Genomic DNA, 57,671 nt, shown 5'->3' with positions numbered 1-57,671 from the left:
ATCACTGCACAATCAATTGGTACGTGCTGGAGGGAGCTTTGAATCAAAATGAAAGAAATGGAACATCAAGAACATAAACTAACCATTCGCGGATTGACCCATCAGGATTATGCACACATCAAGCGCATTATGGACCAGGTTTATCCGGACTTGGGCGGTGCCTGGCTGCCTGATGAATATCATGCCCTGATCGACACGTTTCCGGAAGGACAGATATGTATCGAAGATAAAGGAACGGTAGTGGCCGCTGCTCTCGCAATCCTCGTCAATGCAGTGGACTTCGAAAGTCGACATACCTATGAAGATGTTGTGGGTGGGGGAATGATGACCGCTCATGATTCAAGAGGCGACTCGTTGTATGGTATCGATGTATTTGTTACCCCTGATTATCGTGGATTGAGACTCGGTCGGCGCCTCTACGCCGCACGCAAAGAACTATGTGAAACGATGAATCTGAAAGGCATAATTTTTGGTGGCAGGATTCCTGGATATGGAGAACACGCAGAAAACATGTCGCCGGCTGAATATATCCAAAAAGTTAAGGTTAATGAGATATATGATCCAGTCCTCTCGTTTCAGTTAGCAAATGATTTCCATATCAAGAAAATACTGAAAAACTACATTCCGGAAGACTCTGAGTCCAATGCCTATGGCGTCTTGATGGAATGGAACAATATCTACTATGAAAAGCGTCAGCAATTATTTGGCGGGAGAAAATCATATCCTCGCATTGGTGTGGTTCAATGGCAGATGCGCACCTTTCATACTGTTGATGATTTTCTGCAACAGGCTGAATTCTTTGTTGATGCGGTATCCGGCTATAATTCTGATCTTGTTCTGTTTCCTGAATTTTTCAATGCACCGTTACTGAAAAATTTTGATCAGAACAATCCCGCTGAAGCTATGCGTGCACTCTCTGAATACACTGATGAAATACGATCAGGTTTCATCAATATGGCGATATCATATAATATAAACATCGTAGTTGGCAGTTTGCCGCACCTGAAAGATGACAGTTTATATAATGTCTCTTTTTTATGCCGACGTGATGGCACCTGGGATGCCCAGTACAAGGTGCATATAACTCCCGATGAGGCGAAATATTGGGGATTGAAAGGCGGCAGTGAAATCAAGATATTTGATACCGATATTGGCAAAATAGGTATTCTGATTTGTTACGACGTCGAGTTTCCGGAACTGTCTCGGCACCTGGTTGACAAAGGTATGATGATTCTTTTTGTTCCTTATTGGACCGATACGAAAAATGCCTATCTTCGAGTTCGGCGATGTGCCCAGGCCCGGGCGATTGAAAATGAATGCTATGTGGCAATTTCCGGCAGTGTCGGCAACCTGCCGAAAATTGAAAACATGGATATTCAGTATTCTCAATCGGCTGTTTTTACGCCGTCCGACTTCGCTTTTCCCCATGACGCTATTGCCGCTGAAGCAACCCCAAATACCGAGATGACCTTGATGGTTGATTTAGATCTTGATCTGCTGAAAGAACTGCGACAACAGGGAAGTGTACGTAATTTACAAAGTCGTAGAAAAGAGTTGTATGAGATCGTTTGGAAAGCAACGTAGAGTGAAACTCCCCGGGGCAAGCCCCGGGGCATTCCGCAAAGGGTTTTGACAACGTCAACATTCTGAAGAAACCCAACGCTGGCATTGCCGCCCTGCACATAAGGGAACCCCCTGACACCAGCCTAGCCCTTGGTTTCACAGCCAGTTTCTGCGCTGAAAAAACCTGACCATCACCAGGGCAACCACCACCAGCACCCCCCAGAAGACCAGGTAGCTGTAGCGGTAATGGAGCTCCGGCAGATACTCGAAATTGGTCCCGTAGATGCCGGCGATAAAGGTGAGAGGAATAAAGATCGCCGAAAAGATCGTCAGGACTTTCATGATCTCATTGAGCCGGTTGTTCACCCCGGTATTGTAGATCTCCAGATGATCGGACAGCATGTCCCGGTAGGTGTCAATAATCTCCACCGTCTGGGTGGCAAGATCAAGGAGGTCCTTCAGAAAAGGGATGGTCTGCTCCTGAACAAGGTCTGAGTCAAGCCTGCTCAGTTGGAGAATAAACTCTCTTGCCGGCCTGATCGCCTTGCGCAGGTAGTTTATTTCCCGCTTGTAGGCATTAATTCTGGCAAGAACATCCCGCGTCGGATTTTCCAGGATCTCGTCCTCGATCTCTTCGATCTTTCCCCCCAATCGTTCAACGATAAAGATATAATTGTCCACGATGGTGTCCAGCAACGCATAGGCCAGATAGTCAATGCCGACCTTGCGGATTCTGCCCTTCTGCTTGCGGATCCGCTCGCGCACCGGTTCAAAAACGTCACCCGGCCGCTCCTGGAAGGTCAGCAGATAGGTTTTTCCGAGAATCATGCTCAGCTGTTCGCTGTAGATTTTTCCCTCATCCTCATCATAGCGCATCATTTTGAGGACAAAAAAGAGGTAGTCGTCATACTCCTCCATTTTCGGCCGCTGGCCGGTGTTGACGACATCTTCGAGAACCAGGGCGTGCAGTCCGAAACCATTGCCGATCTCCCTGATCAGTTCCGTATCATGGAGGCCGTTGATGTTGAGCCAGGTAACGGTCGAGGTTTCCTTGTAGGGGATGCCATCACCGATATCCTGCAGATACTGTTCACTCAGGTGTTCTTGATCATAGTCAATAACCCGAATGGTCACCTCCTGCACTTTCTGCTCGCCGATAAAAACCAGTTCACCGGGAACCTGCCCCAGAGAAGCCTCTTTCTTCTTCAAAAACCTTGCCATATCCTCCCTCCGTAAAAAACCACCAATCAACTGAAAATGTGACAAAAAGCGAAAGCATGTCTGTCTTGCATATCTATTCCAAACTGGCAGGTTGACGGGTTCATGAACTCAACTCGTACGCAGACCCTCACCAGCGACAAACTCACAACACCTGCTCCGCATCCCGGGGGCTTTTCACCAGCTGGCAGGCGGAGGTTGAGAAAACATCGCCAGTAACAGTGTCGAGCAGCTGCCAGCCATTGCGCGTCAACCACTCATCAGCAGCCTGGAGCTCCGGAGCAAAAACAAAAAAATACACTTCATCCCCATTCTTGACCCGCAGGGAATCACCGACAGGCCATAACTCACCATTTCTGCGGACCGCGGCGGCAAGCAGGCCATTGCCGGAATAATCCACCAGCAGCGGTTCTCCCGCAGAATTGCCGGGCGACTCCTGGGAAACCTTCCACCGCTGAAGACCAACCTGTTTTGCTGCAAATCGGCGGTCCCAGGCAGGAACATCGATCGGCATGCCAAAGGCCTCTTCAGCGCCGTCCTGATGGAGCATCTCCACAGTCAATGAGGTGCTGTCAGCTTTCAACACGGTATACAGCAGCAGTTCTTTAACCTCCCCCTTCGCTACTTGCATAAAAAGATAGTTCACCCCTTCATTGGCAGTCAGCGCCAAGGCCCCCCGGCGGATATCGATTTCCGCCCGCTGAAGATAGGTAATATCAAGACCGTTGCCGTAAATAACTCGGGTACAATCAAATTCCGCCGCCTGGCAGTGGTCCGCATTGGCGTCGATGCAAACAATTTCCTGGCCATCTTCCATAAATAGCTTTGCCACCCCCCGGGCCAGGGCGTTGGCCCCCAGGATGACCCAACCCAACTGACTTGGCCGCCGCAGCCCAAGGGCGCCGGCCATGGGACCTCCGGTCAGGCCGGAAAAGACCACCGTAACAGCGATAACCAGAAAAACCAGGGCACGCAGCTCGTAGCCCCCGGACAGCCCCTGTTCAGTGAACGCGGCGGCAAAAAAAGAAGCCACCGCCGCGGCTACAATTCCCCGCGGCCCTATCCAGGCGATAAAAAACCGTTCTTTCCAGCCGAGACTGGAACAGCAGGTGCCGGCAAGCACGGCAACCGGCCGCACCAGAAACATGAGTATTGCGACAACACCAAGGGCCGGCCAACCCAGAGAGACAACCTGAACCAGACGAACATCCGCCGCCAGCAGTACAAAGAGCATCCCGATCAGCATGACGGTCAGCTCTTCTTTGAATTCCACCAGTTCCCGCAGGGCATGGCTGCTAACGTTGCCGGTAACTATACCAGCCACGGTCACGGCGGCAATACCGCTTTCCGGCAGGATCAGATTGGCCCCCTGAAAAAGAGCCAACATGACGGACAGAGTAAAAACATTTTCCGTACCCACCGGGATCAGGCGCCGTTTACGGTACAAAACGACCAACAACAGCGCCACCACACCGCCGCTGACCGCGCCAAAGCCAAGGCGTGAAATCACGTCCCAGCACCAGACCAAAGGGCCGCCGTGCTCGGGAGTGAGTGCGGCTTCAAGAGCGACAGTAGCCACCACCGCGCCAATGGCATCGATCAGAACCCCTTCGGCCTCAAGCACGGTGGCTACCGACCGCTTGACTTTCAACCGCTTCAGCAGCGGGTTGATCACCGTAGGGCCGGTCACCATAATCAATGTCCCGAACAGCACGGCGGTTTTCCACGGCCAATGGAGAAGATAATGGGCCGCCGCCGCACCGCCGGCCACCGTCAGCAAACCACCGAAAAGGATGAGTTGGCGAATGGAACGCTGGACACGCTTCAGCTGACCGAATTTGAGCTTCATACCCCCTTCAAAGAGAATGACGGCAACGGCAAACCCGGTAAGAATGGTCAATGAAGAGCCAAGCGTCTCCGGGCGAATAATACCCATACCGTCCGGGCCGAACAACACACCGGCAGCAAGCAGCAACACAATTCCCGGCACGCGCAAGTGATGCGCCAGCGCCTGCGCCATCATTCCCAGAGCGAGGGAAAAAGCGATGGTCAGGCCGGGATTATGGAAAACAGTGGTATCCATCGACATTCTTTGACCAACCTTGTTGGGCAGGATATGAAAAGCAAGGAAATTTCTGCCACAGGAAGAAGATTTTTTTATTGGCAATAACCACTACATTAAAGCTCATGAACAACTGCAAGCAGACGTCTACAGACAAAGCGGCAGGTAGGTTCCCCATCCTGCCGCCTTGCTCCAATTGCCTGCCAGCCGCTTATCAACCAGCCGCCATCACTCTTCGCCCCAGGTTGAACGATTATAACTTCATGTAGCTGCCACGGTCACAAATCTGAACGTTCAAAATAGGCGAACAAGGCAATGACGGCAACCACAATGATGGCGATAATCAGCCAGTGGTGAAGATGAAGAATATCCACCAGAGTTATTTTCCCCAGGTCACCCCAGGTCAAGACCGTTTTTTTGAGCAACGGGTAGGATTCGGCAAACAAGCCGGCGCCAGCCAGCATGCCGGCAATTCCCCAGATGGCATCCCAACGTCCTTCCCCCAGGGCACCTGCCTGGGTTCCCGGACAATAGCCAAGCAAACCCCAGCCAACACCAAACAAAAGACCGCCGATAATATTGCCGCCCAGGACTGTTGCCTTGATCGACAACTTCGCCAGCCCCATATCGTTGAGCAGATAGACGCCAACCATAGCCACCAAAATTGCCGAAAACATAAACTTGACAATAGTCATATCCAGCAGCCGCAATGCCCCCAGCTGCTTATCATAACGAATAACCCTGCCTTTCTGGAGAAGAAAGCCGAAGAACATTCCCGTCACGAGTCCATACATCAGCGTGTTCATGATCTTCCTCCCCCATACAGCAGCTTAGCAACAACGATACCACCAATGAAAAAACAGACCATTGCCACATATCCACTCACCGCCAGCTGCAGCGTCCCGCTCAGCCCGTGGCCGCTTGGTCAGCCACCGGCAAGCCTGGCGCCATACATGGCGATGGCTCCGCCGACAAAAGCCGCAATGCCCCGTTTGCCAACGCTCGGACCAAAACGATCCCTCCACATATCAGGAACTCCCTGCCAGTTAAAAGATCCCGACATAAGTGCGGCAATCAGTGAACCGACAAAAATGCCGACAACAAACATGATCTGCCAATCGACTACCGGAGCCTCTTTGATAAAATAATCCATCGTGGCAACCCGGTCGGGGGCAAACACCTTCTCAATCATCCCGACAACCCGGACAAAGCTGGTTGACGCGCCGAAATATTTGCCGGCCAGGGCCACGGATAACACCAAAACCAATCCCGACAGTCCCCCGGCAAGATAGGGACTCCAACTACCTTTTTCCCGAATGCTCATAGGATCTTCCCCTTTCTCAATGCGACATCAAGACGTGTATGGTCACTCTTCGGCAACTACCTCCACGCCATACGGACTTTAAACTCACTTGTGACAGGTCATGCACATCTTACCCTTGGGCACCTGCATCTCGACATGACATGGCCAACAGAATTTTTTATGAAAATCGTTGGCAGTCCCAGACTTGTTTTCAATGGTCACCACCAGCGGGCCACCGGCATCCGACGGATGGCATTTGGTGCAAGCCAGTTTTGCCTGATGCTGGTGATGAGGGAAAATAACCGCCTTTTTGCTGCCCTCCACCTGAAAACGGGCTTTCAGATCCATCTGTTCCGGTCCCTTGCCATCTGCTTGAACCGCAGCGGCAACCACCAGCCAGAGACAACAGACAACCATCACTATCCATACGTTTTTCATATCAGCCTCCTCGTTTTGGTTACATCAACAATCAACCCATCAATATTGTGATGTTTTATCTTTACTTCTGTAGCTGCCAAAAAGGACCCCAAGAACCAGGCCGGCCAGCATGGTCACCAGCAGCAAAAGGGCCCGGGAAAGGGAAAAATGCCAGAAAAGGAAGCGGATCTCCACCACCCTGGCATTCTGCACCATAAAAAGAAGCGCCAGCAAACCGATAACCAAAGCCACGTAAAATCTTGCCTTCATGGGTTGCGCTGCCCTCCCTCACGATTGAGATGAACATCCTGCTGAGGAAACGGAATCGTCAGACCGGCAGCTTCAATCTCCTCTTTGACCCGTTTTTTGAGATCCCACCAGGTGTCCCAAAAATCATCCACCGTGGTCCAGCACCGCAGACCGAGGTTGACAGAGCTGTCAGCCAATTCCTGAACCATCACCTGTGGCGCCGGATCAGGGAGCATCCGGGGCTCGCTGCGGATAACTCCCCGGAGGGCCTCAAAACCGGCGTCGATGGAATCGTCATAAGCAATACCGACAACCACATCCATTCGCCGGCGGCCGTTGCGGGTAAAATTTTTCACCGGCGTCCCCCACATGGCGCCGTTGGGGGCAAAGACATACAGACCGTCAAACGTTTCGAGGATGGTGGTAAACAGCCCGATCTCCCTGACCGTACCGGCCTGGGAACCGCACTCAATATAATCGCCGATGCGGTAGGGCCGCAGAATCAGCAGCATGATCCCGGCCGCAATATTGCCCAGGGTATCTTTCAGTGCCAGACCAACAGCCAGGCCGGCGGCACCCAGCAGGGCGATGATGCTGGTGGTGTTGACCCCGAAGATATCCAGGATGATAACCAGGCTGATGGCGTAGATCGAGTAGGTTGCGGTGGTGGAAAAAATCGGCACCAGGACATCATCAAATTTTTTGAGGCGCTGAGGCGCCTGGACAATGGCCTGACGGACCAGCCGGGCGGCAGCAAAACCGGCCAGCAGCACCGCCGCCGCCAGCAGGCCCTTATAGCCAAGATCAATGATCAATTCAGCATGCTCACCCCAGAGGTTCACCAGATAGTCGGCCATTAGGCAATCTCCTGGATAATATCAAAGTTCATGGTTACACCCAGCGAATAGGGCGAAAAAACACGATCTGCAAGGCCGCAATCACCAACAGTATAACGCAGACGAAGAAAAACACAAAGGGATTATCCGCCCCTGGGATGCCGCCGACATTGATACCCAAAGGCCCGGTCAACAGCCTGCCTTACCTTTTTAATCCCAAAACAAGGCAACCCCATATGGCAACGCTGGAAAATCTATCGGAACCGGCAATCACGTCTTCTCCCGATTGCTGTCCGGCATTCGGCTTTGGACAACCTCCTGTTCAGGGGATACCAGATCACCAATGAACAGGCTGCCATTATGGATAAAAAAACAGGTCGGCAGTCCCGCGGCCAGCTCCTGCAGCCGCCGGGCTGCGGCCTCTATCTCGTCTTCAGCCGGGACTGCCAGACCAAGGAGTACCACATCGGCGGCCGCACTCTCACGGTGAATCATCTCCTTGATGCTCATCTCCTCTTCACGGACAAAGATGTGGATCTCCGCCTCGATCCGGATTTCCGGCATCAGCTGCTGGAGAAATGCCTGGGTCTGTTGCCTCATCAACTCATTTGAGGCAACACTCAAGACCCGGATGGTGGCAGCATGCCACTGGGGATTGCGGGACAACAGATAGGCAAGCAGCAGCATGAGATCGCCGTTGCGCTGCAGGCCTCCCCACCAGATATCGATGGTCGCCGGAACAGCTGGCAGGGATGCAGCCACCTGACCGATAATCAGGGACCGGTTGATAATCGCCAGCCGCCGGATAATCCGCAGAAAGGAGGCCAGGCGTTCAGGTTCATCGGGCAGCCCCACCAGGATGGTGTTGCTCTCGATGCCGGCCATGCCGTTGGCCTGGGCCACGGCAATGATCCCTCGCTCAATGTCCGGCACCACATTCACCTCGCCGAAGGCAACAATCTGCTCCGCATGGAGAATGGCTTCAATCTGCCGCTGGCGGGGAACGGTATCGATGGCCAGGTCGAGGAGATCGCCAACCTTCAGTTCACAAACGGTGACCACGCCCCGGTCCTCGCTGAACCAGGCACCAAAGCGGACCAGGTTCAAACGCTGCTCAATATTGCTGACAAATACCAGGACGTGGGGCCGCCAGTTGCGGGCTGTCATGGGATGGCGGCCAAGCTGGACAAGCGCCCAGCGGATGACCGCCTCATAGATGTCACGCCGCACATCACCCCATGACTCACGCTGAGCCCTGCGTTTCAACAACAGCCAGATGGCCAGTTCAACAATGATCGCCAGCAGGCTGACCGGCAGATTGATAAGCGCCATGACACCGAAACAACCGAGTGCACCAAGAAGGCTGAAGAACCAGGGCACAACGATGGATGGCCGCCAGGAAGGATTTCCCGACAGCTGTTCAAGGGCAGCCACCAGATTGGTGGTACCGTATACGGTCAGGAAAAACATCGTCACCACCTGGGCAACGGCATTGAGCCCGCCAAGGAAGATCGCCGCAACGGCAATGGCAACGGTCACCGCCATGCCAAACAAAGGCTCGCCGTTTTTCTCATCGACCCTGGTGAAAATACGGGGGACAAGCCGGTCACGAGACAGTGCCTGAAGCGTCCTCGGAGCGCCAAGCAGCGAACCAACAGCGGACGAAAAAATTGCCCCCCAGAGACCAGGCATGATCAGCCACGGCCCCAAAACTGCAATTTTGGTCCAGATGAGTGGTTCGGCCCGCAGGTCAGCGGCAGGTCGGGCATACGACAACAGCAGCGGAATGATCAGATAGATAGCGAATCCGGTCAGGGTTGCCCATAAAGTTCCCTTGGGAATAGCACTTTTGGGAGCTTCCAGGTCGCCTGACAAACTGAGTCCGGCCATAATGCCGGTCACCGCCGGGAAAAATACTGCAAACACCATCCAGAAACTGTGGGTTGGCGGACTGCTGCTTGTCAGGTTCGCCGACGAACCTTGCAGCAGGGAGCCGGATAAAAGGGCCAACAGTGAAACACCAATCATGATCATGATCGGCACTTGGGTTTTCAAAGCGAATCCGGCTCCCCGCAGGGCAAGAACGGAAACCGCAATAATAATCAGAAAGGCGGTGATTGCTACAGGGATTCCCGGCCAGACAAAGGCGAGTGATTCAGCCAGCCCGAAGGCATAGAGGGTGACCGAAAGAGCTTGGGAAAGATAGAGCGGCAGGCCGATCGCACCACCGACCTCCCGGCCAAGGCTGCGGGAGATCATGTAATAGGCCCCGCCGATGCCCACCTTGCTGTTGGTGGCAATGGCCGACAAGGAGAGCGTGGTAATCAGCGTAATGCCGTTGGCAACAACGACAATCAGCAGGGAGTGGCCAAGACCGACCTGACCCACCACCCAGCCGAACCGCAAGTACATGATAACCCCGAGGATGGTCAGGACCGTCGGAGTATAGACCCCGATGAATGCCCCTAGCCTGCCCGGTGCAGATGGCCGACCAACGAAGCCGGTCATGGATAAAAACTTCGGAATTTTCATGGGCTATAACATATAAAATCGGCTGATTATTGCCGGCACACGGAAGCCGACCATCACACAGGAGAGGGGGTTGCTACCGGGCCGGCAGGCACCGCCGGGCGGATTTCAACGCCGATAACCCGACGCTGGTCGGCCTCCCTGACGGCAATTTCATGGCTGCCCAAAGGAATGACCTCACCAGCAACTGGAATTCGGCCGAGCAGTTCGACCACAACACCACCGATGGTATCAGAGGTTATATCATCCGGTATAACAAGCAGGCACGTTTTTGCCACCTCATCTGCCGGGCACAGAGCGTTAACCACAAAGGAATGGGTACCGGTACGGATGATGAACGGCGTTTCGTGATCAAATTCATCCTCAATGGGACCCACCAGTTCTTCCAGAACATTTTCAAGGGTGATCATCCCCGATACCGAGCCGTACTCGTCAACCAACAGAGCCATCAGCACTTTGCGTCTCTGAAATTCCAGCAGCAGAACATCGAGATGGATATTCTCCGGCAGATAAACCGCCTTGCGGGAAAGATTTCGCAGCGTTACCAGCTGCCGATCAGTAGCCAGCAGCTGGAAAATATCCTTCACGTGAACGACACCGACAATGTGATCGATATCGCCATCACACAAAGGAAGCCGTGTATGACCGGAATCGGCCGCCCGACGCAGTTTTTCCTCCAGGGAATCATTGAGGTCCAGGTAAACAATCTGGTTGCGCGGCACCATATAGCGGCGGGCATATTTCTCTTCAAGATCCATGACGTTTTCCATAAGCCGCCGCTCACGCGGCTTGAGCAGCCCGCCAACGGTGGATTCCAGCAGGATATGACGCAGTTCCTCTTCAGTATGGCTGGCACTGTGGACTTCGTCGGCCGACAGGCCGACGAAGCGCAGCAGACGGTTGCTGAAGGCATTGAGGGCCCAGATAAACGGCATGAATATCTGCCGAAAGATCAGCAGCGGCAGGGCAACGAACAGCGCCGTCGGTTGATGCCGCTGGATTGCCAATATTTTGGGCGCCTGTTCACCGACGGTAATATGGAGAAAGGTGATCAGGGAGAAAGCCAGCGGCAGGGCAATATAGTGCACCTTCTCCACCGGCAGCCCAATGAGATGTACAGCCGGCTCCAGCAGGCGGGCAACCAGCGGTTCGCCAACCCAGCCAAGAGCAAGACTGGCCAGGGTTATCCCAAGTTGACAGGCGGAAAGGTAGGCATCTAAATGGCCAACAATTGATTCCACCGCCTTGGCAGTTCGGCTGCCGCCGCGGGCCAGCACCGCAACTTCACTGCTGCTCAACTTGACCAGGGCAAACTCGGCAGCGACAAAGAAGGCGTTAACCAGGATAATGAACAGCACCGTCAGGATTTTAATGATCATTGTTCAACGACTCTTTTTTCACTTGGCTGGACGGTTATGGCACTATGCCGGACACTACAGGCATCAACCGTCGCATCATACAGGTTCCCGCGCTCTTTTGCCAAGTATTTGTTGTTTTCACTACCTCGACCAACGGATAACTCCACCAGGCGAACATCTGGCTCCTGGCTTTGCTATTTGCTGATTGAGCCTTTCAGGCCGCCGCTGATGAGGGTTGTGAGATGCACCAGAACCATGGGCAGGGAGAGCCCCCCCGGGCAAGCCAGATAGCGCGGCTCCCAGACCGGCAAAAACTTGTTTTTATATGCCCGCAGGCCCTCAAAATTATAAAAATGTTCCCCGTGGCGATACATCATGGCCCCAAGCCGATTCCACAGGGGGGCAAAGGGGCGGTTTTCCAGCCCTGCCAGGGGGGCCATCCCCAGCACGAAGCTGCCAAAGCCCTGTTCCCGTCCCCAGAGCATCAGATTGACAAATAAAAAATCCATGATGCCGCGGGCCTCCTGGGGTTCATAGCGCATCAAATCAACGGAAAGCTCCTCTTTGCCAGCAGTTTCCCAGAGATTGGCAAAGGCGACAATCTTTTCGTCACGGCGCACCAGGGCGGCGGAAAACCGTTTGAGATAGGCGGGATCAAAAAACCCCAGGGAGAACCCCTTTTCCCGGGTATGCTTACTCTGTAGCCAGTTGTCTGAAATCCTGCCCAATTCAGGCAGCAAGGCATCTACCTCGCTGGAATCGATGACGGCAAAACTATAACCCTCCTTCTGGAGCCGCCGTTGGATATAACGCAGTTCACTGCGATGTGAGCCTTCCAGGGAAAACTCGGCCAGCGGCACCTTCGCCTCCTCGCCGATTTTGAAGAGCGTCAAACCCAGATCGAGATAGCGATGCAGAGTGCCGCTGCCGACCTCATAAAACACCGGCCAGCCCCCATGACGTTCCGCCAGTTCTCGAAAAGACCAGACAAGCTCGGCCGCCGCCGGTTCCGCCCCCACGGGATCACCCATGGCTATCCAGCTGCGCCCTTTGATGCCATACATGATAAAGCCGGTGCCTGAATGGTCAAACAGCAGCCTCTTATCCCCCAGCAGGGCAAGGTTGGCCTCACTGCAAGGCGATGACCTGACAACCACTGCTGCCGCTGACAGTTCTTCCGTCCCCGGCATATTAATGGACACCTTGCTCCCAGGCGCCAGAAGCCGGGCAATGGCGTAGAGCAAGAGCAGGGTGACCGTACCCACCAGGGCCCTGAGAAAGCGCGGCGCTTCCGCATGGAAAGCGAACTGCCACCAGAGGCTGTCCGAATAAGCAATGTGCTGGTAGGAGAAAAATCCCAGCCAGATTGCCGCAGCCAGAACCATGATGATGGAAACCAGCCAGCCCATGGTCAACGGTTCATTGAAAAGGGAGGAATGCCGGTAGAATTGCCGTCGACAGGTCAGCAGAATGACCAACAGCAGCCCGAGAAGCACCGCCTCCTCATAATCCAGTCCTTTCACCAGGGATACGAAGATACCGACGGCCAGCAGGATGATGGTGGACAGCCAGGCGCCATCCAACCGGCGTTGCAGTCCCCTGGCCAGCAACAGGAATGCGGCCCCGATGATGCTGGCGAGGAAATGAGACAGTTCCAGCAGGCTGAGCGGGATGAAATGGCGAAGCCGCACAAGTCTGACAGGAACGGCAGGGGTTGCGCCGGAAAAGAGGAGTACCGCCCCGGCCATCAGGGTTGCCACCGCCAGCAAAGGAGGTACCAGAGGGGAAATCCAGTTTGCCGCCACCCGGGTAGAGCTGATGAGGCGGGCCCGACCCTGTTCCAACTCCTGGAAACCAAGCAGCAACACCGCCATCATAAAGGGAACCAGGTAATAGATGCCACGATACACCAGCAGAGCACCCATAAGGGCTGCGGGAGACACCGTGGGGGCGGCAAGCAGGACCAGGGATTCAAAAACCCCCAGACCGCCGGGAATGTTGCTCGCCAGAGCAAGGGTCTGCGCAAAAAGGTAGATGCTGAGGAGATACCAGTAGCTCAGCCCGCTGCCTGGCGGCAGGAGGACATACAAAACACTGCCGGCCAGCAGCCAGTCAAGACTGCCGATGACCAGTTGGGCTGCGGCAATCTTCACCTGCGGCAGCGGAAATTGCCAGCCCCTTATCTGCAGGGGGCGGGGACGGCGGATAGCTGCCACGAGATAGGCCAGCACTGCACCGCCGAAGAGCAACCCCAGAGGTCGTGCGGACTTGAAGGACAGCCAAGGCAACAGATTGGTAAGCGCTGGAGGTTCCAAGACAAACAGAAAACCGCCCACCGTCAGAATGCCCAGCCAGAAGGTTCCCGTAGTGAAAACAATCAGGCGGCTGATCTCCTCGCTGGAAAAACCCCAGGCGGTATAGAAGCGGTAGCGGATGGTCCCGGAAGTGAAGAGCGACAAGCCGATATTATTGCTGAACGCATAGCTGATGAAAGAAACAAGGGTGATTTTTCTTTTTGGCAGGCGGTGCTGGAGGTAAATGGTGGCCAACTGATCATAAAAGGTCAAGGTCAGATAGCTGAGCATGGTCAAGCCCACCGCAGCGGCAGTACGGTTGGTGGCAATCAGCCTGATTTCAAGGCGAACATCAGCCAGGTGGTGGCCGCCAAGCAGCCGGTGCAACAGCCACAGAGCGGCCATGAACATGGCCAGGCCAAACCAGGGAACCACATTTTTCTTGACCCATTCAACGTTCACTGACTACTCCACTTCAGGCAACCAACCTGAGGCACCGCCGAAAACCGAGGAATTGTGGCCAGACGCCCTGGCAAGCAATCCAGCATGCCGGTCTTACCGCTGCCATAGAATCCAGGGAGCCTCCAGTGGAACGGCAAGGCCATCAGCAGCCGCCATAACCCTGGGGGTATAGTGTTCCGCAGGCCGCCGGCAGCCCACAACCGCACGATACACAAAGCCCTGGACGGCGCCGGGAAGCGAACGGCTCTGCGCCATAGGAATGCGTTCCGGGGCATCGTCCGCCGCCAGCGGCTCGGCATAGAGCTCAACCTCCAGGAGATCGGGAGATATATCATCAAAATAGATCTGCGCCTCAATCTCCAGCGCGCCACCGTCGGCACGGGAAGTCACTGTCCCAAAACGCAAGCTGTTCCAGTGGCGGGTCAGCAGGACAAGGCGGGACTCCAGGCTGATGCCCAACGCGCCACCGTCGGCACAGCGGTTTTTTACTACAGCCGCCGCCGGCAGGTAGTAGTCCTCGACGTACTCCCGCAGCATCCGGTTGCTGGAAAAACGGGGCGTCAGTCTGGCCATGCTCTTACGGATGCGGGCCAGCCAGGCCGCCGGCAGGCCATTCTCATTACGTTCATAGAATTCCGGCACCACTTCCTCCTCCAGCAGCCGGTACAGTTCATCCGCTTCGGCGGCATCCCATGCCGGATCGGCGTCATGCTCACGCCGGTCGCCCAGGGCCCAGCCAACCTCCGGCGACCAGGCCTCGGCCCACCAGCCATCGAGTTCCGACACATTGAGGCCGCCATTGACCAACACCTTCATGCCGCTGGTACCGCTGGCCTCCCAGGGTCGCCGGGGGGTGTTGATCCACACATCAACCCCCTGCACCAGATCGGTTGCCAGGGCAAGATCGTAATCTTCCAGAAAAACCACCCGGCCGTGGACCGCCGGTTGGCGGGCAAAGGCCACCCACCGGTTGATCAGCCGGCGGCCAACCTGGTCCTGGGGATGGGCTTTGCCGGCAATGACCAGCTGGACCGGCCGCCTGGTATCGATGAGCAGACGTGTCAGCCGCTGGGGATCGTGCAGCAAAAGATCGGGACGTTTATAGGCCGCAAAGCGCCTGGCAAAACCGAGAGTAAGGATGTTGGGATCCAGAACCTCGGGAAACTGGACCTCGGCATAGCCACACGCCGCCTCCTGGCGGCATTGGCGCCGGTGAACCGCCTGCACCAGGGCCTGACGGCCCTGAGTGCGGGTCCGCCAAAGTTCCTCGTCAGACACCGTATGGACAGCCTGCTCCAGAGATCGCAGATCACCCAGCCAACGCTCCCGACCGCTGGCCGCAGTCCACAAGGCATCGGCGGCCGCCGAGTCCCAGGAGGGAACATGGACACCGTTGGTCACATAGCCCACCGGAACCTCGGCCACCGGCCAGCGGGGAAAAAGGGGCTGGAAAATTTCCTGAGAAACGGTCGCATGCAACCTGCTGACCCCATTGACCGCGCCGCTGCAACGCATGGCCAGGTACGCCATATTGAGCGGTTCCAGCGGGTCGTTATTGGAAGCCCGCCCCAAGGTCAGGAGATCCTCCACCGATATCCCCAGCCGAGCCACGTAGGCCTGCAGGTACTGGGTAACCAGTTCGGGCGCAAAATGGTCAAATCCCGCCGCCACCGGGGTGTGGGTGGTAAACAGATTGCCGCTGCGGGTGCACCGCAGCGCCTCATGGAAGCTGCAGCCATTGTCCGCCATGAAGCTGCGGGCACGTTCCAGGGGTGCGAATGCGGCATGCCCTTCATTCAGGTGACAAATATCCGGGTTGACGCCCAGCGCCTCCAGCAGCCGCCAGCCGCCGATTCCCAGGACCATCTCCTGCTGGAGCCGCAATTCCGGGCCACCACTGTACAGCCCACTGGTAATCCCCCGATCGCCCGGGGCATTGCGCAGATCATTGCTGTCCAGAAGATAGAGGGAAACCCGGCCAATACGGGCTTCCCAGCCACGCAGATGAAGTATCCTGCCAGGCAGATCCAAAACAATCTGCAGCCAGCCACCAGTGGCATCACGCAAAGGGAGAACGGGCAGCATGGCCGGATTGTTGAAGGGATAAAACTCCAGCTGTTGCCCCGAGGCGTCAATCACCTGATGAAAATAGCCCTGCTGGTACAACAGGCCGATCCCCACCAGCGGCACGCCGAGATCGCTGGCCGTCTTGAGCAGGTCCCCGGCAAGCACCCCCAAGCCGCCGGAATAGATGGGCAGCGCTTCGCTCAAACCGAATTCCATACTGAAGTAGGCCACTGTTCCTAGGGAGGTGTCAGCTCCATGGATACGGCTGTACCATGGTTGCCGCTCCAGATACTCCCGACGGACGGCAACCTGCTCGCGGAGGAGGGCAATGAAGGCCTGATCTCCAGCCAGATCTTCGAGCCGCTGCTGGGAGACGCTCTCAAGGATGAGCCAGGGATCACAGGTCGACTCCCAGAGCTCAACATCCATCTGCTGCCACAACCGGTCGGCATGGTGATCCCAGCTCCAGCGCAGGTCCAGGGCCAGGTCCACCAGCCCGGCCAATGGCTCAGGAACCGGTCGGGGCAGGTAGCGTAAAGGATGCATGTAGTTCTCCTTTCAGATGCTTTCACCTGGTGTTACAACAATACATGTGTGCTTATATCTTATCATGGAAGAATACGTCATACAGCATTGACTCGTCCAGGGATTTTCTTTGCCGGTTGGTCACCGTCATAGAAACAGGCGACATCCAGTGATTTCAATCACCAGAATTCCAGCCGGTAGGAAAGGTCAACGCCGCTGACCGTGCCGAGCTGGGATTCCAGCTCCCAGCTTTTAGCCAGCCGGTAGCGGAGCGTCGTGAGACTCACCGGCGAAAACAGCGACTGGCCGAAGCTCAGATAGAGGTCGGGGGTCAGGTACTTGCCGATGGTAACCATGGAGCCCTCCACCCCGCCGTTACCCTTTTCCACCTGCAGAACATCGATACCCAGCCGCCGCTTGAGCTGTTCCTGCAACGCCACCGACTCGCCGCGGGCCATCAGGGCGTTGGCAGCCACCAGCAGTGCACTTTCCTGACCGGCTGCCTCTCCGACAGGTCGGCCAAGGACCAGATAGGAGAGGATGTCTGCATCCGGCATGACCGGGGTTGAAATGAGTTTCATCATGGGGTTCCTCGGTGTGCCGCTGATCAACATCCCGGTTTTCACATCGCCCACAACCCGTTCGGCAAGCACATCAATCAACGGCTCCTCCACCGGGCCGCCGGCAAACATGAAGCGGCCGCGGGAAATCGGCAGCTGCAGGCCGTAGGCCGCATAGCGCCCCTTGGCAATCCGGATCTCCCCTTCACCGACATAACGCCCCTTCCGGTCATTGCTGACGGCAATCTTCCCTTCCAGACGCGCATCCAGTCCCTGCGCCTTGACCACGACGCTGTCACCAAGGGTAATCCTGATATTGGCGTTGATCTGCGGCCGGGGTGGTGCCGTCAATTCCTGGCCACCAACCAGCACAACATCGGAACTGGGGCCAACGGTTTGAGCAGCAACCCCGGTAAGCATCATGGACGGCACCAGGATATCACCGTCAACATGGATGCCATCGGGGCTGCCGGATATTTTCAGGTTCGGGCTGACCAGCAGCGACCATTCCGGCAGATCCACCACCAGGACCCGGTCGCCCTGGACGGCAAAATTCCATTTTTCCGGCAGCCAGCCGGCCAGTTCCACCACACCGCTGCCGTCAAGGGCGCCGCCGCCCGAGGTAAGATGCAATTGTTCCAGGACCAGCCGGTTGTCTGCCAGACTGCCCTTCAGGGTCAGTGCTTCAATACGAAGTCCAGCATCGGGAATCACACCGCCCGCATCATGCAGGGAAAAGCGACCGGTCAATACCGGGCTGGAAACCCTGCCGCCAACCTGCAGCTCTCCCTCCAGCCGGCCGCGCACCTCGTCAACCATCCCCGGAAACAACACCCCGGCGAGTCCCAGCTCCGCCAGAGAAAAAGCAAGATCCCCGGTCAACGGCAGGTCACCGGCAGCAGCCAGAGGCAGCCGTGCCGGCAGGGGCAGCTCCAGCCGGCCGGCAAGCCGACCACCGCCGGCAAGCAGAACAACGGCCTCTGTTCTGGCCATGGCAGCCTGCCAGTCCAGGTTCACCTCAGCCTTTCGCAGACCGGCCCGCACCTGGCGCTCATCGCTTTGCCATACCAGCTCGCCATCATCGATCCAGCTGCGGCCGGTGAGCGAGAAGGACGCCGATGTTCCCCGCCAGTTTCCCTGCAGACTGCCCTGCCAGCGCCCGGAGAGTTGGACGTCGGAGATGATTGATGCGGCCACCTCCGCCACCGGCAGATTTTCCCAGTTCACATCAAAGTCACACTGGGCCGGCAAACCGGGATGGGCGGGATCCGGCGACTGCAGATCAGCCCTGATCTGGCCACCGGCAGATGGCCGCAGAAGAGCCTCAGCCCGCAGTCCCTCTTCGTTCCAGGAGGCCCGCAGGGTAGCGCTACTGAACGCAAAGGTGCTACCAGCGGCAGTTATCGAGGGATCTCCCTCTGACTGCAGATCAACAGTCAGCCGGCCGTCACCTTCGCTGTCCAGCCGGAGGAGGCCATGGGTCTTGCCTTCCAGTTGACATGCCCCGGCCAGCGGTTTCAGCAGCGAAAGAGAAAGATTATCCCAGGCAAGATTGGCATGGTAGACTTCCAGAGCTAGCTGGAGATCCGCCCTGCCCTGCAGCCGCCAGCCCCGCTCTCCCTCGATGACAAAATCACCCAGCTGCAGTGACTGACTGCCGGCACTGACGGCAACCGGCTCGGACAGCCGCCAGGCACCCGTATGTTCTTCCTGCCCGATAAACTGTTGCAGCACTCCAGCCCACCTGTCTTTTTGCCAACCGCCAGCACCCACAAGATTGAGATTACCGCCGGCCCAGCCGGTGGTCAGGGTCAGAGCATGGTCGGCAGGCCGCCCGACTGCTGAAAAGCACAGCGTATCCAAGGCAACCCCTTGTGTCCTCACGCTGTCAGTCTGTAACTCCAGTCTGCCGGCTGCCATGCCCCCCCCGGGCCAGGAAAGACGGACCTTGCCGCTGGCAGCCGCAATATCATGGAAGATAACCCCAGCAAAATCACCGTCCAGTTGACCGCGAACGTCTTCATCCACGCGGGAAAACCAGCCGCCGAAGTTCAGTGAACCATGCCCGCCGGTGACCAGCCGATCAAGGTCGTCCACTGCCAGTGCTACCTCAACCCGCCGGCCCAAGCGCCCATGGCCGCTGAGGTGGATACCCTCACCGGAGAAATCAAGATTGGCTATCGTAAGATCATGTTCTTGCCAACTACCGGCAAAAATACCCGCAAACTGACGGCCCTGGAGGATACTCTCAGCAATCGTGACATCCCAATGGGCGACCAGGCCATCGTCACTTTTGGCCATGGCACCATCAGCAGTGAAATTCAGGCTACCGGCCATATTTTTCCCAAGTACGGACAGATCCACATCCCTGCCGGTTAATCTGCCGGCCAACCGCAGCCCCTGTTCCCAGGAAATATCCAGATCACCGGCAACCATACCATTCAGCACTCTGGCAGAGATATCCATCATTTGTAGTCCTTGCAGGTTGCCGTCAATCACGGCCTGCAGGCTTGCCTGCTGCCAGTCGTCAATAGCGTTCTGCAGATCAACATCAAAGCGATAGCGTTCCCTCTCAACCCGGCCCCGGACTGTGCCGTTCAGGTTAGTGGCAAGACCGATTTCCGCGGCAAGATTAACCGATGCCAGTTTCAGGTCGACCAGGATCGCCGGACCATGGTCCTGCAGTTCAAACCGGCAATTCCCCGCTATCCACTCGCCACCACTATGCCGCCGGATCTCCAAATTATCCAGGTTGATGGCTGTTCCGGCCGCATACAGGCTGGCAGAAAGGGCGGCAAGGTATAGCGGCTTCCCTGATCCGGCAGAAGCAGTGAGATTACTGAGCCGCAGCTGCCGCAGTTCAATGTCAAAAGGAATGGCAGGAAGCACAGGCAGAGACAACTCGCCCCGGTGCTGGGGTTCATCAGCACCAGGAACCATAGTCACCTCCACACCATCCACTTCCAGGTGATTGATAAGCAATCGGCGTTTCATCAACGCCCGCGGCTGCCAGTCAACGGCAAGCCGCGTCACCTTCATGGTTCCTGCCGGCCAGCGAACCCGCAAGCCCTCTGCCTGCAATCCGCTGGTCAACGGCCGGCTGATATGCGCCTCCACCTCCAGCGGTGTAAATCGTGAGCAGAGTTCCATGAGGTAGAGGTTGCCGTTGATGCTGCCGGCCAGCCAGGCAAACCAGCCTCCCGCGCCAGCCAGCCCGGCAACAACCACCACCAGCAGCATGATAACCACCTTTTTCACCAGCTTACCCCCAAACCAATATGAATGCGAAAACGGGAATCAGGATCGGCAATCGTCCGGGCAATGTCAAGCCGGGCCGGGCCGACGGGTGTGTAGTAGCGGATGCCGATGCCGGCCGCCTTTCTGGCATCGATCCGGGTGAAGTCGTCAAACGCATTGCCCATATCGAAAAAGGCAGCCAATCCCCAATCCGTGGCCACCCGCCGCTCGACCTCGATGCTGCCGGCCAGAAAATGCCGGCCGCCCACAACCTCTCCCTGGCCGTTGGTCGGTCCCAGGGACTGGTAGGCGTAGCCTCTCACCGAATTGTCGCCGCCGGTGAAAAACCGCAGTGACGCCGGCAGATCCTGAAAGGCATCCTTCTGCAGCGTGGAACCGGCAGCCCCCCGCAGTAGCAGCAGACTCTCCCAGGGCAGCGGCTGAATAACCTGGAGATCGCCAAGCACCTGGAGCACCGGCAGGCCGGCAAGAACCAGATCAACGGCACCACGACCTTCCACCGACCACCGATAGCCCCTTGAGGGCCTGACCGGGTTGTCGAGCTTTGACTGGCGGTAACGAATGCCGGGGATGAGCTGTTCGGAGGAAACACTATCGCCGCTGAGATCAGAACGTTCCGAGAGAAAACGGAGGAAGAACGAGCCGGTTTTCTGGGGCCCCAAACCGTAAAGCTGTTCAGCCTCGGCATAGGCGTAGCGGGTATCATAACTCTTGAGATTTTCGGCCCGATAGCCGCCGCGAAGGGCGGTCATGGTATTGATATCATGGCTGGCCGGCAGGATGTAGGAGAAGCTGATATCCTGCCGCAGCTGAGCAATAAGCAGGTCACCGTATAGTTCATGGCCCCGGTGGAGAAGATTGAGATCCTGGCCGCGGACACTGAGCCGGGCACCCGTATCGGTGCCGTAGCCGATCCCCGGCCGCAGCCGGCGTGGGGGGGATGGATCAAGGACAATCTCCACCGGCAGTTGGCCATCGACAGCCTCCTCCTTGCGGGGTTGGATGACAACCTCCCGGAAACGGTCGCTGTCCAGCAGGTTCTGCCGGGACTTGCCCAGTTGGGCATAGGAGAAAAAGCTTCCCGGCCGGACGGTGAGATAGCGGACAAGAAATTTCTCCGGATAGTCGGATGCCCCGGAAAAATGGACCTTGCCGATGGTGTAACGTTCGCCGGTAACCAGCAGCAGGTTGATGGACGCACTCAGGGCATCAGGGTCCACGACCACCTGGTGGCGGCGAAATTCGGCATCCAGATAACCATGATCGACTGCCAAGCCCAACAGCTGGGACTTCCCCTGTTCATAGAGATCATGGCGGAAAATATCCCCCTCATGGAGAGGAAACGAGCTTATGGCCGTTGCCAGCAGCTCACGATTACCTTCAATCTCGATCTGCTGCCGGATGATGCGTACCGGATCCCCCGGCACGATGGTTACTTCAAGCTGGGGCGGACTGGCCTGCTCGTTGAGACGGACGTTAACCACCGCATGATAATAGCCGAAGGGTTCAAGGGCCAGGCGAACCTTTTCAGGCGCCTGCCGAACCAAGCGGCGCCGCCAAAGGGGTTTGAGCTCAGCATCATCACGCTGGAGGGCAGCCGGCAACACCAGTGCCTTGGTGACGTTTTCCAGAGGGGCGTCTTCGATCCCTTCAATCCGGATGACAAGGGATGCCGCGGACACCAGGACCGGAGATAGCAGCAAAAAACAGGTAAGGAGCAACAGCACGATAGGGACAGCCAGACGCATTCTTCATCCTTCAAGAAACAGAGGTGAAATGAAGTCGAGCTTTTCAAAAAAAGTATATCATGCCGTCCGGCCTGCGTCTTTTTTTTTTACAAAAAAGCCGGAGCCACCACCGTTTGCCATAAAAAAACCGCATACCAGCTCGACTATAGCAGGCATACGGTTGTAAATGACCTAAAGATGGGACGATTGCAGACCACACTCCAGGCTAGGACGCGACTAAACTCCTGCCCGGATCACTTTTCTTCGAGAGAAAACAGTTGGACCCGGCTGTTGTTACGGTCGGCGATAAAGATACTGCCCCCGCCGCTGATGCAGATCTGGGCCGGGTAGGAGAGCTGGCTTTCATTCCATCCCATACTCAGCTTGCGGCCAAGGAATGAGCCGTCCTTATTCAGCAGGGCAAGACCGCCGCCATGCTGATCAACCAAGTAGAGAACTCCATGACGGTCAACAGTCATGTTGGTTGGAAAATTTACGTATTCCCGCAGGTTTGAACTCAACAGGCTGATCTCGCCGACATTGGCCGGCACCACATAAACGGCAGCCGCTACACTGTCAAGCAGGTAAACTGTTCCCTGGCGGTCAACGGCGACGTCGGAAAAAAACCCGATATCCCCGGGAAAAGGGAGTTGCCGCTGATACTGACCTGTCCGATCCAGAACCAGCAACGACCGGGAAAAAACATCCAGCAGGTAAACCGAGTCATCATGACCAACGGCAAAACTTCTGGGAACCACCTGCCCGCCGCCGGGAACCCCCTTAGGGGAAAAATACCCCTCAACGTTGCCCTCCGTTCCCAGAAGAATAATCCGCCGCTCACGGCCGTCGAGGACATAGAGATAGCCGCGGGAATCCACCTCCAGTTTGATGGGGGAGGTATTGGGCAGTGCATACTCGGCCTGACCGGTGACTACCCGCCCCTCATACGAATAACGCACAACCCGGCTGTTGCCGGTATCGGCAACAAATAAGAGATTTTCGGTACAGGCGACACCCTCCGGATATTTCAGCCCGGCTCCCTGCCGGTCACCATACACCGAAGCGAGATAGCGGATTTTTGCCCCGTGGGCAGGAGAAGAGTGGCCCCAAACAACCAGCAGCAAAAGACCGACAAACAGGAGAAAGGTTTTTTTCATGGTTTTATCTCCGATACCCTGCATGACACTGGATACACAGTTCATTGGTTGTCGCGAAATAGAGAAAATGTTTGTGTTCGGTTCCGTGAGAGCGGTGACAGCTTAAGCATTGGACAGTACTGTTTTTGTTGCGGGGATCAACAACTTTTTCCCCGATGGGATGGGATGAATGGGTCTGCCAATCATGGCAGTCGCCGCAGACATCCATCACCGACGCCCGGGTCATGATAAACTGGTTATTGGAACCATGGGGGGCATGGCAGGCGGTACAGTTGCCCTCGTCAATTGGCGGATGCTTGGTTGATGAGCGCTCCTGTCGGGCCATGGTATCGGTATGGCAGCCGGCGCACAAGGCTTTCTGAGGCTTCAGCAGCAGGCTGCCGGTCGCTGACGCGTGGGGGGTATGGCAGTTCAGACATCCTTTGCCATCGACCACCGGCCAGTGAATCCGCTTCAGGTTGAGGGTATCGGTCACCATGTCGTAGTGGCACCCCTGGCAGGACTCATAACCGGCCTGTTTCAACTTCAGCGGTTCGGCAGCATCAGGAGCGGCATGGCATTGCTTGCACATTCCCTTGCTGACCGGCTGGTGGACATTATCATAAAGCATGGCAGCCTGGCTGGAACCATGGGTATCATGACAAGAGGTACAGTCGGCCTGGTCCACGGGATAATTTGCATGCAGGTTTTTGAAAGTCGTCTTATCCGTCTGGTGACAGGTTTTGCACAGCTCCGGCACGCTTTTCACCAACAAAGCAGGATGCTCGCTGGAAGCATGGGGGTTGTGGCATTTCAGGCAGTCTTTTTTGACCGGCGAATGCTGGAACTTGCTGTCACTAACCTTGCGCCCCAGTTCTTCATGGCAGCCATAGCAGAGTTCACTTCCCGACCGGATGAGGTTCATCCGGTTATCGGCTGCATGGGGGTCATGGCAGGTAGTACATTGGCCATCAACCACCACTTGGTGAGCACTGGCCGCCCCTTCAGGAACCATGCGCTCATGGCATTGGTAGCAGATATCCTTCGGTTCGGCCGCCATGAGCAGCTCATGCGAGGAGGTGTGGGGGTTGTGACAGCCGGTGCACTCACCTTCCGCCAAGGGGGTATGGACATGAGATTTCTTCAGTTTCTCCCTGAAACCCTCATGACATTCCAGGCACAGCTTGCCCTTGGCGCCGCTTTTAAGTTTCATGCTATCCTTGGCATCCACGACAGCCGGAACCAGAAGAAGCGGCAGCACCAGAACAGTCATCATAAGAAAGAGATAGCGTACTTTCACTCTGTCCTCCGTTACTCTTTTTCTGCGATATGGCAGGCATCACATGACTTTGACGCAAAGGGAGCATGCACGTTTGATTTGAAAAATTTCGGATCTTTTGAAGCATGGGGGGCATGACAGTTCATGCAGTCCATGGCTGACGCCTCAATTCGGAGATGGGCCCGCTTGAAAGTTTCGGCATCAGCTTCATGACATTCGGCGCACAAAACCTGCTGGGGATTGTTCAGCAGAGCCGGTTCAGCAGCCGCATGGGGCTGATGACAGCGGAGACAGTCCCTGGCAGCTGGCGAATGGGCCCTCTGGGTTTCCATCTGCGCCTTGATATCCTGATGACAGGTAAGGCACAGATCAGGGCTGGGAGCCAGCATCAGCACATCAAGGCTCGCCTTGTGGGGACTGTGGCAGCCGGTGCAGGTGCCGGCGCGCACCGGTTCATGGGCACTTTTCGCTGTCTGAAGCTCATCGCTGATCTGCCCGTGGCAGCCGAGACACAACGAATACTGGTCTTCACTGATCATGCCCGGGAAATTGCTGGCATGAGGGGCATGGCAGTCCTGGCAGGCAGCCTCTTCGAAGGGTGGGTGCAGACTTTCAGCGTTCTCCCTGCCCATCATAGCTTCGTGGCACTGGGCACACAGCTTCGACCCATCAGTGGTAAGAAGCTTGCCATAATCAGAAGCGTGTCCACGGTGACAGACGGTACAGTTGCCTTTCCTGACCGGCTCATGGGTGGCACTGAGCTGGAACTCGCTTTCCAGTTCGACATGGCAGGAATAGCAGACGGCATCGGTACGATTATTAAGCATGTTGGCCGCATTGGAACCATGGGAATTGTGACAGGCGCTGCACTCCTGGTCGACAAACGGTTCATGTTGATGCTGCAACCCCTTGCCACGGTCCTTGATCTGTTCATGGCAGCTGAAACAAAGATCGCCGCCGGCCAGGTCCAGGAGACCGTTGTGCCGGCCGGCATGGGGGGCATGGCAGGCAAGACAGCCCCGCTCACCCTCAATGGGAGCATGGGGATGCAGGACTTTCACCCCGGTATTTTCGTGGCATGAAAAACACAGCTGATTGCCTTGAGCAATAAGCAGCGTAGGGTTGGCAGCCGTATGAGGATCATGACAGGAAAGGCAATCGCCGTCGGCAAAGGGAGCATGCGAAACCGTGCCGTCACCCATCAAATCGCTTCGTTCGTGACAGGTGAGGCAGAGTTCCCGGGCATCGGCGGTAGTGGCAAAAGGATCTGCTGACGTTGGAGATTGGTGACAGGCATCACACTCACCGGCAGTCACCGGCTCATGAACACTGGCTTTCAACAGCTTTCCCTGATCAGACGCATGGGGGGAATGACAAACGGTACACGAGCCGGTTGCCACGGGGTAGCCACCATGAGCATGCCGGAAATCCTCGGTTTTCGGTTCATGGCAGGAGATGCAAAGCTCAGCCGGCGGTTTGACCAGCAGGTTTTTTTCAGCCGAACCATGGGCATCATGACAGGCCCGGCAGCCTTCCTTCTCAACCACACCATGAACAACCTTGCCCGAAAAGGAGTCCTGCTGATGGCATTGGAAACAGATGTCATTGCCAACCGCTGACAGGAGTGCCGGTGAATCGGAGGCGTGGGGGTCATGGCAGGAGACACACTTTCCCCGCCGCAAGGCGGTATGCACCACCTTTTGATCCAGCTGGAGAGCCTCAATTTTGTGGCAACGGTAGCAGAGTTCGTTGCCTTCCTCCTTCAGCAGCAGTTTCGGCACTATCCCGTGGCGCAGATGGCAGTCATCACACTGCTGTTCCCGGACCACGGCATGAACATTTTTCTTCGACAGGTACTGCTTGGCAAACGTGTCATGGCAGTCGATACACTCCTTTTTCTTAAACGTCCTTTTCTTGGCAGCGGCTGAAGGAGCCAAGGCCAGAAACAACACGCCACAACAGAGAATGGCGGCCACCAACATCCTGCATCTGTCCGTTCCTCGAATATGCTTCATAATTGCGCCATGTATCCTGATGGTTGTCAATTACAGCCCGGTATCGGGAACCATCCCGACGACGGGCACCACGCCGCGGTAAAAGGAAAATTACTCATCAACGGCAGTTATGAAAATCCGGGTTTCATACGCATCTTTCAGCTTGGCAAGCCACTCATCAACCGCCAGCTTGATTTTTTCATTATAAAGCTTCCTGGCGATGGGAGCTTTCACCTTGTCAAAAGGCTGCACCTGGGGAGGAAATACCTGCTCCAGAAACAGCACATAGTGGAGGTCGCCGCCGGGAGCGGCATAGATGAAAGAATCCCCCTGGCGGGGCTCCTTAACCAGCTGTCGCAGGCCTTCTGGCAGAGTGGACAACGTTAACAGCTGGCTTTCAAAATCAAGGACCCCCGGCGAGCTTTTGTCAACCAGGCCGACGGCATTGCCCGAAACCCACCTGAAATCCGCCCCCTTGTGAAGACGATCAAACGCATGGTCGGCATCCTTCTTTTTGGCAAAAACAAGGCTTTTGATCCGCAGCATCACCGGGGAAGAGTATTCATCCAGATGATCGTCATAGACCTGCCTTACCTCAGCCTCGACAAGCTTCACCTCCGGCGCCACCACCTTGTCTACAAAAGCACCGAAAAGGGTTGACTGCTCAAATTCATGTAAAGTGTAACGAAAGCGGGGCTCCTGATCAAGTTTCAGCAGCCTGGCTTCCAGGTCGCCGGTTATTTTGAAAAGCATGTTGGAAAAAATAATAATTTTTCTACTGTTGATATTTCCCGACTTGACGGCTTTGTCAACACCATGAAAAAACTGCCCTTTCAACTCCCTGGCCAGGTCCGCCACGGTAATGGTGCCCGGTTCCCCGCCACGGATGGTGGCCAGGACACGCTGATCCTGCAGCAATTTGCCAAAATCAGCCGGTTTTTTCTCTCCTTCTTTGACGGAATCCGAAACATCCTGCTCAAAATCGAGCTGTTCAAAAAGTTCTTCATCGATGACTGCATGCTTTTCGATCAGTTCATCACTGTATTCTCTGGCCCGCTTCTTCTTGAGGCGCTCATAGACAATTTGTCTGGCTTTCTCCTGCACCTGTGGGTCGGCCACAAAACGAACATCACGAAGCTGAAAAAGGACAAAGCCCTTCGGGGCACGAAACAGTTTGCTGACCTCACCGGGTTTCATCGTGTAGGCGGCCTCCCCTACCTGGGGCAGCAGGTCACTGATCTTCATGAACGCGTCATTATGCTCGTCGGTTGCCTTGCCGTCAGCAATATATGTGCTCGCAAGCTGTTCAAAAGCAACTCCTTTGGCACTCTCCTCGAGCAATTCAGCAGCGTCTTCGGCTCGTTTGAAAATCAGGGTATGAATCTGCACCTCGCGGGACATCTGCCGGTAAAGGTCTTCCACCTCGTCAGGATCGGGAGCAAGGTCCTTCATCTGGTTGTCAATCAGCTCCTGCAGCAGACTTTTTTTGGTAAAATCGGCAAACAGAGCCTGCATGCTCTCCGCTTCGTCCAAACCGATATTTCTCGCCTCCTGGACAATAAGCCGGATATTGATCAGCCGTCCAAGAAGATCCTGAAGGATTGCCTCACCCTCCCCGGCTCCGGCATCGCTGTCACGGGAGACAAGTGCCCGCGCCAGTTCCCACATCTTGATCGGTTCATCGTTGACCAGGGCAACCGGGGTCTCGGCAAAATGAGGGGAAAAAAGAGGTATACGAAGCGCCAGCAGCCTTTCAAGCGAAATATGCTGGCCGCCTTCCACCACCGCGGCGCCGGCCATCTCCCCCCGGGGAGCTTGGCTGAATGCCGGAGCCACCGACAACATGATCACCAGGACACTACCCCATGCCAGCACTGCGTTTTTCACTGATTTCATCAGATCACCTGTCATTCCTTCCTTAACCATCACCGTTACTTTTACTATTGGCGCAACGTTCTGAGCTGCCCTACAAACAGCTGAAAGAAATTTCTCCGGATGTTCCGGCATGGCTCTCGCTCATTCTCGCCGGCCGTCCATGGGCGGTTCCGAGGTGTCCGCCGCTAATCACCTGCGGGGGACAGGTTTAAAACCTGTCCCCACTTCGGCGATCGGTATTACTGAGCCACATTCCGGGCCGTTCAGTTACCATCAATCTACGGGCTCATCATCGTTGTCACGGCAGCCCTGGTCATCTCATCCGAGAGATTGTGCGCTGAACGAACCCTGCCGACATTAAAGAAAAACACCCCCTGGTCACCCGCAGCATAGGTTGTCGAGGCGAAGACAACTTCACGGCTGTATTTTTCAAAAACCTGGACCGAGAAGTCAACCTTGGCCGTTCCGATCTCACCCTGATAATCAAAAACTTTTCCCGACAGCACCAGGTCAACACCCAGAGACTGCTCACTGGTGAGCAGATCAGTGATGGCCAATGACGGTCCCGCTGCCATCACGGCTCTGAATCTGAACAGCTCTTCCCGCACCAGCCCCGGTTCCACAACCACCAGATTCGCCCGCTGATGAAGTTCCTTGACAAAGTGCAGTGCCATAATCCGCCCGGCATATTTCCTTACTGCAAGGTCAAAAAAGGGAACCACGGCAACCCGATAGACCTTCCCCGGATCAACAGCCGGTGAACGGAAAAAATCCTTTGGCAGATAACGCCGTTTCACCCCTTGAGGACCGGTCAGCTGCCTGGCACCATTCCCAGGCAGAGATCTGCTGACAAAAGGTTGTTCATCGCCGTGCTGAACGTTTTCCAATCTGGCTGACAGTGAATCAATCAGTCGGCCGGCCGCTCTTGCCGCCAGCTTTTCAGGGTTTTTTATCCGGCCCAGGCCAAGCAGGCCTGGGGCATCCTCACCGGTCATCCCCACGCTGTCCATCCAGACAATAGCAGGCTCCCTGCCGGTCTGGACAAGTCTGGCAATCAGGGCCACTTGGGGGGGATATTTCTCCTGATAGGCTTCCAGCGAAGTAATCAGGCAGGCATCGACACCGGCTTCGTCCCGCATTGCCTGCGAAAGTTTGCTGTTTATGCCGCCGACATAACGCATGCGATGCCGCCGGCGGAATGTTTCAAGCCGCTCATCAGCCAGCAGGTGAAAACCCAGATCTTCCAGTTTCTTGATCATCACACTGCTGATCTGCTCCAGGGGAGCTTTCTCACCACTGAGGTTCTCCAGCGGCAGAACGGCAATGGTGCTTTTCCTGCTGATCGGCTGATCAACGTAAAAAGGCGCCGACCAGCCTGAATCCACCTCATTCCCCGCCTCATCCCGTGCCAGAACCATCACCTCATAGATACCGGGCTTTGCTGGCATCCACTCCCACACTGGTGAGGACCCGCGCTGTTCAAGCATTTCTACGCTCTGCATCCGGGAACGAAACTCATAGCTGATCCGCCCCCGGCCTCCGGAAACAGCGGCTTTCCAGCGAATGACAGGCAAACCGATGGGGCTACTATGCTCCTGCTCCACCGCAAAAAAATCCATGGTAAGCACCGCCTGCTGATCGAGATGCGCGCAGCCGGTGATCAGCAGGGCTGGCAGCACTACCGTCAGCCACAATCTTTTATTGAAAAAGTTTGTCAAGCAAGTCATTGACGACCTCAACGGTCACATCGTTCATGGGTCGGCCGCCGCCGCCGAACAGACGGTCAGTCACCGTTATCCCCCCTTTGGTTGACGAGCCGGACCAGATGACCGCCCCGGTCTCGGCTTCAATCAGCTGGATACTTAACGAAACGATATTGGCCGAGCTTGAGCCGGAGCGTACCGCCCCATATTCCCGCAGGCTGCCGGTAACCACCGCATCCACCCCGAGAATGGACTTCAGGCTTTTAATCTCCTCAGCCGCAGGAGTCGCCGGCGATCGGATGCCGGCCCGGCTGATGCCGCGGGCCACTTCGCCGGCCGGCAGGACATAGACCGCCTCCGTGGCCAGGAGCATGCTCATGAAGGTGTCCCTCACCCGCTCGGCACCTTCATCCCGTTCGGAAAAATTCTGCAGCGGCATGACCGCCACCTTCTGCAGGGCAGCGAAATCGACCATCTGGTTGACATACACCCCTTCATGGACAGCGGCACAGCCAACCAACAGGAGAAGGGAAAAAAGCACCACCGGCAGCGTCATGGTCCGCATCATTTTTTTCATCAGCCTCTTCCTCAGCTTCCATGGTTCTCAATAAAACAGTCTCAGGTTACAGTAAACATTATCCGTATCCAGTTTTTCTCTGGCAGTTTCTATGGTACCGGTATTATAGCGCAGTTCCATGAGCATCCCCTTGGCAACCTGCCACTTGATGCTCGGTGAGAGGAATTTTTCCTCGTTGTTCTCCGAGCTGATCGACTCGGTATAGGACAGCGAGAACTGCAGGGTACCATCCCTGAACGGTGCCCAGTTTAAGGCATAATCCTGCAAAAAAGTGGAGTCATTATCCGGCCCCTGACGGTCGGTAAAATTATAATCCGCCGTCATGTTGATAGTATCCGTTACGACCAGCAAGCTATGGATGCTGCCTTTCTGACGGGTGCTGTCCTCTTCATCCTCCTGGGTATTCCAATAAACTTCATAGGAAAAGTCAAGATGCAGTTTATTATGGGGAACCACCACGGTATCAAGACGCAGAAACTTGCTGGTCTGGTCACCGCTCTCCTGAAGACTGTTCCAGGCGTAGCCAAGATCAAGATTCATGCTCCAGCCTTCATAGAGATCGGCACTGGTACGGAGAACGACAGCGTTGGTGGTACTGCTGCCCTCATCTTCATCGCTTCTGGTGCCGCTGTAGATCAGTGACTGCCTCAAGGTATCAAAAAAATCGGCCCGCAGGGCGGTGCTGTAGGTATAACTGACCAGGTCACTCTCTCCCGTCTGGGTGGCATCGCTGCGCAACAGCCGGGCAGTGGTGGAAAAGACCGGATTGAACTGGTGACGGACATTGACACCATTGACCAGGGAAGTCCTGACCTCACCATCCGGCTTTGTCTCACGGTGGCGATAGTTGACATTATAGCCGGCGCTGGTGCTGGTTGTCGGCCGCCATTCGGCGCCAAACGTATAAAACTGGTTCAGGTTTTCAATCGTCACCCGGGAACCGCCCGCAACCGTGGTAAAGGCTTGAATATCCGCTAAGCGAATTTCTCCCGGGGCAAACACCTGCGGCAAGACAACAATTTTGAGATACTGAGCATCTATCGGAGAGGCAAAGACAATCTCAAACCGGTGGTAGAAGCTGTTATAGGTGACGGTGGCAATACCGTGTGCCGTCCAGTTTTCCCGATCATCACTGGCATAAAGCGACCAGGTGAAGGAAGCGGCAATTCCGGCTATCTGGCTCGGAATCGCCAGGTTCGGGTTTTGGTCATCTTTTTCCAGCAGGATATAGACCGCATCAACCTCCGTTCTCACACTGAAATCAAGGCCGGCGCTCACCGGGTTGAAACCGCCGTTTCTGCCGATATTCACCGTGCTGAGCGGTGCCGCGCCGCCGACATCGGTAAACTCTCCAGCCAGGTTGCTGACAGGGGTGGAATCATCAAGGAGGTAAAAAGCACTGCCTGGGAATGCCGTCCTGACCCGGCTTTCCCCCGCACCGGAAAAGACCGTTTCCGTGTAATCAACCCTTGAACCAGCGCTGAGTCTGAGACGATTATCATAAAAATTCCGGGAAGTGAAAATGCCGCCGTTGTGAATCTGGGTCAGTGAACCGGCATCGCTGAGCTGCTCCTTTTCCTGCCGGCGGTTGTAGGTATAGTCAAACTCCACCCCTTTATAGACATACTTGCTGAGCAGACTTAAGGTTTCATTCGTCTGGTCGACGGTTTTCGGCTGATCATGAACCAGACTCCGGCGATAATTGATATTGAGTGATGGCAAGGCCACCGGCCGCCAGTTGAAGTTGCCGCTGTAGTCATCCATGAACGTTCTGGTGGTGGGCATGGCACTGGGATTCTCTTTCTTTTCCGTCCGCCGGTAGACAAACCCGGCGCGGTAAAGCGGGTTGGCCAGATTCACCTCCATAAAAGGCCGCATGGTTCGTTCCCGAAACTCCGTCTCCGTGCCGTCGGCATCATTGTTCAACTTGTCGAACTCGAAAAAACTGCCGGCACTGAAAGAAAGGTTGGGGAAAAGCTGTTTTGCCATGGCCACGTTGTATACCTGGGTAAAACGGGTAAACTGGTTATCGGTTTTGCTGCCGCTCTCCTTGTCGGTTATGGTATCATTGGTATTGAAATACTCCAGATCGGTCAACAGGCTGATGCCTTCCGCATGCAGGCTGCCAACCGCGGTCACCAGAACCAGGACGGTGACCAAAACCATTATCGTCAGCATGAGGGGCAGCTGCTTTTCCATAAGTTCTACCGCGCACCCATGATCACCAGGGAATATCCCCCCTCTGCCGTTTCCACCCTGCCCAGGCCCTGTTTGCCGACCAGATCCACCTTGTGGATGAGGCGCTCACCAGCCGACAGGATAAAAAGACTGTTTTCTTCACCATCAATGGCCAGATGTCTCACATCGCCGGGTACCATACATGAGTCAAGAACCATCTGCGCCGCCGCATCAACCAGAACCACCTCACCCGACTGCTTGCCGATATACACCAGGTTGGTGCGCGAATCAGCCGTGATGGCTGAGGAACCACCACCGACAAAAATTTTATCCACCACTGCGAGCTGCTGCAGATCAACCACCAGCAGATCGCCTGACCGCCGGCCGACAACATACAGCTGATTGCCGTCCCGGCTCAAAGCACCATGTTCCGGCACTTCATCGAGAACAATGGTGGTGAGCTGCACACCGCTGGCCAGATCAATAATCGCCACCGAGTTATCCATGGCCTGAAGAACGTAGACCTGCCGGCCGGATCTGTCGGCCACCACCCAGGCCGGCTCGCTGTTGAGCTGCACCCTGTGTCTTTCATAGAGAGAGGCGGTATCGATAATGCTCAGGGTCCGGGACCCCTGGTTGGCGGCAACCAGGGTATCACCGTTCACCGCCAATGCCAGTTCCACCGGACGATCACCAAAAAAGAGCCCGACCCGCCCCACCTCTTCCAGGGTATCGACATCGATCACCGCCACCGCGTCATCACCGGCCAGGGCAACATACAGCCGCCCGCTGCGATCATCGAGGGCCATACCCCGGGGGGTGGTCCCCGGGCTCAGAAGACAAAACACCTCCATCGTCCGCTTATTGAAAACCGTTACCGTATGGGTCGCAGTCTGGGAGGCAAAGCCGGTGAAATTGCGGGTCAGCCGACGGGGAACGCCAAGGGAAAAGGAAGGGGAAAAGCGGTAGCCCTGGGCAACCAGGTTTTCCGGCAACAGGGTGAGAAAAAGCGCCTGGTCATTGCCGGGCAGGAGGTGGAATTTCTGTGATATCAACAGTGGCTGCTCGGGAACCAGCAGGTTTGTCTCCCCTTCCTCACCGCTTATCGTGGCCGCGGCAATCACCAGGGAAAGTCCCTGATAGCTGCCGGAAGGCAGGATTGCCGCCGTCAGCAGCTTCTGGCGGCCGCTGAAAGCATCACCTTTAATCTCCAGAGAGGATGATTCGAGGGGTTTCAAAGAACCATCTTCACTAACCGCTGCCAGCTGCTCGAGGACAAACGTCAATGAACGGCTTTCCTGTGGCAGCGGCTGCAGATAGACGAAAACCCTTCCTTTCGTCCCCAGGGTCGGAGCATCCTCAACGATCGCCTCAAGACTGCAACCAACTGAAAAAAGCAAGAACAGAATCAACAGCAGCCTAAGCGCCGCAAGAAACTGCAGTACCGATCCCGTGCGCCTGATGTTCTCCTGCCGCCGCCGACGTTCACATCCCACGCTTCACCTCCTGATGGGGCTTCGCCATCACTCCCTGCAAAAAGGAGATGGATATTTGCCATCACCCGGAACAGTTCCACCGACCTGAAAAATGACGACCGTCTGGGCATTCAGCCAACCGGCAAGACCGGAGAAAACCATCTGCTGATCGATTTTTCCGTGACCTGCGGCAAGCATTGACATGCCTCGTCCCCGGGAAAGAGATAACGATTCAAGATATACCTGATTATCTATATCAGGTTTAGAGAAAAAGCAACGGTTTTCTCTGCCCGCCAACCGTGAACAAAAGGGGCAGCGTTAATCCCGGCAATCATTTCCGCTTCCGACACCTTCTAAGGTTACAGCAAACAGCGGTTGAGCTTCACAATATCGATAACAGGGCTGCAACTGCCTCACATCACTACTTTAGTGTCCAAAGATGGCTTTGTCAAACACAAGGGCCGGCAGGATATCCCGCCGGCCCTTGTATTCAACGACATGTTATACGGCAGGTATCCCTCTGTTAATCCTGCACGTGACATTTGTTACACAGTGAACGCTGATACTCACCATACTTGGTCACGATATCGATCGCCGCGCCATCGGCATAGTACGGTACCGCGGTGGCGGGTACATCAGCAGATTCCAACACATGGGATTCAGCCAGCATCTCGACCTCGAAGTCCCAGCGGCCCATGTTGTTGAATGCCGACGAATGGGCGCGGTGGCAAGTCAGACATGAGACATTGGAATTGTTGTCCGGACCGGCCGTGCTGGTGGGATCCAGATCCCAAGTACCAGTGACAACGCCGCGTTCGAAGGGCACCAGAGCATCATAAGAGGTTGCCTGCAGGCCGGTGAAATCACCGGTGGCAACGTAGGAGTTATAGTTGGTGCCATAGCCGTTCAGATGCACATCATTGCCGGCCGGATGCTTATGGGCGGCGGATCCACCCACCAGGAAATCGCCATGGCAGTTGGCACACCATTCGGACATATTGGAACCGTAGTCAACCGAGGCGCCGTTGGAACCGCTGGCCCGGGCAATCGGGGCATCGGCGTTGAAGGCAAAACCATCGGCATCGGTATTGCCGGCCGTGTACTGACTGTCACCAAGCAGACGGTAGTTGCCGAGAATGGAGCCATCCGTCGGTTCGGCAGCCCCGTAGGAACCGGAGGCCGAAATCGGCGCCGTACCGTTGCTGGTCCCGCCGTTGACCTGGCCGTGGGCATCGTGGCAGCTGGTGCAGCCCAGCAGATTGGCAGCATAGGTGCCGCCGGGCGCCTGGAGATTATCGGCCCGGGCATCGGCAGTCATGCCGTAGTCAGCCGCGACCATGTTGTGACCGGCATTATCGCCGGCGTAGGTGTTAACTGTTCCCCGGACTGTCAGCGTATAGGCATTGTTTACCCAGTAAAAGTCACCGCCGGCATTGGTATTGGAACCGTCGGTGCTCATAACATGGTAGCCGCCACCGCCGGCATGACAGTTCAGACAGGTGGAGCTGGCGTCGGAGCCGGTCAAGAGCATGGAATTTGCCGCCCCCTCAGCCGGGTTGTCAGCCGAGTTATGCATGGTATGACAACCATCGCAGTGGGCCACGCCGCCGCCGTGGAAGGCAAATCCGGTACCGGTAAATCCCAACATCAGCAGGGCCATACAGGCAATTGCACACGTTAATTTCTTCATGATTCATCCTCCTTGCTTTTCCCCGGCAGCCCAGCCATCCCTTCGGGACCTGCGGCTTTGTGTCCCCACCTTACAATGGGTTTACCTTTAGCGGAGGATCGTTGCGCCGGAATCAATCAGGTACTCCGGCCTTTTTCCCTTCTTGCTTGCTGCAGGCCTCTCCACTCCCTTTTTCCATACCTCCTTTCATCATGTGCGAGACCCTGTTGACACTGTTGATTATGCATCAGGTTATTCCTGTTTCAACTGCTGGATTTCAGTTGAAGATCAGCTTGTAGACGCTGACCCCTCGATTGGCCGCCTGGGAAACATAGACCGTTCCCCTGGCATCGTCGACAACCACATCATCGGGAACAATCAGGCTGCCGGGCCGGGAGCCCCGGTAGCCAAACTCCTTCAGAAAGGTGAAATTGCGGTCAAAGATCAGGACAACGCACCGCAGGCGATCAGCAATATAAAGGTTGCCCGCACCATCGGTACCGATGCCGCCGACGACGCCGAACTTGCCGGCGGCGCTGCCCGGTTGACCAAAACCCTGCAATTCACCGTCAGCACTCAGCCTAAAGGCGGCAAACATGGCCGGCACGGTGAAATACATGGCACCCTGCTGGTCGACACAGAAGCCGCCGAAGGAGGCGGGAATCTGCCGATCGTCTTTCAACTGGCCATCTTCAACATTAAGAGCAAGCTTTTCAGCATTCTGCTGCAAGAGAGCCGGCAAACGATAGCCTTTAAGAAAGCGACCATCTGCTTCAACTATGATGATTGACAGGTCGTTGGAGTCTGCCAAGTACAGGCGGTTATCCAGATACTCAACATGATCGGGATGGAACGGCATTAATTCTTCCGGCACCCCGGAAAGTCTCAGGTGGCCAACCTCTTCACCTTTGTAGTTGAGTTTCAGCACGGTATGTTCGGGGGAATTACCGTAGACAACATAGAGCGTGCCTTCCTCACCAAGGGCGATATCATCTGCCCCGGCCAGCTCCACATCCTCACCGATAGCAAAAACCTCCATGGCGGCTTCGTTGAAAATCCGCACCTCCCGCTCATGCCGGTCCAGGGCATACAACTCTGTTGTTTCCTTATCAAGGGCCAACCGGGCCCAGAGGGACGACACGATGCCATCAAAATTGGCCAACCGGTATTGGAATTGAATCTCCATCCCAAAGGCAGTTGCCGCCACAAACATGCTGATCATGATGGCGGTGATGATGGCAGTGCTGCTATGTGTGCGTTGTGTCTTCATACCAATGAGAGAGAGCAACCTCTGTGCCAACTCGCTTAAAATCAATTTAGCTCTAATTTTTCAATGAGTTACAGTTACGAGATGTTCCGCCAATCATTTTCATAGTAAAAAGGTTGGTTATTTTCCCAAATGGACTTGGTGAAATAACCAACCTTTTTACTGCGATTAACAATAGCTAATGCCTTCCAGGCCTGAACAGCCCCAAGAGCACGGACAGACAGGATACGGCACAAACGAATCAGGAGATTTACTGAAACAAGGGAAACACAAGGAATGAGGACAGTTGGCGGACTGAAAAACCGGGCGGCGGGCAAGGAGTTGGCGGGAAAAACCGGTTCACCGCATGGCAAAAACAAAAAAACGGCTCAAAAATTGCTACCATGTTTTCAATTAAGGATAAAACAGCAAACCACCAGCCTCGAGGTATGTAAAATGCAGCAGGTCATTCTTCTTTCACTGGTCTATGTGATGTTTTTCCTCTCCGGAGCAGCCGCCCTGATGTATCAGGTGGTCTGGGTCCGCTCTCTCAGCCTGATCTTCGGCGGCACCCATCTGGCGGTCACCGCAGTCCTCTCCATTTTCATGGCCGGACTGGCCCTGGGAGGCTATGTCATCGGCAAATATGTGGATCGCAGCATCAGGCCCCTGAGGCTCTATGGCATCCTGGAAATTGGCATCGCCCTTTTCGCCGTCGTCTTTGCCGGCTTAATGAAAATCTACCCGTCTCTCTACATCAGCCTGGCCCGGGGAAAGGATGATGCAATTATTGTTCTTACCCTGATCCGCTTCCTGTTTGCCTTCATCGCCCTGATCATTCCCACCACCCTGATGGGGGGGACCCTGCCGGTGCTGTCGCGCTTTCTTTCCCGACAACCGGAAAAGATCAGGGGACACCTGTCGCTGCTCTACGGCATCAACACCCTTGGGGCGGTGTTGGGTGCGGCAGCAGCGGGTTTTTTTCTGCTGCGCCTCTTTTCCGTCAGCTTTACTTTGCAGGCCGCGGTAATCATGAATCTGCTGATCGGCATCACCAGCATTCTCCTGCAGCGGTGGGGCGGCAGAATCCTGGCACCTGCTGAAAAGATGACGGAAATGATCCGATCGGCCAAACGCAGGGAGCCATCAGAGGAACGAGTGAAAGCAGCTGCCGGAACCGGAGCACCGCTGCCTTTGAAGCTGGTCCTCTGGGGAATCGGCATCAGCGGCTTCTGCGCCCTCGGCTATGAAGTGCTGTGGACCAGGGTCCTGGCCCTGGTTGCCGGTGCCAGCGTCTACAGCTTCACCACCATGCTGGTGGCCTTTCTCACCGGCATCGCCCTGGGAAGCAAGGCATTCGGAGTCCTGCCCCACATTCTTGGCTCAAGGAAACAAACCCAGGCCAGATCGGTTGCCTGGTTCGGCATTGTCCAGATAATCATTGGTGTTTCTGCCCTGCTGGTCAGCATCTTCATCCGCGACCTGCCGTTTCACACGGTACGCCTGCGGGAATTTGTCATGCAGTACCAATCCGATATTTTTACCGCCCGCCTGCTGGTCAACTTTATGGTTGCCTACCTCTACATGCTGGTTCCCTCTTTTTTTATGGGCGTGGCATTCCCCCTGGCCGGCAACATTCATGCTCACTACCGGCAAAAAATCGGCCTCGCGGTGGGCGAGATCCTTGCGTATAACACCATCGGCGCAATTCTTGGCGCGGCGGCCAGCGGTTTTCTTCTGATCTACCTTTTCGGCATGGAGCGGGCTCTGCAGATTCTGGTCACCATCAACATCGGCTATGGCATCGTTGTGCTTGCCAGCCTGCGGCCATCGCGGGTGCTGCCGCTTGCCGCATTGGCGGGAACCTCTGCCATGCTGCTTTTTCTGATGTTCAACACGACCGGACTGCGGTTGTGGAACAGCAGCTATTTCGCCATCTATCGCAACAACGATCCGGTCGCTTTCCGTTCACCGGCAAAGTTTAAAGAAGCCCTCGACAACACCGATATTCTCTATTACCAGGAAGGTATCGAGGCAGTCATCAGTTCCGTCAAGATAAAGGGTGAAGGCGGCATCCAGGCTCTGCTGGTCAACAGCAAGGTGGTTGCCGACACTGATTCTTCAGGCATTCAGTGCCAGTACACCCTTGGTCACCTGCCCATGCTGCTCCACAACAAGCCGGAAAAAGTCCTGGTGGTCGGCTTGGGAACCGGCATGACCCTGGGAGCCACCTCGATCCATCCCAGTGTCAGGGAGATTACCCTGGCTGAGATTGAACCGAAAGTCATGGGCGGCGCCCGAACCTTTGCGGCTTACAACCACCAGGTGCTTGACAACCCGAAGCTGACGGTGGTGTTCAACGACGGCCGCAACTTCCTGATGACCACCGGCAAGAAGTTTGATGTCATCACCGCCGATCCCATCCATCCCTGGGCCCAGGGGGCCAGCTATCTCTACACCGTTGAATATTTTACCATGGCGGCCAAACGCCTGCAGCCGGGAGGCATCATGTGCCAATGGCTGCCTGCCTACGAGCTGTCCACCGCCGATCTGCAGGCAGTGGTCAAAACGTTCAGCCAGTCTTTCAAATACACCATGCTCTGGCTTACCCACCACGATGCCGAACTTATCGGCAGCAATGAACCGATCATCATTGACGAAGCGGAACTTGATCGCCGCATTGCCGCCGCGCCGGCGGTTGCCGCCGACCTTCAGCAGGTGCAGATGGGGTCGGCAGCCGACTTCATGAGCTACTTTGTCCTGGGTTCCAAGGGCCTGGACGACTTCGCCCGGGGCGGCATGATTAATACCGATGACAATCTCTACCTGGAATTTTCCTCGCCCATTTCCATCGCCCGGACGGTGATGAGCGACAATCTCAACGCTATTCATAGTCACCTGGAAAGCATCTATCCCTACCTCCGCCAGCCGGAGGAGCCTGAACAGCGCCACGCCCTGCAGGAAAAATGGCAACGCTATTACAAAGCAGCCCGGGTGGCCATCAAAGGTCAGGCACTGATGACCGGCCAGCTGTTCAATACCAATGAATTCCGTTTTCTGCTGGATGTGCTGGAAACCAGATACCCCTTCTTTGCCCGGGGGAAATTTCTCCACAGCGAATACCGGGAGGAAATGGCCAGGATGCCGCACCTGATTGACAAGGCATCATTCGCCTTTATCGACCGGCACGGCCAGCGGAAAACCGTAGAAATCGCCGCCGTCATCGCACCAATCAGCAAAACCCGGGCAAACATCCTGTTGCTCAACAATGCTGAGCGCATAATCTATGGCCAGCAGCTGATTACCGGCAAAAACCTTGAGGAACAGGCGCAAGCCATTGCCCATGAAAGGCTGACGGATCTGCAGAACCTCTACCGGCAAAAGGCTGAACAGACAGCAGATCGTCAAGCTGCGCTGCCCCGGTTCGATACCACGATGGAGCAGTTGAAAGCGACAATAGCCATAAGCATGCCGGCGACCTGACAGCCAATCACCAGATAAATGGAAACAGTGCTGCCGTCTTATTTCCCAGTCTGGTGATGACAACAGTATATCTTGGAGCTTAACGAAGAAGGAAGGGGAAGGTGTGGCTATGGCGGGACAAGAGAGAAGTCTTCTCATAGTTGACGATGAGCAACTTATTCTTTTCGGCCTCAAAAAAGCATTACGTCATCATCCCTACCAGGTGGTCACTGCAGAGACAGCCGCCCAAGCCCTGGAGGTCATGGCCGAACGCTCCTTCGACATGTGCATCCTGGATATCCATTTGCCGGATTTCAATGGACTGGAACTCATGAAGGCCATTAAGCTTCTCTATCCCGAGACTCTGACCGTTATCATGACCGCCAGCTATATCAATGGCTCGAATCTGAGTAGCAATATCCGCCAGGCGATCCTTGGCGGAGCCTGTCACTTTATCATCAAGCCCTTCAAACTAAATGAAGTTACCACCTTTATCTGCGAAGCACTCGATCAGAATTCCTGCCTTTTTTCCCAAGGCTGCCGCTTCATCGGCAATGACGGCGTTAAAAGCAGGCGCCAGACACCACGCCGCCCCTTTGCCCGACGAATAAACTTGTCGATGAACACCAATTTTGCGGGAAAACAGCGTCGATCAACCTTTACCTCGCAGTCAATCGATATGAGCGAGGGGGGTATTGGTCTTACCACCCTGTATCCGCTGGAACCGGGGCAGCCGGTCAATTTTGAGAATACCTTTGCCGACCGCACCGGAGTTGTCGTCTGGAAAACCATATTTGATGCCGGGGTCTGCCGGGCGGGAATCCGGTTTTCCCCATAACTAACATGGATATTTTCCCGGCACGTTGTTAAAGCAAACCATATTTTTTTGCCTGATAACGCAGGGTATCATAGGAAATCTGCAGCAATTTTGCCGCTTTTGTCTGATTGTAGCCCGTCCTCTCTAACGCCTGCCGCAGCAGTTCCTGCTCCACCTTCTCCAGCGATAAGCCCTCCGCCGGCAGAATAATCCTATCCATCTGGAAAGACTCCGAGGCTTGGCCGCCCGCCAGCTCAGCCGGCAGCTGATCAGCAGTAATGAGCTCCGCGCTTTCCAACACAACACACCGTTCAATGACATTTCTCAACTCCCGGATATTGCCCGGCCATCCATAGGAGCACAAAATCTGCTCGGCCTCGGGAGAGATGTCCTGAACCTTTTTTTTGTCATATTTACGGGCAAAATGGGCCAGAAAAAAACGGGCCAGGAGAGCAATATCCTGGGACCGCTCCCGCAGCGGCGGCAGGTGCATGGCAAAGGTACTCAGACGAAAATAAAGATCTTCGCGAAACTGCTTGGCGGCAACGGCAGCCTTCAAATCCTTATTGGTGGTGGCAATCACCGTCACATCAACAGGAAGGTCCGTTTTCCCCCCCAGCCGCCTGACTTTTCTCTCCTCCAGCACCCGGAGAAACTTGCTTTGGAGCTCAAGACGCATATCGCCGATTTCGTCCAGGAGGATGGTCCCCCCGTCAGCCAATTCAAACATCCCCTTCTTTTCCGCCTTGGCATCGGTAAACGCCCACTTTGAATGGCCGAAAAGCTCGCTTTCAATAAGATTATCCGGCAGAGCGGTACAGTTGACCGTCACATAAGGAACCTGCTGCCCCCCCGGCGCCTGCTGTGCGTTACGACAGTCATGGATATAACGGGCCAGGACTTCCTTGCCGGTTCCTGATTCACCGGTAATCAGGATAGTCTGGGCACCGGCTTCAGCAATGCGCTGGGCTTTGAACATCAGATCTTTGATAACCGGTGATTCACCGACCATCTTCTGCGTGGCTTTGGCTTCGTTGCTTTTTCTCAGGTAACTGACTTCATCCTTGAGTTTCCCCTTTTCCAGAATGCCTTTGATGACAATCTTCACCTCTTCACTGTTGAAGGGTTTGTTAAGGTAGTCGACAGCTCCGAGCTTCATTGCCTTGATGGCTGTTTCCGCCCGGTCATCGGCAGTGAGCATCACCACCTGGGTGTCGATCTCCTCTGTTTTTATCTGCTGCAGGATCTGGATACCATCCACATCTTCATCAAGATGGATATCCAGCAGCACCAGATCAGGATGCCAGGAAGCGATGTTGTTGACCGCATCTTCGGCACTCGTCTGCACCCTGGTTTCATAGCCCTCCTTTTTCAACACCCTCGCCAGCATGGAAACGACCAATTCTTCGTCATCAATGAGAAATATTCTGCCATGGGCTTTGCTCATTTTTCACCTTCTTTTATCAACTCATACGGCAGCAGCAGCGTAAAAACCGCCCCCTCCCCCACCACGCTGTCAACCTTGATACTGCCGCCTTGCTGTTCGATCAGGCGCTTGCAGATTGCCAGCCCCAAACCGGTGCCTTTAGGTTTCGTGGTAAAAAAAGGGTTGAAAATATTGTTCCTGACGTCCGGCTCAATACCCCGGCCGGTATCGGCAATAATGACCTGGACATACCCGTCATCCTTGGACACAGTACTGATGCTAATTGTTCCCTGGTCACGGATAGCATCGATGGCATTCAACAGCAAGTTCAGAAAAATCTGCTGCAACTGCCCGGGGTCAGCAGTAATATCTGGAATATCGCGACCAAATTCGGTAATAAATTTAATATATTTACCAGCCCCTGGACCGCTGGTAGTGCTCTTGAGAGTGTATTGGGAAGTAGCAATGGTTTTTTCCAGCAGCTGATTGAGATTGAGAACCGTTGCCTTTGGTTTCGGCGGGCGGGCATAGTTCAGGAGACTCTTAAGCAACGTTTCGATCCGGTTCACTTCGTTGATAATCCTGGCAAAGATATCCTTGTCATCCGGTTCCAGCGGCAGATCATTAGCAAGAACCTCAATGGACACTTTGATGCCAGCCAGGGGATTCTTCACCTCGTGGGCCAGACCGGCGGCAAACTCACCCACCGCCGCCAGGCGTTCGGTATGCTGCATGTTCCGATACTGGGCTTCGATGGAAGTGGCCATATCGTTAAAGGCTACTGCCAGCTCCTGAAATTCATCCTGCAGTCTTTTGTCAATCCGATAATGCAGGTTCCCCTCTTTCAGTTTCCGGGTAGCTCTCGTAAGCGTCCCAACGCTATCGATGACAAAACGGACAAAAATCAACGCCAACATGACGATGGCCAGGGGACCAATCACCAGCAGGGCAGTAACCAGATTTTTGGTCTCCTCAATTTTATTCCGTGCCTGCAGAACCCTGGAAGCTACTTTTTCCGATGAGGTGACAACGATCCGGTCAACCTTGCTGATGACATTCTGCCCTTGGGCAAAGGCATTCTGTTTTTCCCTGTTAAGCCGCTGCAAGTTTGCCCTGAGGGTATAGACTCGGCTGAGTTTTTTGGCATACTCATTGATGTCATCACGCACCTCGGTAATTTGCTGCAAAACCAGGGGATCATGATGGCAGTCAAAACAGCTGTCGACACCGCTGACCATCTGCTCAACATTGCCGACAAATACATCGATATTGCGGGCATGGGGAGAATCTTTGAGCAGGAGATCCGTCTGCACAACATTGATCTCCTGCAGGAGGGTCTTGCGCAGGAATTCCACTTTATGCAGGGTGTTGATGTTTTCCAGCCGGGTCATAACCTTATCGATCGATCCGGTTATATAGACGCCACCGGCAACAAAACAAAGGATCAGCACCGTTAATCCGGTTATGACTTTTTTTCTCATTGATCAGGATCTTTCCCCACCACGAAACGGCACCTAATCCATTCACTGATTAAGGTAATCATAGGTCGACAGGTCGAGGCCGATATGATTGGCAAAATCAAAAACCGGCTGATAGTCCTGCACCGTGGTTTCAATGAACCGCTGCACCCCCAGGCTTTGCAGAACACGTTTACCTTCTTCGCTGAGGTCCATATGGATCAGGACATCTTTAAGCCTTTTCTTCAGTGTTTCATCAAGATCGTGTCGCACCGCCAGACCATTTGCCGGCACCTCAGGCGAGGTCATCAGGATGGTCAATTCCTCGGTCAGGGCCGGGTTTTTCCGGGCCAATCGATAAAAAACCTGGTTTTTTGCCGCCCCCACATCAGCCTTGCCGTTAAGCACATCGTAGATGGCATCTTCATGGGTACCGGCAAAATAGGTTTCTCCGAACCAAGAGCGATAATCGTCAATGCCATGTTCCTGAAAATAGTGCAAGGGCAGGAGCCAGCCGGCGGTGGTTACCATATCCACGAAAGCAAACCGTTTTCCTTTCATATCACGAGCTGATTGGATGCCGCTGTCCTTGCGGGTAAAAATCATGCCGTAATAGGTGGAGGTGCCATCGTTGTATTCGGGCCTGGCGAGGGGCTCCACCCCCAGCTTTCTGATTGCCAGGGCACCGGTAAAACTACCGAAAAAAGCACCATCCAGGTCACCAGAGATGAAATTATCAATAATGTTGCCATAACGGGAAAGAATTTTAAGATTCACGGTCACTCCTGCCTGCCGGGAAATATAGGCAGCCAGCGGCTCATAGCGTTTTTTCTGGCTGAAGATATTCTGCTCGGGAAGCAGGCCGATCTGCAGCGTCGGCTTGGTGCTTTCCACCGTTTCCTCGCTCTTTTCCCGCTCGCCGCACCCACCAATGAACAACAGCATCAGCAAAAAAACTATAGCCCATTTCATCCTCTTCATGCTAAGCACCTCTCATTAGAAAATAATCACTTTTCCAATAAAAGTATAGTATAGTACTCAATTATTATCAACGGTCAAGGTTTTTGCGGTTCAGGTCAAACAGCTAATAAGGAAATGGAGGAGGATACGATGGAAACGGTAGCCCTCTTGGGAGCCAGCGATAAAAAAGAAAGATACGCCTACAAGGCTCAGAACATGCTTGCTGAGTATGGCCATAAGGTCATCCCGGTCAGTCACCGGGTCGAAACGGTGGATGGCATCCCCTGCCGGCCTGACGTCAGCTCCATTGATGAAACCATCGATACGGTAACCGTCTACGTCAACCCGACAATTCTGCAAAAAATCGTCCCGGAGATCATCGCGAAAAAACCGGCCAGGGTAATCCTCAATCCAGGCACCGAAGATGACCATATCGAAGCGCAGCTGACCGACGCAGGCATCAGGGTGGTCAGGGCCTGCACCCTGGTCCTCCTGAGAACCGACCAGTACATGATCGCCTAGCAAAAAGCTGAAGCGGCTGGCGCTGCCTGCCGCCCGGATTTCCACTACCCCAGCAGCACCAGGCCAACCAGCGGCATGGTGTTATCCGCCTCATCCGGCAAAGCACCGGTTGCGGAGGCGTCTTCCCATTCGGCAGTCTGCAGCAGGTGTGACACATTGACGCCAAACCCGGAAAGGGATGGCCGTGCGGCTTCCGGGTGGCGGCAGGAGCCGCCGATGGCCAGCACCCGACAATCACTCTGATCAGTGCAGAAGATATCCTTGCAGGACCCGCCGGCAAACGCTGCCGCACGGCTGAATCCCTCTTTTTCAGCGGCCGCTTCAAGATCTGCGGCAATGGTGTGCAGCAGATGAAAGACTTCCCGCCGATCAGCGGAGAAAAGGACCTCTTTCGGGGCATCGATGCGAAACGCCAGGGCCTGGGGATAGATCTCCAGAAGTTTCCTGAAAACGGCCGGGCCGCCGACATGCGGCGGGCAGCTGCATGACTGGCCGTACCATTCACAGCCAGGCTCACGACAGAGGGCAGCCAGCCGGTCTTCGACCACAATATCGGCAGCATTCAGCAATGCCACATCGCTGGCTCCCAGGTGAGCGGCCAGCCGACGCAGGACGGTCAATGGAAGATCACTCATTCGGGAATCTGGAGGGGCTGGCTCTGGAGCCGTTTGTAGTAAAAATTCTGCCCGTAGAGAACGCTGGCCGGATTGTGGCCGGTGACCCGATCCTTGACCACCAGGGTGGTAACCGGCGCCTCTGAATACTTGGAAAAAAGCATGTCGTGGCCGACGCAAAGGCCGACGATGATATTCATATCGGTTTCTGCCCGGTTCAGCAGCTTGGCCTGAGCCACCGGGTTGCAGGCCGGCTCAAAGGTATGGGGCCGCACCTTTTCGTCTTCCGTGAGGCCCAATTCCAGTTTGTCGATGCTGCCGGCCTTGCAGCACAGGCTCACCACGTCAAAGCCCTGGGCTTTGAGAATCTTCACCAGCTGGTTGCTCTCCTCCAGCAGACCAAGACAGGTGGCAATGCCGATTTTCTGGTAGCCCATGAGCTTGGCCAGGGCAATGGTATCTTCAACCCTGGTCCAACGGGGATTGACTGCCTCACTGCCGGGAATCGGCTGGTAGCACATGCCTTCCACTCTGGCAGCCACCTGGGCCAGCTTGGCATCCTCGCTATTGTCCCGGTAGAGTTCGAAGCACTCGTTAATGACATCCAGGTAATCCCTGGACGGACAGTTCTTTGGCTTTACCGGTGCCTCTTCCGCGGAACTGCTCCAGCAGTTGGTCTTGCCCTGTTTGCCCCAGACGGCGCTGCACTGCACACAGGAAAAATTGGTGTTCTTCTCAGTCATGTTCTTGTTCCCAAGCAATTATCAAAGTATTTTAGTGTGAATTATCATACAACACTATCACTTCCCCTTTTGTCAAGGAGAAAACTCTTTTCCGGATAAACGCTTCAGGAATCCTGCCGCGATTCTAATCCTCCGCAGCCAGAGCTTTTTCAAGTTCCCCGGGGTGCTCCCCATTGTTCCAAATCTGGCGCAGATAGGGTTTCTGGTCCTCGAACACCCGGGCCTGCTCCTCCACCACCTGCTCGGAAGCCAGTGAATCCATCTCCCTGGTCCGGTTGATGAACGAGGCCACCCGGGCCAGATATAACGGGGTCATCACCGACAGCATCTTCATGCGATGCTGCTCCAGATGATGATACTTGGCCGCCAGTTCATACACCAGCTTGGCCCAGACTTCCACCGGAAAAGCAAACTGGTCCGCTTCCAACCTGGCCGCCTTCTCCAGTTCGCCGAACACCTCCGCGGAGAACAACCCTTTCCAGAGGGGCGCGAACAGGCGCATGCCCTCTTTGAATTCCCTGACCATGCGCGGCTGATTGACCTTCACCGGCTGCGGTTCGAGGAAACCTTCCATCCCGAAGACCGGTACCGGGTCGCTATGGTCAATCCCCATCCAGAACTTTTCATGCTCTCCCATGAGGGCGAACAAGGTACCGCAAACCTGACGAAACATGGGCCCCAAAGCCGCGGCCGGGTCCTTGGCGTCGTGGATTTTCACTCCCAGGTTGGCCTGGCATACTTTGGCCCCCTGCATCAGGGCATTGGTGGTCATCCAGACATCGATGCCGAAACGGGCAATATCACTGCCCCAGACATCCTGCTCCAGATAGTGTTTAGCCAGCCCGCTGGAGAAGGCAAAATCGCCGCCGATGGGCTGACGGATCCGCTTGCCATACAAAGAACGTACCAGGTTATAAACGATGTTGTTGGTGATCGTACCATCATATTTATAGCGCGAGTAGATGGGCGCCACAAATTCAAACCCCTTTTCCAGCACCGGATCAAGCAGGTATTTCACCCAGTCGGGATTGATGCTCCTGAGGTCCGAATCGACGCAGGCACACACCTTCACATTGAGGGTGTGGGCGGCCTCGAACACCGCGCGCAGGGCCGTCCCCTTGCCGCCGATTCCCCGATAGATGGTAACCAGCTTCTCCTGCCAGGGTTTGAGCTGCAACTCCGTGATGCGGTCCCGGGAATCGTCGGTGGAACCGCCGTCGGCGATCATGATTACCGCCCGGTGATGGGGATAGTACTGGAAAATGCCCTGGGACACCATCCGCGCCACATGGGTGATGGTATCTTCATTATTGAAGCAGGGAATCCCCACCAGGATATCGGCTTCCTGGATCTCCTCAAGGCGCTTGTGCATGTAAGGTCGCAGGGCGGTGTCATATTGTCTGTCCATGGATTTGCCTCCTCATTACAGTGAAGAAAACAGCACGTTTCCGGAAGATAAGAAGGGGCATGTTGGCGCCCAGAAAGAGATGATCCAAAAAGGGATGGCTCAAACCCGGAGAATGCCTTTGACCCCTTCTTCAATCTCCCGCAGGTCCTTGTCGTTGGGCCGGTCGCTGATATCCCCAAGCCGGCCGTCATGGGACATGGCCTGCATTTTTTCCGGCCGGTAGGCACCGACGACATACCACTCGGCAAGGATGTGGAAACCAAGATGATCAAAAAGCTGGCCCATGTATTTGACTGCCGGCACCGCCTCGTTGATGCCGGTATGGACGCCGCCATAGGTGCAGTAGATCACCGCGTGTTTGCCGGCCAGCTTCGGCGAAGCCGGCTTGATTGCTCCGGCCGCCGCATAGCTGCGCCGCAACTGCTCAAAAAGGTCCTGCAGGGGCTTGCCCGGCAGCCAGGCATAGACGCCCGAGCCGGCAAGCACCAGATCATAGGCGAGCAGATCGACGGTGGTTGCTTTATCGACGCGGACAACATCAAGGGCATGGCCGGCATCACGGACGGCCTGGTTGATTCGTTCGGCCACCAGCGTCGTGTTGCCGGTGGAGGAATACCATAAGTTTAATACTCGCATGACACGTCTCTCCTTTTTCTGTTGTCTGGCTGAGGTAATACCGAAACGGCTGAAGTTATAATCTCAACTATAGCAAGTTGTTCCGTTTATTCAAGAATTTTCCTGTATTCCCGGCAAGCTGCGTATGAAGCCTGCCATTGCCCAGCCGCTGAAAAGATCTCTTTTCTGTTCACTGCTCCCGGCGGCTTTCCAGCTGGTAGTAGACAGTGGGAATCAGCACCAGGGTCACCAGGGTTGACACCGCCAGGCCGCCCAGCATGGTGATCCCCAGGGGATTCCAGACCTCGGCCCCCACTTTATGGGAAACCGCCATCGGCAGCATGCCGAAAAAGGTGGTCAGGGTGGTCATCAGCACCGGCCGCAGGCGACTGCGCCCGGCCTCGACAACGGCAGCATAGGTGGCGGTACCCCGGCGTTTCAGCTGGTGAATATAGTCGAGCAACACGATGGCATTATTGACCACGATGCCCATCAGCATTACCACCCCCATAAAAGAGATGATTCCCAGGGTGGTATTCGTGAGGTAGAAGGCATAGAGTACCCCGGTAAAGGCAAAAGGCACCGAAAACATGACGATAAAGGGGTCGCGCAGGTTGCCGAACAATGAAGCCATAACCATGTAGACCAAAACAATGCCCAACACCAGCAGCAAGGTCAAATCGGCAAAAGCTTTCTTCTGCTCCTCGATATCACCACCGAAGCCGGTGGAGATCCCGAGGGGGATATCCATCCCGCCCAGGACCTTTTTGATGTCAGCAGTCGCCGCTCCCAGGGACCGCTGAAAAAGATCCGCTTCAACCCTGACAATTTTCTGCCGGTTCTTCCGTTCGATCTCAATCGGGCCGCTGCCCTCGGCCACCGCCACCACATTGCGCAGGCGAATCGTCCGGCCGTCAACCGATGTTAACGGCACATTGAGCAGGGTTTCGAGATTATCCTTGTCACCGCTGGCCAGCCGGGTAAAAATGGCGAAGCTGTCACCGGCATCCCGGTAGCGGGTCGCTTCCCGGCCATAAAAATAGTTCCTCAGCGGCATCGCAATACTGGCCACCCGCAGCCCCAGGGCGGCAGCCTTCTCCCGATCAATGTTGATCCACAGCTCCGGCCGCGGGTCCTTCTGGCTGATGGAGATGTCCACCAACCCCGGAATAGCCGCAAACCGCACCGCCACCCGCCTGGCAAAGGCAACCACCTCGTCGATGTTGCTGCCCTGGATCTCCAGGGCAACCGGCTTCACATTACCCATCAGAATAGCACTCACCGGATCACGGTCGGTTACTTTCAGTTTGGTAATCCCGGGCAGCCTCTCAATCCGCTGACGGACCAGCATGGCCACCTCTTTGACGCTCCGCCGGCGCTGATCCCGATCCACCAGTTTGAGCCCCACCTGGCCGACGTTGGTGCCCTCATCAAAACCCAGGGCCACCCCTTTGCCGGTCTCCGTATGGCCGTCAAAGGCGTAGGAATGGCGCAGCTCACCGGGCAGCAGAATCCCGTCGATGTCGCTGAAGATGTCGACGATCGCCTGGTTGGTCTCCTCGATGCGGGTTCCCTCCGCCAGCCGCAGATCGATGGACAGGGAGCCGGAATCCACCGCCGGCATAAAAGAGGTGGAAAGAAAGGGAATCAGCGACAGACTGCTGACAAAAACCGCCACTGCCAACAGGAAAACCGTTTTCCGCCGGCCCAGCGCCCAGCCCAGCAGCACCCCATAACTCCGCTCCAGCACAAGGAATCCCTTCTCGCTCCAACGGTGGAAAACGCGCAGGATGCCGCCGCCATTGGTGTCGTCCGCCTGCCGTATCCACCGTGACGACAGCATGGGAGTCAGGCTGAGGGCGGTAAACAGCGAGGCCAGCAGGGTAATGATAATGACAAAACCAAGCTGCTTGAAGATAATGCCCGCCAGGCCCTCGAGAAACATCAGCGGCACGAAGACCACCACCGTGGTCATGGTTGAAGCGGTAATCGCCAGCCCCATTTCGCCGGCGCCGGCCATGGCCGCCCGCCCCAGCTCTTCCCCCTGCTCCTGATGGCGGATGATGTTTTCCAGCACCACCACCCCGTTGTCCACCACCATGCCGGCACCGATGGCCAGGGCCATGAGCGAAGTCAGATTGATGGTGTAGTCGAAAAGGTAGAGGAAGATGAAGGAGATGATCAGCGAACCGGGAATCGCCAGGGCAATGATCAGGGAGGCACGAAACTGGCGGAGAAACAGCAGGGTCACCAGCACCACCAGGGCAATCCCCCACATCAGGGTTTCCCGCAGGTTCCTGATCGACGTAAGAATATCTTCAGCATTATTGAGGACGATGTTGATCTGCACGTCACTTGGCAGCCAGGCCTTCATGGCATCCAGCTTCTTCTCAACCCGCTGGATGACTTCGACCGTATTCCTGCCGGTCTGTTTCTGCAGCAGCATAACGATGGCCGGCTTGCCGTCGCCCCAGCCGTTCAGCTCCATGGGTTTGAAGTCATCCTCAACCCGGGCCACGTCATGCAGGTAAACCGGCCGGCCGCGATGGTAGCCGACAATCGTGGCGCCGATCTCCTCCATCTCGCGGAAGCGACCGGGAACCCGGAGAAAATACTCCTGCATTCCGGATTTGATATTGCCGGAAGGAATGTTGAGATTCTCGCTGGCCAGCACCTCATTGATCCCGGCAAGCGTCAGGTGATAGGCTTCAATCTTTTTGAGGTCAAAGTAGACGTTGATCCGCCGCCGCTGGCCGCCGTAGAGCTGGATGGCCCCCACCCCCGGCACCCGCCGCAGCTCGTCACCGATCCCCTTGTCCACCAGGCGAAACAGCCGCGGCCAGCTCTGGTCGCCGCTGATGGTGATAAACATGACCGGCGCCGTCGCGCTGCTAAACCGGTAGAGCATCGGCAGTTCAACGTCATCGGGCAGCGCCCGTTTGGCCAGCTCCAGCTTGTCGCGGATATCATTGGTGGCCTCATCAAGGCTGGTGCCCCAGTCGAACTTGCAGATCACCACCGACAGATTGTCAAGCGATTTGGAGGTCAGGGTGTCCAGGTTGCTGGCCGCATTCACCTCATCCTCGATGGCCTTGGTCACCTCGGTTTCCACATCGGCGGCGCTGGCCCCCGGCCAGGTGGTGAGGATGGAAACCACCGGCGGGCTGATGTCGGGAAACATGTCGATATTGAGGCGAAACAACGAAAAAACGCCAATGATCACGATGGCAAGAAAGAGCATCATGGTTGCCACCGGCTGTTTGACGGAAAATTCAGGCAGTTTCATTGCCGGACATCCTCTACAGCAAGCGTTTCCACCAGATTGACGGCGGCACCATCCTGCAGCCGGTTCTGCCCTTTGATGACCACCAGCTCCCCGTCCTCCAGGCCGGCGGTCACCGCCACCCGGTTGCCCTGTTTCAGGCCGACGCTGATATTGCGCAGCCGGGCCTTGCCCTCCTCCACCACAAACACATAGTAGCTGCCGCTGCCCGGCAGCCGGTTGAGCGTATCCCGGGGAATGAGCAGCGCCTCCTTGCGTCCCAGGCGCAGGATAACATGGGCGAACATGCCGGCCCGCAATTCCAGATTATCGTTGGGCAGCTGCAGTTCAACCCCGGCCGTTCGGGTGGCCGGGTCCAGGGTGGGGGTGATGGTGGCCACCGTACCATTGAATCGCCGGCGGGGATAGGCATCAACGCTGAATTCGCCGCTCATCCCCAGGCGCACATGGGGATAATCGATTTCCGGCACCGCAATCTTCACCTTCAGGGTGGTATCATTGGCAAGCCGAAGCAATGGCTTCGTCCGATCGGCAAGGTTGCCGGCATCAACATAGCGGTCGGCCACCAGGCCGTCGATGGCCGCCCGAATCCGGTGGTCACCAGCCACAATGGTCAGCTCATCAAGTGCCGCCCGGGCTTCCCGGAGACCGGCCTGGGCCGCATCATGCTGGGCCTCAACCCGGTCAAGCTGCTGCTTGGGAGCCGCCTTGTGTTCATAGAGAAAGGCAAGGCGCTGGTAATCCTTTTCCAGCATTGCCACCTGACTGGCAGCCACATCAACGGCCGCCACCGCCCGCTTCACCTGGGCATTGACCATCTCCTCATCCAAGATCACCAGCAGCTGGCCGCGCTTTACCCGATCGCCCTTTTCCACCAGGATCTTTTCAATCATCTTCCCGCTGAATTTGGGGAAAACATAGACATCCTCCAGTGACTGCAGGTCGCCGCTGGTGGCCACCACCCAGTCAAGGGGACCCCTTGCCGCCCTGATCGTCGACACCGGAATCGGGGCGGCAACCGCCGCCGTCTGCGGCTTCTCCTGCCGGCTCCGATGAACATTATAGAAGGCAAACAGCAGAAAACCAGCCAAAACAAGCAACACCACCACAGTCATCATCCGGCCTTTGCCATTTTTGCTGCTAGCCATGCTGCCCCTCCTCCTGCTCGCCATCACTATGCTTCACCCGGATATCAACATTTCTGCCCACCGCCCGCTCCAGCTCCGCCCAAGAAATCAGATAACCATACAGGGCACCGTAATAGTTGTTTTCCGCCCGACTCAGAAAGGTGCTGGCATCAAGAACCGCCGTCGAGGTGGCAACCTGCTGCTGATACTGCAGGGTGGTGATCCGGTAATGCTCCCGGGCCTGTTCCAATGCTGCTTCGGCGGTCTTGACATTTTCCACCGTCACCTGGAGAGCGCTGTAGGCGGTCTTCACCTCCAGGCTGACCCGGTTTGCCGCCTCCTCAACATTCTTCCGCAAAGCATTGAGGGCGTGCAGCTTGCGGCGCACTTCAGCCGGCCTTTTACCCCATTCAAACAACTGCCAGTCGGCCTGGACACCGATGCTGGCCGTATCGCTGTTGCGGTAGTCATTCTCACTGGCAGCGGCATTATGCCCTGACTGTTCGTAGCGGCCCACCAGGGAGACGGTGGGATAATAGCTGCTGCGAGCCAGTTTGACCGCCAGCTCCGCCTGCTGCGCCTTGACTTCAAGATAGCGCAGTTCCGGCCGCTGAGCGACCGCTTCGGCGATCAGTTGATCGAGCTGGTCGGAGACTGCCGGCTCAACAGCAAGATCGAGAATCGCATGGTCGGCGCCGATATCACGGTTCAGCAGCACATTGAGCGCAGCTTTCGCCACCTCCAGCTGCTGCCTGGTCCTGACTTGCTGCTGCTGCGCCTGGGCCAGGGCTACCTGGGACTGGAGCAGGTCGTTATAGGCAATCATTCCCTGATCATACAGATAGCCGGCATCCCGGAGATGGGCACTCAGATTCTCCACCTCCTGGCCGGCCACCGCCAGCTGGCGCCTGGCCAGCAGAATGCGGGCATAGGCCACTTTGACATTTTGCACCACCTCCAGCATCACCTGCTGCCGCTCCACCTCCCGGCCAGCGGACTCCAGACCGGCAATTTTTTTGCGGGTGGTCAGGGCAAAGCCGGTAAACAGCGGCTGCACCGCCGTCACATCCCAGGTGAAAACATCATCGTCGCTGATGATGAAGCTCCCGGGACCGAAGGTGGCATAGGGTTCATTGTGCAGGCGGTTGTAGGAATAGGAGGTGGAAATTTTCGGCAGCAGGTCGGCAGCGGCACTTTTGCCGCCAGCCTCCGCCTCCAGGCGCATCTCCAGCGCCGCCTCGATCAGGGGATGATTGGCAAGCGCCTCGTCAATGGCCTGCTCCAGGGTCAAAACCCCGGCAGGCTCTCCATCCTGTCCCCAGATGGCAGGTGGCCACAGCAAACAAACAATCAGCAAGACAGACACCCAGTGAGGTTTCATGAGCTGCTCCTTTCCGCGGCCGGCGGCACCGGCTTGACGGCCATGACCCCCCGGAAGAAAATCTCCTGGATCATGGCAATGCTCTGCTCATAGGGATACCTTTCAGGATCATCGAGCCAGGCCACCAGGAAAGTGCAGGCCAGGCTGTCCAGGGAGCGGGCCAGGATGTGGGGATCGAGGGGTCGAAAAACCCCTTTGCCAATGCCGGTGGCAAAGACTTCCGCCAGCCAGCCGAGGATTTCGTCATAGCGGCCGATGAGCTCATCATCCAGCCCGGCCCGGATATTGAAACTCGCCCCCCTGGTTTCGGCAAAATAGAGCCGGATGGCCCGGCTGTTGGCCATGAACACCTCGCCGGCCACCCGCAGGTAACTGGTGATCCGCTCAACCTCTCCATCACCCTCTTCCAGCGCCTGCCCCAGGGCATCGGCAAAAATCTCGCTGAGGTCAAAAAGGATGGCCCGGTACAGCTCCTCCTTGTTGGCGAAAAGCTTGTACAGCGTGCCGACGGCAAACTCCGCCTCGGCGGCAATCTCCTGCATGGAAACATTGTGGTAACCGCGCTCCGAAAACAGCTCCAGGGCCTCATCAAGAATCTCCTGCCGCTGGCGGTCCTGATACTCCTGCCGCCGGGCAGCCCGCTTTTCCTTCACTCTATCCTCCTTGACAACCGCCTGTTATAAAAAGTGAATTAATCTTCATTTTTTATAACCAGTAATCTGAAGAAGTCAAGTAATCGGTATGATTTTTTTGCGGAAAAATCAGCAGAGAACAATCAAGGAGAGAAAAAACCAACCGGCAACCGTGTTATTCATCCAGGGGGCTTCTGACCCCCAGTCGGTTTTTTTGGGCCACGTGGGTGTAGATCATCGTCGTCTGGACGCTCTGGTGGCCCAGCAGCTCCTGGATAGTACGGATGTCATAACCGTTTTCCAGCAGATGGGTGGCAAAACTGTGACGCAGGGTATGAACGGAAACATTTTTTGCCAGACCGGCAGCAAGCGCCGCCTGTTTCACCTGCTTCTGCAGGGTGTTGGGATGGAGGTGATGGCGGCGGATCACGCTGCTGCGCGGATCTATGGACAGCGCATTGGCCGGAAAAACCCACTGCCAGCCCCACTCCCTGCCAGCGCCGGGATACTTTTTCTCCAGGGCTCCAGGCAGGTAAACGCCGGCAACCTCATTGCGACGATCCTCCTTATAAACGGACGCAACCTTGTCCAGCTGCTGCTGCAGATCATACTTCAGGCTTTCAGGCAGAACCGTCTGCCGGTCCTTATCCCCTTTTCCCGCCCTGACCGTCAGGCAAGAGCGATCGAAATCAATATCCTTGATCCGCAGGCAGAGGCATTCCTTCAGCCGCAGACCACAGCCATAAATCAGTCTGGACATCAGCAGCCCAGTCCCCGTCATCTGCTCAAAAAGGTCCGACACTTCCCGTTTGGAAAGCACGACCGGCAAACGACGCCGCGGATGGGCCCTGACCGCTTCACCCAGACCATCAAGATCCCGCTCAAGAACGTGGCGAAAAAAAAAGACGATGGCATTGAGCGCCTGATTCTGGGTCGATGGAGCTACCCGGCGCTCAACCGCCAGGTAGCTGAGAAAATCCCTCACCTGCAGGCCGGTGATCTGCTCAGGTGTCTGGGATGCAAAGAAAGCACGAAACTGCTTCAACCAACCCAGATAGGTTCTTTCAGTACTCAATGACCGGTGTTTAAGGCGCAGCATGGTAACCGCAGCAACAAAAGCCTCATTCCATTTCTGTTCGCGTTCAGCATGCGGTTCAGCATCCTCCCGGCTCTGCTGACGCAGAAAAAACTGAAAAAGCTTAATAGCCTCTTGAGCCTGTTTAACCTGCCAGTCCTCCTTGCTCCGGGCCAACATTTTCAGATAAGAAGCCACCTGTGAAGTCTGCAACTCCGAACCGTAGTCGCTGCCGGAAAAATGATACAGCTGCTGTACCCATGAAAGATAGAATTTAACTTTATATTCCGGAACCGCTTTCTGATTCTGCAGATAGCTGCTGAAATTTTTCATAACCATTTCCATAATTTGTAATAATAGATAACTATATTCTACATATTATCGTTAATAGCACTATATTATAGAACAACAACCTACGGATATTCCACCAATTAATTTTCATTTTCCACACAGCATCTTGTATTAAGCATATAGTCAGTTACTTAGCGAAATACATCCATTGTACAAAATATACTTTATCCTTGACAGGAATATTGTTTTACCATACTGATTTTTAAAAAAATAGATTCTTTTTAATATTTAATGTTAG

General features: G+C 55.6%; 40 protein-coding genes and 1 riboswitch. Of the genes, 4 read left to right on the top strand and 36 right to left on the bottom strand.

Annotated features, from left to right (window positions below; all coding sequences use genetic code 11):
* The first annotated feature begins 48 nt into the window (after positions 1-48).
* A complete protein-coding gene (locus JXO50_06710; GenBank protein ID MBN2332781.1) occupies positions 49-1,584 on the top strand; it encodes a GNAT family N-acetyltransferase in 1,536 nt (511 codons plus the stop codon).
* 135 nt (positions 1,585-1,719) lie between these two features.
* Here JXO50_06710 and corA read toward each other — a convergent pair whose 3' ends face one another.
* The 24 genes from corA to JXO50_06590 all read right to left on the bottom strand — a co-directional run bounded on the left by corA (position 1,720) and on the right by JXO50_06590 (position 37,584).
* A complete protein-coding gene (gene corA, locus JXO50_06705) occupies positions 1,720-2,784 on the bottom strand; it encodes a magnesium/cobalt transporter CorA (protein ID MBN2332780.1) in 1,065 nt (354 codons plus the stop codon).
* Positions 2,785-2,926: 142 nt separating this feature from the next.
* The gene (locus JXO50_06700; GenBank protein MBN2332779.1) at positions 2,927-4,870 is read right to left on the bottom strand and encodes a sodium:proton antiporter; all 1,944 of its coding nucleotides are present in this window, start codon (positions 4,868-4,870) and stop codon (positions 2,927-2,929) included.
* Positions 4,871-5,121: 251 nt separating this feature from the next.
* A complete protein-coding gene (locus JXO50_06695; protein MBN2332778.1) occupies positions 5,122-5,649 on the bottom strand; it encodes a YeeE/YedE family protein in 528 nt (175 codons plus the stop codon).
* Positions 5,646-6,167, bottom strand: coding sequence for a YeeE/YedE family protein (locus tag JXO50_06690; GenBank protein ID MBN2332777.1), 522 nt, complete (start codon positions 6,165-6,167; stop codon positions 5,646-5,648). Before JXO50_06690 ends, JXO50_06695 begins: the two co-directional genes overlap by 4 nt.
* A gap of 84 nt (positions 6,168-6,251) precedes the next feature.
* Positions 6,252-6,584 carry a cytochrome C gene (locus tag JXO50_06685; GenBank protein MBN2332776.1) on the bottom strand — a complete coding sequence of 111 codons (333 nt, stop codon included), beginning with the start codon at positions 6,582-6,584 and terminating at the stop codon, positions 6,252-6,254.
* Positions 6,585-6,623: 39 nt separating this feature from the next.
* Positions 6,624-6,833, bottom strand: a complete 210-nt coding sequence (locus tag JXO50_06680; GenBank protein ID MBN2332775.1) for a LapA family protein — start codon at positions 6,831-6,833, stop codon at positions 6,624-6,626.
* Entirely contained in the window at positions 6,830-7,669 is an 840-nt protein-coding gene (locus JXO50_06675) for a mechanosensitive ion channel family protein (GenBank protein ID MBN2332774.1), read from the bottom strand. The genes JXO50_06680 and JXO50_06675 overlap by 4 nt, the downstream gene beginning before the upstream one ends.
* A 34-nt stretch (positions 7,670-7,703) precedes the next feature.
* Complete coding sequence (locus JXO50_06670) at positions 7,704-7,844, bottom strand: hypothetical protein (GenBank protein MBN2332773.1); 141 nt, start codon at positions 7,842-7,844, stop codon at positions 7,704-7,706.
* 74 nt (positions 7,845-7,918) lie between these two features.
* A complete protein-coding gene (locus tag JXO50_06665) occupies positions 7,919-10,180 on the bottom strand; it encodes an amino acid permease (GenBank protein MBN2332772.1) in 2,262 nt (753 codons plus the stop codon).
* A 53-nt stretch (positions 10,181-10,233) separates the two neighbouring features.
* Complete coding sequence (locus JXO50_06660) at positions 10,234-11,556, bottom strand: HlyC/CorC family transporter (protein MBN2332771.1); 1,323 nt, start codon at positions 11,554-11,556, stop codon at positions 10,234-10,236.
* A 173-nt stretch (positions 11,557-11,729) separates the two neighbouring features.
* On the bottom strand, positions 11,730-14,240 hold the full coding sequence (gene mprF, locus JXO50_06655; GenBank protein ID MBN2332770.1) for a bifunctional lysylphosphatidylglycerol flippase/synthetase MprF: 2,511 nt from the start codon (positions 14,238-14,240) through the stop codon (positions 11,730-11,732).
* A 144-nt stretch (positions 14,241-14,384) separates the two neighbouring features.
* A complete protein-coding gene (gene glgP, locus JXO50_06650; GenBank protein MBN2332769.1) occupies positions 14,385-16,904 on the bottom strand; it encodes an alpha-glucan family phosphorylase in 2,520 nt (839 codons plus the stop codon).
* A gap of 158 nt (positions 16,905-17,062) precedes the next feature.
* Entirely contained in the window at positions 17,063-20,701 is a 3,639-nt protein-coding gene (locus JXO50_06645; protein ID MBN2332768.1) for a translocation/assembly module TamB domain-containing protein, read from the bottom strand.
* A complete protein-coding gene (locus JXO50_06640) occupies positions 20,698-22,449 on the bottom strand; it encodes an outer membrane protein assembly factor (protein ID MBN2332767.1) in 1,752 nt (583 codons plus the stop codon). The genes JXO50_06645 and JXO50_06640 overlap by 4 nt, the downstream gene beginning before the upstream one ends.
* A gap of 233 nt (positions 22,450-22,682) precedes the next feature.
* Positions 22,683-23,585, bottom strand: a complete 903-nt coding sequence (locus JXO50_06635) for an NHL repeat-containing protein (GenBank protein MBN2332766.1) — start codon at positions 23,583-23,585, stop codon at positions 22,683-22,685.
* Positions 23,586-23,589: 4 nt separating this feature from the next.
* A complete protein-coding gene (locus tag JXO50_06630; GenBank protein MBN2332765.1) occupies positions 23,590-24,840 on the bottom strand; it encodes a cytochrome C in 1,251 nt (416 codons plus the stop codon).
* A 35-nt stretch (positions 24,841-24,875) separates the two neighbouring features.
* Positions 24,876-26,858: a cytochrome c3 family protein gene (locus JXO50_06625; GenBank protein ID MBN2332764.1), complete on the bottom strand. Its 1,983-nt coding sequence runs from the start codon at positions 26,856-26,858 to the stop codon at positions 24,876-24,878.
* Positions 26,859-26,948: 90 nt separating this feature from the next.
* Positions 26,949-28,733, bottom strand: coding sequence for a peptidyl-prolyl cis-trans isomerase (locus JXO50_06620; GenBank protein MBN2332763.1), 1,785 nt, complete (start codon positions 28,731-28,733; stop codon positions 26,949-26,951).
* Positions 28,734-28,990: 257 nt separating this feature from the next.
* A complete protein-coding gene (locus JXO50_06615) occupies positions 28,991-30,439 on the bottom strand; it encodes a hypothetical protein (GenBank protein ID MBN2332762.1) in 1,449 nt (482 codons plus the stop codon).
* Positions 30,411-30,980, bottom strand: coding sequence for a DUF799 family lipoprotein (locus tag JXO50_06610; GenBank protein MBN2332761.1), 570 nt, complete (start codon positions 30,978-30,980; stop codon positions 30,411-30,413). Before JXO50_06610 ends, JXO50_06615 begins: the two co-directional genes overlap by 29 nt.
* Positions 30,981-31,019: 39 nt before the next feature.
* On the bottom strand, positions 31,020-33,170 hold the full coding sequence (locus JXO50_06605) for a hypothetical protein (GenBank protein MBN2332760.1): 2,151 nt from the start codon (positions 33,168-33,170) through the stop codon (positions 31,020-31,022).
* A gap of 26 nt (positions 33,171-33,196) precedes the next feature.
* Complete coding sequence (locus JXO50_06600; protein MBN2332759.1) at positions 33,197-34,666, bottom strand: hypothetical protein; 1,470 nt, start codon at positions 34,664-34,666, stop codon at positions 33,197-33,199.
* A 502-nt stretch (positions 34,667-35,168) separates the two neighbouring features.
* Positions 35,169-36,335 (bottom strand): cytochrome C, encoded by a 1,167-nt coding sequence (locus tag JXO50_06595; protein ID MBN2332758.1) that lies wholly within the window; start codon positions 36,333-36,335, stop codon positions 35,169-35,171.
* A gap of 21 nt (positions 36,336-36,356) precedes the next feature.
* Positions 36,357-36,431, bottom strand: a riboswitch (cyclic di-GMP riboswitch).
* 160 nt (positions 36,432-36,591) lie between these two features.
* A complete protein-coding gene (locus JXO50_06590; protein MBN2332757.1) occupies positions 36,592-37,584 on the bottom strand; it encodes a hypothetical protein in 993 nt (330 codons plus the stop codon).
* A gap of 273 nt (positions 37,585-37,857) precedes the next feature.
* Between JXO50_06590 and JXO50_06585 the strand changes: the two genes are divergently transcribed.
* Together JXO50_06585 and JXO50_06580 are read left to right on the top strand one after the other, a co-directional pair.
* Positions 37,858-41,043: a fused MFS/spermidine synthase gene (locus JXO50_06585; protein ID MBN2332756.1), complete on the top strand. Its 3,186-nt coding sequence runs from the start codon at positions 37,858-37,860 to the stop codon at positions 41,041-41,043.
* A gap of 109 nt (positions 41,044-41,152) precedes the next feature.
* Positions 41,153-41,860 (top strand): response regulator, encoded by a 708-nt coding sequence (locus JXO50_06580; protein MBN2332755.1) that lies wholly within the window; start codon positions 41,153-41,155, stop codon positions 41,858-41,860.
* 28 nt (positions 41,861-41,888) lie between these two features.
* Here JXO50_06580 and JXO50_06575 read toward each other — a convergent pair whose 3' ends face one another.
* From JXO50_06575 to JXO50_06565, 3 genes are read right to left on the bottom strand one after another with little or no spacing between them, the layout of a single operon-like run.
* Positions 41,889-43,286, bottom strand: a complete 1,398-nt coding sequence (locus JXO50_06575) for a sigma-54-dependent Fis family transcriptional regulator (protein ID MBN2332754.1) — start codon at positions 43,284-43,286, stop codon at positions 41,889-41,891.
* Positions 43,283-44,746: a HAMP domain-containing protein gene (locus tag JXO50_06570; protein ID MBN2332753.1), complete on the bottom strand. Its 1,464-nt coding sequence runs from the start codon at positions 44,744-44,746 to the stop codon at positions 43,283-43,285. Before JXO50_06570 ends, JXO50_06575 begins: the two co-directional genes overlap by 4 nt.
* Before the next feature lie 42 nt (positions 44,747-44,788).
* Positions 44,789-45,703 (bottom strand): phosphate/phosphite/phosphonate ABC transporter substrate-binding protein, encoded by a 915-nt coding sequence (locus JXO50_06565; GenBank protein ID MBN2332752.1) that lies wholly within the window; start codon positions 45,701-45,703, stop codon positions 44,789-44,791.
* Between the two features lie 129 nt (positions 45,704-45,832).
* Between JXO50_06565 and JXO50_06560 the strand changes: the two genes are divergently transcribed.
* The gene (locus tag JXO50_06560) at positions 45,833-46,204 is read left to right on the top strand and encodes a CoA-binding protein (GenBank protein ID MBN2332751.1); all 372 of its coding nucleotides are present in this window, start codon (positions 45,833-45,835) and stop codon (positions 46,202-46,204) included.
* Positions 46,205-46,248: 44 nt separating this feature from the next.
* On the opposite strand, the gene JXO50_06555 is transcribed toward JXO50_06560, so the two are convergent.
* The 9 genes from JXO50_06555 to JXO50_06515 form a co-directional block, all read right to left on the bottom strand.
* Positions 46,249-46,839: a DUF2284 domain-containing protein gene (locus tag JXO50_06555; protein MBN2332750.1), complete on the bottom strand. Its 591-nt coding sequence runs from the start codon at positions 46,837-46,839 to the stop codon at positions 46,249-46,251.
* Positions 46,836-47,561, bottom strand: a complete 726-nt coding sequence (locus JXO50_06550) for a DUF1847 domain-containing protein (GenBank protein ID MBN2332749.1) — start codon at positions 47,559-47,561, stop codon at positions 46,836-46,838. The genes JXO50_06555 and JXO50_06550 overlap by 4 nt, the downstream gene beginning before the upstream one ends.
* A 124-nt stretch (positions 47,562-47,685) precedes the next feature.
* Positions 47,686-48,969, bottom strand: a complete 1,284-nt coding sequence (locus tag JXO50_06545; protein ID MBN2332748.1) for a glycosyltransferase — start codon at positions 48,967-48,969, stop codon at positions 47,686-47,688.
* A 99-nt stretch (positions 48,970-49,068) separates the two neighbouring features.
* On the bottom strand, positions 49,069-49,605 hold the full coding sequence (locus JXO50_06540; GenBank protein ID MBN2332747.1) for a flavodoxin: 537 nt from the start codon (positions 49,603-49,605) through the stop codon (positions 49,069-49,071).
* Between the two features lie 169 nt (positions 49,606-49,774).
* A complete protein-coding gene (locus JXO50_06535) occupies positions 49,775-52,870 on the bottom strand; it encodes an efflux RND transporter permease subunit (protein ID MBN2332746.1) in 3,096 nt (1,031 codons plus the stop codon).
* A complete protein-coding gene (locus JXO50_06530) occupies positions 52,867-54,015 on the bottom strand; it encodes an efflux RND transporter periplasmic adaptor subunit (GenBank protein MBN2332745.1) in 1,149 nt (382 codons plus the stop codon). The genes JXO50_06535 and JXO50_06530 overlap by 4 nt, the downstream gene beginning before the upstream one ends.
* Positions 54,008-55,375, bottom strand: a complete 1,368-nt coding sequence (locus JXO50_06525; GenBank protein ID MBN2332744.1) for a TolC family protein — start codon at positions 55,373-55,375, stop codon at positions 54,008-54,010. Before JXO50_06525 ends, JXO50_06530 begins: the two co-directional genes overlap by 8 nt.
* Positions 55,372-56,028 (bottom strand): TetR/AcrR family transcriptional regulator, encoded by a 657-nt coding sequence (locus tag JXO50_06520; protein MBN2332743.1) that lies wholly within the window; start codon positions 56,026-56,028, stop codon positions 55,372-55,374. The genes JXO50_06525 and JXO50_06520 overlap by 4 nt, the downstream gene beginning before the upstream one ends.
* A 154-nt stretch (positions 56,029-56,182) precedes the next feature.
* Entirely contained in the window at positions 56,183-57,415 is a 1,233-nt protein-coding gene (locus JXO50_06515; protein ID MBN2332742.1) for an integron integrase, read from the bottom strand.
* Positions 57,416-57,671 lie beyond the last annotated feature (256 nt).

Source organism: Candidatus Anaeroferrophillus wilburensis, assembly GCA_016934315.1.
Classification (GTDB): Bacteria; Desulfobacterota; Anaeroferrophillalia; order Anaeroferrophillales; family Anaeroferrophillaceae; genus Anaeroferrophillus; species Anaeroferrophillus wilburensis.
The sequence above is the reverse complement of the archived record's forward strand: the minus strand, read 5'-3'. Positions and strand labels throughout refer to the sequence as shown.

Bases quoted from the DNA above. Each gene is read 5' to 3' on its own strand.
- JXO50_06710 (MBN2332781.1), top strand. From the start codon at position 49: ATGAAAGAAATGGAACATCAAGAACATAAACTAACCATTCGCGGATTG.
- corA (MBN2332780.1), bottom strand. From the start codon at position 2,784: ATGGCAAGGTTTTTGAAGAAGAAAGAGGCTTCTCTGGGGCAGGTTCCC.
- JXO50_06700 (MBN2332779.1), bottom strand. From the start codon at position 4,870: ATGTCGATGGATACCACTGTTTTCCATAATCCCGGCCTGACCATCGCT.
- JXO50_06695 (MBN2332778.1), bottom strand. From the start codon at position 5,649: ATGAACACGCTGATGTATGGACTCGTGACGGGAATGTTCTTCGGCTTT.
- JXO50_06685 (MBN2332776.1), bottom strand. From the start codon at position 6,584: ATGAAAAACGTATGGATAGTGATGGTTGTCTGTTGTCTCTGGCTGGTG.
- JXO50_06680 (MBN2332775.1), bottom strand. From the start codon at position 6,833: ATGAAGGCAAGATTTTACGTGGCTTTGGTTATCGGTTTGCTGGCGCTT.
- JXO50_06675 (MBN2332774.1), bottom strand. From the start codon at position 7,669: ATGGCCGACTATCTGGTGAACCTCTGGGGTGAGCATGCTGAATTGATC.
- JXO50_06665 (MBN2332772.1), bottom strand. From the start codon at position 10,180: ATGAAAATTCCGAAGTTTTTATCCATGACCGGCTTCGTTGGTCGGCCA.
- JXO50_06660 (MBN2332771.1), bottom strand. From the start codon at position 11,556: ATGATCATTAAAATCCTGACGGTGCTGTTCATTATCCTGGTTAACGCC.
- mprF (MBN2332770.1), bottom strand. From the start codon at position 14,240: ATGTTCATGGCCGCTCTGTGGCTGTTGCACCGGCTGCTTGGCGGCCAC.
- glgP (MBN2332769.1), bottom strand. From the start codon at position 16,904: ATGCATCCTTTACGCTACCTGCCCCGACCGGTTCCTGAGCCATTGGCC.
- JXO50_06640 (MBN2332767.1), bottom strand. From the start codon at position 22,449: ATGCGTCTGGCTGTCCCTATCGTGCTGTTGCTCCTTACCTGTTTTTTG.
- JXO50_06635 (MBN2332766.1), bottom strand. From the start codon at position 23,585: ATGAAAAAAACCTTTCTCCTGTTTGTCGGTCTTTTGCTGCTGGTTGTT.
- JXO50_06630 (MBN2332765.1), bottom strand. From the start codon at position 24,840: ATGATGACTGTTCTGGTGCTGCCGCTTCTTCTGGTTCCGGCTGTCGTG.
- JXO50_06625 (MBN2332764.1), bottom strand. From the start codon at position 26,858: ATGAAGCATATTCGAGGAACGGACAGATGCAGGATGTTGGTGGCCGCC.
- JXO50_06620 (MBN2332763.1), bottom strand. From the start codon at position 28,733: ATGAAATCAGTGAAAAACGCAGTGCTGGCATGGGGTAGTGTCCTGGTG.
- JXO50_06615 (MBN2332762.1), bottom strand. From the start codon at position 30,439: ATGACTTGCTTGACAAACTTTTTCAATAAAAGATTGTGGCTGACGGTA.
- JXO50_06610 (MBN2332761.1), bottom strand. From the start codon at position 30,980: ATGCGGACCATGACGCTGCCGGTGGTGCTTTTTTCCCTTCTCCTGTTG.
- JXO50_06605 (MBN2332760.1), bottom strand. From the start codon at position 33,170: ATGCTGACGATAATGGTTTTGGTCACCGTCCTGGTTCTGGTGACCGCG.
- JXO50_06595 (MBN2332758.1), bottom strand. From the start codon at position 36,335: ATGAAGAAATTAACGTGTGCAATTGCCTGTATGGCCCTGCTGATGTTG.
- JXO50_06590 (MBN2332757.1), bottom strand. From the start codon at position 37,584: ATGAAGACACAACGCACACATAGCAGCACTGCCATCATCACCGCCATC.
- JXO50_06585 (MBN2332756.1), top strand. From the start codon at position 37,858: ATGAGGACAGTTGGCGGACTGAAAAACCGGGCGGCGGGCAAGGAGTTG.
- JXO50_06580 (MBN2332755.1), top strand. From the start codon at position 41,153: ATGGCGGGACAAGAGAGAAGTCTTCTCATAGTTGACGATGAGCAACTT.
- JXO50_06575 (MBN2332754.1), bottom strand. From the start codon at position 43,286: ATGAGCAAAGCCCATGGCAGAATATTTCTCATTGATGACGAAGAATTG.
- JXO50_06570 (MBN2332753.1), bottom strand. From the start codon at position 44,746: ATGAGAAAAAAAGTCATAACCGGATTAACGGTGCTGATCCTTTGTTTT.
- JXO50_06565 (MBN2332752.1), bottom strand. From the start codon at position 45,703: ATGAAGAGGATGAAATGGGCTATAGTTTTTTTGCTGATGCTGTTGTTC.
- JXO50_06560 (MBN2332751.1), top strand. From the start codon at position 45,833: ATGGAAACGGTAGCCCTCTTGGGAGCCAGCGATAAAAAAGAAAGATAC.
- JXO50_06555 (MBN2332750.1), bottom strand. From the start codon at position 46,839: ATGAGTGATCTTCCATTGACCGTCCTGCGTCGGCTGGCCGCTCACCTG.
- JXO50_06550 (MBN2332749.1), bottom strand. From the start codon at position 47,561: ATGACTGAGAAGAACACCAATTTTTCCTGTGTGCAGTGCAGCGCCGTC.
- JXO50_06545 (MBN2332748.1), bottom strand. From the start codon at position 48,969: ATGGACAGACAATATGACACCGCCCTGCGACCTTACATGCACAAGCGC.
- JXO50_06540 (MBN2332747.1), bottom strand. From the start codon at position 49,605: ATGCGAGTATTAAACTTATGGTATTCCTCCACCGGCAACACGACGCTG.
- JXO50_06535 (MBN2332746.1), bottom strand. From the start codon at position 52,870: ATGAAACTGCCTGAATTTTCCGTCAAACAGCCGGTGGCAACCATGATG.
- JXO50_06530 (MBN2332745.1), bottom strand. From the start codon at position 54,015: ATGGCTAGCAGCAAAAATGGCAAAGGCCGGATGATGACTGTGGTGGTG.
- JXO50_06525 (MBN2332744.1), bottom strand. From the start codon at position 55,375: ATGAAACCTCACTGGGTGTCTGTCTTGCTGATTGTTTGTTTGCTGTGG.
- JXO50_06515 (MBN2332742.1), bottom strand. From the start codon at position 57,415: ATGAAAAATTTCAGCAGCTATCTGCAGAATCAGAAAGCGGTTCCGGAA.